The sequence below is a fragment of the Thalassococcus sp. genome, from assembly GCF_982780845.1.
This window is the reverse complement of sequence record NZ_CEYADA010000007.1, coordinates 181,919-235,283: the sequence shown is the minus strand read 5'-3', so window position 1 is coordinate 235,283 and position 53,365 is coordinate 181,919. Positions and strand designations below refer to the sequence as shown.

The window sequence follows — 53,365 nt, the reverse complement described above, 5'->3', positions numbered from 1 at the left end:
GGCCTATATCGGTCGTGTCCGTGCACTTGCCAAAGCCTGTGCTGATGCGTTCGTGCAGACGTCTGCGGGCGGATGGGTTGCAGCAGAATGATGGGAAAGGTTCTAGCCGCCATGATCGTGCTGTCTGCCCTCGCTGCCGGTGGTGCCATGTACTACTTCCAAGTCTATGGATACTACACGGAAGTCACCGCATCCGGCGTTGACGACGTACAGATGACACCAGTCGGAACGTCCATGCCGGAAACGATCCTTTATGAGGATTTTCAAGCTATTGACGCCGACAGCTCACCCATCCGCTATCGCGCGTGTTTCACCACACCGACCAGCGTAGCGACACTGACTGAGACGTACGAAATCTATGACGGTGGCGCGCCTCGCGTGGCGCCCGGCTGGTTTGAATGCTTTGACGCGGAAGAAATCGGCACGCTGATCGATCAGGGTCGCGCGGTCGTCTTCCTTGGCGAACGCAACATGGAATTCGGCATCGACCGCGTTGTTGCTGTGGCCGACGATGGCCGCGGCTTTGTCTGGCACGAAGTGAACGACTGCGGCGACAAAACTTATGACGGCTCCCCCTTGGGCGAAGATTGCCCTGTGCGGAACCTGAACGACGGAGACACATGATGTCCGATCTGCTTATCGAACTGTTTTCAGAAGAAATTCCGGCGCGCATGCAAGCCCGCGCCAGCGAAGACCTGAAAAAGATGGTGACCGACGGTCTGGTCGAAGCCGGCCTGACCTACGCCCACGCAGGTGCCTTTGCCACGCCCCGTCGTCTGACCCTGACGATCGAAGGCCTGTTGGACAAAAGCCCCGATGTTCGTGAAGAACGCAAAGGCCCGCGTGCCGACGCGCCCGAGAAAGCCATCGAAGGCTTCCTGCGCGGTGCCGGTGTTTCCCGCGAGGACCTGATCGAGCGGGAAGAGAAAAAGGGTACGATCCTTTACGCGATCATCGAGAAAAAGGGCCGTCCTGCTGCCGAGATCGTGGCAGAAGTGCTTGAAAAGACTATTCGAAACTTCCCGTGGCCCAAATCCATGCGTTGGGGCACCGGTTCGCTGCGCTGGGTCCGCCCCCTGCACCGCATTCTGTGCATCCTGACCGACGACGCAGGCGAAGCTTCAGTTGTGCCGCTGGATGTCGATGGCATTCAGGCGTCGAACGTCACCGAAGGCCACCGTTTTATGGCACCGGGTGCGTTCTCGGTGTCGTCCTTTGACGACTACACAACCAAACTGAAGCGCGCCTTTGTACTGATCAATCCCGAAGAACGCGCAGAAATGATCTGGCACGACGCCACCAATGCGGCCTTTGCGAATGGCCTTGAGGTCGTGGAGGATCGCGGTCTTCTGGCGGAAAACGCCGGTCTGGTGGAATGGCCGGTGACATTGATGGGCGCGATTGCGGACGAATACCTGTCTCTGCCGCCCGAGGTTCTGCAAACCTCGATGAAAGAACATCAGAAATTCTTCTCGGTCAAAAACCCGTCGAATGGGCGCATTGAGCGGTTCATCACAGTGGCCAACCGCGAAACATCTGACAACGGCGCGACCATTCTGGCCGGAAACCTGAAGGTTCTGTCTGCCCGTCTGGCGGATGCCAAATTCTTCTGGGAAAACGACCTGCGTGTCGCGAAATCCGAAGGTCTTGAGGCATGGACCGCCAAGTTGTCGAACGTGACGTTCCACAACAAACTGGGCAGCCAGAAAGACCGGATCGACCGGATCGCGGAACTGGCGAGCAAAATCGCGCCTTCGGTCGGTGCAGATACCGACTTGTCGGCAAAGGCCGCGCTGGTGGTTAAGGCAGATCTGTCATCCGAGATGGTCTTTGAATTCCCAGAACTTCAAGGACTTATGGGCCGCTACTACAGCGAAGCCGCTGGCCTACCCGCTGAGATCGCCAACGCCTGCGAAGAACACTATTCGCCGCTGGGTCCATCCGATGACGTGCCCACAGCACCCGTGTCTGTGACCGTCGCTCTGGCCGATAAGCTGGACGTTCTGACAGGCTTCTGGGCGATTGACGAAAAGCCCACAGGTTCCAAAGACCCCTTCGCCCTGCGTCGTGCGGCCCTTGGTGTGATCCGTCTGCTGCTAACCAACGACATTCGCTTGTCACTGTCCGAGGTCTTTGGTGAAACGGAGTGGTCATCTGATCTGCTGTCGTTCTTCCATGACCGTCTGAAAGTATTCTTGCGTGACGATGGTATCCGCCATGACGTGATCGACGCGTGCCTTGCAATGCCCGGCAACGACGACATCACCCTGCTGGTCAAACGCGCCCGCGCCCTGTCCGACGTTCTGAAAACCGAAGACGGTGAGAACATGGTTCAGGGCTTCAAGCGTGCGAACAACATCCTGACGCAGGCAGAAGAGAAAGACGGCGTTGAATACAGCTTTGGCGCTGATCCCAAATTCGCAGACACGCCCGAAGAAAAAGTTCTATTTGCAGCCTTTGATGCGGCCGAGGAACAGATCAAACCTGCAATGGAGCGCGAAGACTTCGCAGCTGCCATGCAGGCGATGGCCACCATGCGTGGGGCGGTCGATGGTTTCTTTGAGGCCGTGCAGGTCAACGCCGACAGCGACATCTTGCGCCGCAACCGTCTGAACATGCTGTCCAGCATCCGCAGCATCTGTTTGCAGGTTGCGGACCTGAACCAGCTTGAAGGCTGAACAGATAAAGACGCGCCGTTTGTAAAGATTTCTTGTCACGCGGCGCGTCCTTTGTATTCTGCACTCAGTCAAAAGGTGCTGCAGTGCAGAAATTCAATCCAGATGAACCCTTTGTTACGCTTGTAACACCCACCGCGCCGATCCAGCCGTCTACCCACGGCGGGCGTGCTAAGTGTTTGCAAAGACTGGTTCGTTTGGATTTGCCAGTGCCGCGCACGGTTGCCCTTTCTTTTGACACGGTCCACGACATCGCCAACGGCGAAATGCCGGACCTTGATCAGCTTTTGTCGCAGTTTCAGCCCGATGCGCTGCTCTGTGTGCGGCCCTCTTCTCAGGATCCTGACTGGGGCGGTCCCGGTGCGATTCTGAATGTGGGCATGAATGACGCCAGCTTTGTGGAACTGTCCGACAAACTGGGCGCCGAGGCCGCAGCATCGATCTACCAACGCTTTGTTCAGACATACGCAATCCACGTCGCGCGCCTTGATCCGGATGTGTTTGAAGAGATTGACGCGCAAGGCCAGCAAGGTCTGTCAGATGCATTGATGGCCTATGAGGACGAGGCGGAAGAGCCCTTCCCCCAGTCACCCGCCGTGCAACTGGCCGAGGTTCTGCGGTCGATGGCGCGCGCTTGGGAAGGCACTTCGGCGCGATTACTGCGTCAGGCCAAAGGTGCACCTGTTGACGCGGGTCTGGGCCTTGTTGTGCAGGAAATGGCATTGGGGCTGGGCCACGGCGAATGCGGGTCCGGCGTGTTGCAGCTGGTCAATTCCGATACGGGCCTGCCGCAGATTACAGGTCGATACCTAAGCCAGAGCCAAGGCCGTGAGGCGCTGGCCGCTGGCGCGAAATCGCTGTTTCTGGAACAAGATGACCGTGGGCCGTCCTTGCAGGACTTGGCACCGCAAGCTTTTGAAGAACTGAAAGAACACGCTGCCCTGATGCGTCGGCGCCTGCGCGCGGAAATGCAGATCGAATTCACCATTGAAAACGGGCGCGTTCATATTCTGGACGGCGTCCGCGTGGATCGCAGCGCACGCGGCAACGTGCGGATCGTCGTGCGTCTGGTCGAGGACGGCATCATTACACGGCAAGAGGCGCTGATGCGGGTCGAACCCCGTGCGCTTGTGGAATTGTTGCACCGTCAGGTCGATCCGGACGCCGTGCGCGACGTAATCGCCAACGGCATCGCCGCCAGTCCCGGCGCTGCGACCGGACGGATCGTGTTTTCCGCCGCCGATGCGCAGGCAAGCGCCGCGCGTGGCGAGCCATGTATTCTGGTCCGCCGCGAAACCTCGCCCGAGGATGTGCGCGGCATGCACGCCTCCGTCGCCGTTTTGACCGAACGGGGCGGTATGACCAGCCACGCGGCGGTGATTGGCCGTGGTTTGGGCCTGCCCAGCGTTGTGGGCGCAGCCTGTATCCGCATCCATCCCAAACGCGCACAAATCATCGCCCGCGATGGTCGCGTGTTTCAGGAAGGCGACATCATCACCGTGGACGGCACAAATGGTGAAGTTCTTGCCGGCGCGCCTGAAATGCTTGAAGCACGGCTGGACGACAGCTTCCAGACGCTGATGGACTGGGCTGACGCCGAAGGTGAAATTGACATTCGCGCCAACGCCGACACCCCTGCCGATGCCGCGATCGCGCGCGGCTTTAATGCGCACGGGATCGGCCTGTGCCGGACCGAGCATATGTTCTTTGATCCGGGTCGCTTGACCGTAATGCAGGAAATGATCTTTGCCGATGCGCCGGAAGACCGCCGTGCTGCGCTGGATCAGTTGCTGCCGATGCAGATCGCGGACTTCACCGAGTTGTTCCGCATCATGCACGGCCAGCCCGTGTGTATCCGCCTGTTCGACCCGCCCCTGCACGAATTCCTGCCCTCAGACCGCGCAGGTCTGCGCGATCTGGCCGAAGCGCTTGATTTGCCCGTTTCCGACGTCACCCGACGCGTTCAAAGCATGGAAGAACACAATCCGATGCTGGGTCTTCGTGGCGTGCGCTTGGGGCTGACCGTACCTGAAATCTACGAAATGCAGGTGCGTGCGATTTTCGAGGCCACCCTGACCGCCAGCAAAGAAGGCGATCCTGTCGTACCGGAAATCATGATCCCGCTGGTTTCGGCCCCGCGCGAGGTGGAAATCGTGCGAACGCGCATTGATGCGGTAGCCGCGGCAGTTCGAAATGAACATGGTCGCGACTTTGATTACCGGCTTGGCGTGATGGTCGAAACGCCACGCGCCTGCCTGATGGCCGACAAGATCGCAAGCAGCGTCGATTTCTTAAGCTTCGGGACCAACGACCTGACTCAGATGACGTACGGCCTGTCGCGCGACGATGCGGGCCGCTTCATGTCGGCCTATGTCAATCAGGATGTCTATAAAGAGGACCCGTTCCATATTCTGGATGTGGACGGCGTGGGCGAATTGCTGACAGTGGGTTTCGAACGCGCCCGCGCGGCCAATCCCGATGTGGTGATGTCGATTTGTGGCGAACATGGCGGCAACCCCGAATCAATTGCCTTCTGTCGGGGCCTTGGATTCAACTATGTCAGCTGTTCCCCCTTCCGGGTACCGGTGGCACGTTTAGCCGCAGCCCAAGAGGCCATTCGCCTCAAGATAGCGACCAGTTAGGCGGATCAGCCCATATATATAGGCTAAAATCAGCTCTCCGACGTCGGGGTTACAAACCTGTGTTTTCGGGTAGGTGGACGCCGAGCGCTTTTTTCTCTAAACGGCGCGGATGCCCAGAAGGGCGTTTGATGTGATTGTACGAGGAAAGCAACATGAAGCGCACACTTACATGTATCGCTTTGGCCCTGTTAACCGCGACGCCCCTGCACGCTGAACTGAACGCCTCAAAGCTGGGCGAACTGATGCGTCAAGAGCAACGCAACCTGAATTCCGCAGCCGAAGATCATCTCAACCGTATGGTCAAGGCACCCGCCATCGCAAGCACTTCTATCAAATACGATGCAGATTGGCTGTCGTCGCAACCTGCCGCGTCCGGCGGTAAGGAATGGCAGTGTCTGGCAGAAGCGCTTTATTTCGAAGCACGCGGTGAAACCGTCAAAGGCCAGTTCGCAGTGGCCGAGGTTATCCTGAACCGTGTCGACAGCGCGCGCTATCCTGACTCGGTTTGTGGCGTGATCCATCAGGGCACCGGCCGCAAGTATGCTTGCCAATTCACCTTCACATGCGACGGCATTCCGGAAACCATTTCCGAACCTGCCGCCTATCGTCGTGTCGGCAAGGTTGCGAAACTGATGTTGTCTGGTGCGCCGCGCAACCTGACCGATGGTGCCACGCACTATCACACAACCGCCGTGAATCCTCGTTGGGCGCGTGTTTTCGCGAAAACCGCAAAGATCGGCGTGCATGTCTTCTACCGCCAGCCGGTACGCGTTTCGCAAAACTAAGACATAGGTCGCTTTTTGCTGCCAAACGGCGCTGTTGCTATGGCTATGAGCGCAGGGCTCTTGTTATTCAGGGGCCCTGACAATTACCGGATCGGGAAAAACCATGGCGTCTGAAATCCGTCTTGCCTTTTCGCACCCCTCGGAACGCGCCATTGCCACCTCTGGCGATGACCCGCGCGACCGCATTTCCCTGCGCGATCATATCGTCGAGGTTGAAATCGGTGCCTTTCAGGCGGAACGCGGCACGACTCAGCGCATCTGTTTCAATGTTGTGGTTGAAGTGACGCCCTTTACCGGCCCGCTGGATGACGATGTGGATCGCATTCTGTCTTATGATCGCGTGACCGAAGCCATCGAAACTGAACTGGCCGCCGAACGTCTGAACCTGCTGGAAACGCTGGCCGAGCGTGTTGCCGAGCGCATCCTTCTGGAACCGCAAGCGTTGCGCGTTTTTGTACGGATCGAAAAGCTGGATCGCGGTCCGGGGGCTTTGGGCGTCGAAATCGTCCGTTCGCGCAAGGAATTGGGCGATCGCCTTGGTGAAGTCGCGCAAGAACGCCCTCACCCGCGTGTTGTCTACCTGAGTAACGAAGCGATTGCAGACCCGCGCCTAACAGGTTGGCTGGACGAATTGCAATCCCGCAAGGCCCCGTTGATTTTCTGCGTGGGCGCGCCGGATATTCCCGCCCCCCGTCCACAATCCCCGCACAAAATGGTGCAACGCCGGATCGACCTTTTGGCGATTGAACAAAACGGTTGGGTTCTGGCCGCGCGGGATGATCGCTGCAAAGTGGTGGCGACACGGACCGAACTGGATTGGGCAATGAAGAACGGTCAGATTTGCGTCTGGGCACCGTCCAAGATTGTGCTGGATGCCACGCAAGGCCCACAATCGCAGCCACGTGACTCGGTCGCGCTGGCGGCTTGGTTCGCCGGTGAAATGACCGCGGTCGAACTGGTCGTGATCGGCGAAACACCGCCAGAACAGGCTTCAGTGCCGCTCAGACATGTCGCATTGGGCGATAGCGTTATCTGAAGTCTTGCGTAAATGGCCGTCATGGCGCAATCACAGGCCATGACAGTCTACTATCGTCCCATCGTTTCACACGACCCTGCCAGACCGGCAGAAGCAGCCCCTGTCGCGGGCAGTGACTACCTTTGGTTTGATCGTGCTGAACGGCTTTCACGTGATGGCGATCGCGCCATTGTCGAAGCGACGGACGTTCCTGCTGATGTATTGCATCGCCTGACAGCCCCCCGCCCACCCGTCGCCGGCGTTTCCATGGACGTGCCGTCGATCATGGGCATCGTGAACGTCACACCTGACAGCTTTTCCGATGGCGGTCGCCACAACGATGCCGAACGCGCCGTGGCGCATGCGCAGTTGTTGTCAGCAGAAGGGGCCGATTTTCTGGATATCGGGGGCGAGTCCACCCGCCCCGGCGCAGAATTTGTGCCAGACGAAGAAGAAATCCGCCGCACAGCCCCAGTGATTGCCCGCCTGACCGCAGAAGGGCTGTCTGCGATTTCCATCGACACCCGTAAATCCATGGTGGCGCGCGCTGCCATTCTGGACGGGGCTACAGTACTGAATGATGTCTCTGGTCTGGATTTCGATCCTGCCATGGCAGACCTTTGCGTCGAGTTCGATCTGCCTATCTGCGTGATGCACGCGCAGGGCACACCGGAAACCATGCAAAACGATCCTCGCTACAGTGATGTCGTGCTGGACGTGTATGACGCGCTTGAAAACAAGGTCGATCGACTGGTCAACCTCGGCCTCGACCGCGGTAAGATTATCGTCGATCCCGGCATCGGCTTTGGCAAGACGCAGTCCCACAACCTTGCGCTTTTGCAAAACATCGGCATTTTCCATGGCTTGGGATGCCCCATTCTTCTGGGCGTTTCGCGCAAGCGGTTCATCGGAACAATCGGCAATGCCCCCGAGGCAGACAAACGCGCCCCCGGTTCTATTGCCGTTGCGTTGGCGGCGGTGGCTCAGGGTATTCAAATCCTGCGCGTCCATGATGTAAGTGAAACCAAACAGGCATTAGACCTGCACCTGGCAGTGACGAGAGGACATTTTGATGTCGCGTAAACTTTTTGGCACGGATGGCGTCCGTGGTACGGCAAATATCTTCCCGATGACGGTGGAAATGGCCGTGATGATCGGCGCAGCTGCCGGACGCTATTTCCGCAACGAACACGGTGGTGTGCACCGTGTGGTCATCGGCAAGGATACGCGGCTGTCCGGCTACATGTTCGAAAACGCGTTGACCGCTGGTCTGACGTCCACCGGCATGAATGTTTTGCTGCTTGGCCCTGTTCCTACGCCAGCTGTGGGCCTTCTAACCCCGTCGATGCGCGCCGATCTGGGCATCATGATTTCGGCCTCGCACAATCCGGCTGACGACAACGGCATCAAATTCTTTGGCCCCGACGGTTTTAAGCTGTCGGACGAGGCAGAGGCAGAAATCGAAGCCTTGATCGAAGAAGGTGTTCGTCCGGCCGAGGCAGGTAATATCGGCCGTGCGCAACGGATCGACGATGGCCGTTTCCGCTATCAGGAACGTGTCAAAAGCTCGTTCCCGACAGGCATGCGTCTGGACGGGATGAAGATTGTCATCGACTGCGCCAATGGTGCGGCCTACCGCGCAGCCCCAGAGGTTCTGTGGGAGCTTGGCGCAGAAGTGATCGCTGTGGGCGTGACGCCCAACGGCAAGAACATCAACGACAACTGTGGTTCGACCAAACCCCAATCTGCCGCAGAAACTGTGGTCGCCCACGGCGCGGATCTTGGCATCTGTCTGGACGGCGACGCGGACCGCGTCATCATCATCGACGAAAACGGCAAAGTGGCTGACGGTGATCAGATCATGGCGCTGATGGCCGCCCGCTGGGCAGAAGAAGACCGCTTGGCCAAAGGCACATTGGTGGCCACTGTTATGTCGAACCTTGGTCTGGAGCGTTTCCTTCAGGGACGCGGATTGAATCTGGTGCGCACCGGCGTTGGCGACCGATATGTTGTTGAATCCATGCGTCAAAATGGCTTCAATCTGGGTGGCGAACAGTCAGGTCACATCGTGATGACCGACTACGCGACCACGGGTGACGGGCTGATGGCGGGTCTGCAATTCCTTGCGGAAATGGTCCGGACAAACAGCAAGGCATCGGAACTGACGCAAAGCTTTGAACCCGTGCCTCAACTGTTGAAAAATGTGCGGTTTGAAACCGGTCAGACCCCGCTTGAAGTTGCGGCGGTCAAAGCCTCGATCGCCGAGGCTGAGGCTCAGCTGACCGGCAAAGGCCGCCTCTTGATCCGCAAATCCGGCACCGAACCCCTGATCCGCGTGATGGCGGAATGCGAAGACGAAGGGTTGCTGGAACAGGTGGTCGACGGGATCGTCGCTGAAATCGCGTCTTCAGCAGCTTAAGCAGGTTTGGGGCGGCGAAACAGCCGCCCTATCCGACGGGAAAACCCGTTGAGGATGGCCAGCGCAAAGGCCCCTATTCCAAAACCTAGCGCGGCAAATGTCCCGCCTTCAAAGGTTACCGGCAGCGCCGGTTTATAGCTATCCCATGTCCGTTCCATCAGAACAGGGTCCGTGAGATGTGGCAGCAGGCTTGCGCGGGTAAAGGGCCCTGCCCCTTGCAATGCATCCAGGTCAGCCGACAGTTCTGACAATCTTTGGAAATTCGCGTTCATGCTATCGGCACGGGCCGCACCGAAGGCGCCACCTTGGGATAACTGATCAAGCGCTTCATCGCGTGTCAGGTTCAGCTTGGCGGCGTCCGCATCGAATTCCGCCACGACGCGCTGTAATTCATCCACCGTTCCACCCAGACGCTGCGTGTACTGCTGCGAAAACTCCGGAAATTGCGAAAACCCGACGGCCCCGCCGAAACCGGCGACCAACACCAATGTGCGCCCTATCATGCCCAACCTCGATCTTGTTTTGGTGGAAGTCTAGCTCAGCCGTGCGCGTGGCGCATCTATCCAGAGGTCAGGCCACGAAAAGCGCCCTGTGTTCGCGCAAGTAGGGGACAATCACATCGCGAAATGCGGACACGCGCGACCCTGCCCAGACATCGGCATGGGCCACCAACCACAGGTCCGCGTAGGTCTGCGGCGGAACGCAGGGCACCTGAACCAAACCCTGCAATTTACGTCCTAAAAACATAGGCATACGCGCGACGCCCAGCCCTTCTTGCACGGCACCGCCTATGGCGATCATATCGTCGAAGCGATAGCACACCTTGGAATTCGGCCACCCTTCGCGCACGGTTTTTGGCAGATCCGAGTGCCCTGAAAACAGGATCCAATCAAGCGGCGCGTCGCAACCTTCCGCGATCCGGTCCGCCCATTCCTGAGTGGCAAAACTGGCCGAGTCCTGACCGGTCAGGCGCAACCCCTTCAGGCTGTCGCCGGGCGCGTTGCTGACACGGATAGCCACATCCGCTTCGCGCCGCGCCAGATCAAGGCGGTCATTGGTTGCCAGAACGTGAAGATCGATTAACGGGTACTTTTCGCGAAAGATGCGCAAGGCCGGTGCGATCACGTGCGCGATTAACAGTTGGGGCGCTGTGACGGTCAGTTTGCCGCTTAACCGCCCGTCTTGTGCCGATAACTGACGGAACAGGCTGTCCTGCGACACTTCCATTTCCGCGGCTTTCGCAGCGATCAATTGGGCAGCATCTGTCGGGCGATAGCCGTCAGCCAGACGTTCGAACAACACCTGCCCAAGCGCCTCTTCCAGTCTGGAAATACGTCGCGAAACGGTTGTGTATGTCACGCCCAAAGCATCAGCGGCCCCGCTGAGCGTTCCATGGCGAACCAGCGCCAATGCAGTTTTCAGATCATCCCAATGTGCGTCCATCTACACGTTTTCGCATAAGGCAAACGCAAAAGCACACATTTTCTCGCATCACTTGCCAAACTAGCTTGCGGTCACACACAAGTAGAGGACTTCCAATGATTTATGCATTTGTAGAATTAACCGTCACCAATCCGGACAGCTTTGCCAAATACGGTGAAAAGGCTGGCGAGGCATTGGCAAAATACGGGGCCAAACCGGCAGCGATGTCGACCGAACCGACCCTGTTAGAGGGTCCGGGCGATGCACCGGGGCGTGCCGTATTGCTGTCGTTTCCGGATCGCAAGGCCGCACTGGGCTGGATCAATGATCCGGAACTGGCCGACACCCACGCCTTGCGTCAGGCGTCAGGCCAATGCCGGATCACGTTGATCGGCTGAATTTGGGATCGTCCAGAGCCACCGCTCACAGCGATGCGTAAATCTGGGCGATCTTTTCGACGGCCTGTTCCGGCGGCAGCTCTTCGCTTTCGCCTGTGCGGCGCGAGGTCAATTCGACGACACCGTTTTTCAGACCGCGCGGGCCAACAGTAATGCGCCACGGCAGACCGATCAGGTCCATTGTCGCGAATTTACCACCGGCGCGTTCGTTACGGTCGTCGTACAGCGGCTCAAGACCAAGTGCTGTCAGCGATTTGTAAAGCGCATCACAGGCTGCGTCCGCTTCGGCATCGCCCTGCTTCAGGTTCACGATGCCACAGTGGAACGGCGTCACGCCTTCCGGCCAGATAATACCGTTTTCGTCATGGGACGCTTCAATGATCGCGCCCAACAGACGGGACACACCGATACCGTGCGAGCCCATGTGTACAGGCACTTTGTTGCCTTCGTTGTCCACCACGGTTGCATTCATGGCTTCGGAGTACTTGGTGCCGAAGTAGAAAATCTGGCCAACCTCGATACCACGCGCGGTGCGGCGACGTTCTTCGGGAACCTCGTTAAAGATCGCCTCGTCATGTGTTTCATCTGTGCGGGCATAGCGCGAGGTGAATTCCTCAAGCACCGCCCGACACTGTTCAACACTGTCGAAATCGATTTCACGGCTGCCGAACTTCAGATCGGTGATTTCGCTGTCATAGAAGACCTCGGATTCACCGGTTTCCGCCAGAACAAGGAATTCGTGCGTGTAGTCGCCGCCAATCGGGCCACCATCCGCACGCATCGGGATCGCCTGTAAGCCCATGCGCTCATACGTGCGCAGGTAGGTCACCAGATGGCGGTTGTAGGCGTGCAGCGCATCTTCCTTGGTCAGATCAAAGTTATACCCGTCCTTCATCAAGAATTCGCGGCCACGCATCACACCAAACCGCGGACGCACCTCGTCGCGGAACTTCCACTGGATGTGATAAAGCGTCAGCGGCAGGTCTTTGTAGCTGTTGACGTGGCTGCGGAAGATATCCGTGATCAGTTCTTCGTTGGTCGGGCCGTACAGCATGTCGCGATCATGACGATCTTTGATACGCAGCATTTCCTGACCGTAGTCATCATAGCGTCCGCTTTCGCGCCACAGATCAGCCGATTGCAACGTAGGCATCAGCATCGGGATATGCCCTGCTTTCACCTGCTCTTCATGAACGATCTTTTCGATGTTCTTCAGAACCTTGTAGCCCAATGGCAGCCACGAATAGATCCCCGCGGACGACTGTTTGATCATGCCCGCGCGCAGCATCAGACGGTGGCTTACGATCTGTGCTTCGGCGGGGTTCTCTTTCAGAACCGGAAGAAAATAGCGGCTAAGGCGCATGGTGGGCCTCCTGTGACTGGTGTTGCAAGCGTTCATGGGACAAGTCAGAGGTCTTGGCAAGAGACCGCGAATGGATTCATATTGTTGAAACGTATTCGTATGCCAAAGACCTATATTTCAAACGCGTCGCCCCCCTGAGCGGCGCAATTCGGGGATAGATCAATGATGAAGGCAGTATTCCGGCTGATCACACATGGTTTGACGCTGTTGATCGGATTTGCGCTTGGCCTTTACACGCTTCCGATTTTGACCCAGCCGCCTGCTCCTGCGCAGGACGTCCTGCAAAGCTCGGCTGAGAACGCGCGTTTTTCAGGCCGGTTCAGCCGCGATCTGAAAGGAAGCGACTTTCTGCATTGGGGCGAAGGCGCGATCCGCGTGACCGATACGCAAATTGTTCATGATGGCAAACTGGCACCCGGGCCGGATTACCGCCTGTATCTGATCCCCGAGCGCGCCGAGAACGAAGCGGAATTTCAGGCCATCAAAGGGGCATCGGCCATGATTGGACAGGTCGACAGCTTTAACGGATTTGCATTGAATATCCCCGCCGGCATCGCGACCGAAGATTACGTTGGTGTCCTGATCTGGTGCGGAGCATTTGAAGAGTTCATTACATCAGCCATTTACCGCCAGCCGTAACTTGCGCATGCGGCGTGGTTGGGCGATAAATCAAGAAACTTACAGGATTATTTCATGGCTCTGACAGTCCGCGAACAGCTGAAATATTGGGGGATCGCCGCGATCATATTCGCCGTGACCCTTTGGTATCTTGGCGACGTGCTTCTGCCGTTTCTTGTAGGCGCTGCGATTGCCTACTGTCTGGACCCGATTGCCGACCGGCTTGAAGCGATGGGCTTTTCCCGTGGGTTGGCCACGGGCATCATCACCATTGCCGCGCTTCTGATTTTCGTATTGCTGGCGCTGCTGGTGATCCCGACGCTGATCAAACAAACTGGCCAGTTGATCAACGTGGCGCCCGACCTGTTCCGCGATCTGCAAACATTCCTGTCGTTCCGTTTTCCCAACATCATGGCCGAAGACGGTGTTGTCCGCGAAACGCTGACCAGCATCGGCGACACGATCAAGGATCGCGGCGGCGAACTGGTGCAAACCGCGCTGACCTCGGCAGCGTCGCTTTTGAACATCATCCTGCTGTTTGTGATCGTGCCTGTTGTGGCCGTCTATCTGCTGGTCGATTGGGACAACATGGTTGAGCGCGTGGATGAACTTTTGCCGCGCGAACATGCCCCCGTGATCCGCCAACTGGCGCGTGAGATCGACAAAACCATGTCCGCATTCGTACGCGGTATGGGAACGGTCTGTCTGATCCTTGGCGTCTACTACGCTGTTGCGCTGATGCTGGTCGGGCTGCAGTTCGGCTTGGTCGTGGGTGTTATCGCCGGCATTCTGACGTTCATTCCCTATGTCGGCGCCATTGTCGGCGGCATCCTTGCCGTAGGTTTAGCCATGTTCCAGTTCTGGGGCGAATGGATCTGGATCATCGCGGTTTGGGCGATCTTCCAGTCCGGACAATTTATCGAAGGCAACTTCCTGACGCCCAAACTGGTGGGGGATAGCGTTGGGCTGCACCCTGTCTGGCTGCTGCTGGGCATGTCCGTTTTCGGCACCACCTTTGGCTTTGTCGGCCTTCTGGTTGCTGTTCCAATCGCAGCGGCTTTGGGTGTGATCGCACGCTTCCTTGTGCAGAAATACAAACACAGCCGTCTTTACACCGGCAAATCCCCTGACACCGAGACGGACTAATGAGCACACAACTCCGGCTTGACCTGCCCGTGCGTACCGCACTGGGCCGACGCGACTTTTTTGTCAGTGATGCCAATGCGCTGGCCGTGGCTCAAGTGGACCGTTGGCGGGATTGGCCATCGCGGAAAATGATCCTGACCGGTCCGGCGAAATCCGGCAAGACGCACCTGTGTCATGTCTGGAAAAACGAAGCACAGGCCGAGATCGTGCCTGCCGAGGCCCTGCCCCATCTGCCTATTCCTGCCTTGGCACAGACCTCTGTCTGCGTTGAAGATGTGGATCAGATCGCAGGCAACCGCGACGCGGAAGAAGCGCTATTTCATCTGCACAATATGGTCCTAAGCGAAGGCCATTCGCTGCTGCTGTCGGCCCAGAAGCCGCCGATGCATTGGGATTTGTGCATCCCCGATCTGAAAAGCCGCATGATGGGCACGGACGTGGCGCAGCTTGAAAAGCCGGATGATCAATTGCTGGCGGCCGTTTTGAACAAGCTGTTTACAGACCGCCAGATTGTGCCCATGCCCGACGTCATTCCCTATCTGGTTCGCTACATGGACCGCTCGTTCGATGCCGCAGATCGGATTGTCGAATTGCTGGACAGTGCAGCACTTGGCACGCCCCGCGGGGTCACACGCGCCCTTGCCAGCAAGGTGTTGAAGGGCCTAGAAATTAACGAAGAGCATCCCTAGCGCTTCGTCATAGAACCGTTACGGTGCATAAGGATAACGTGCTTATGTACAAAGCAGATTTTCTAGAAGCCCCGCGCCCGAAGCCGGTGAAACGTCCCGAACTGGACCTGACTGGTCCGGACCGTTTTCTGAACCGCGAACTCAGCTGGCTGAGTTTCAACTGGCGTGTTTTGGAAGAGGCCGAGAACCAGAAGGTGCCCCTGCTTGAGCGCGTGCGGTTCCTTTCTATTTCGGCGTCCAATCTTGACGAATTCTACAACGTCCGCGTGGCCGGTCTGCGCGAACTCGCAATGGCGGGCAACACCACGGCCGCCGCCGACGGGCTGACGCCTGCGCAGCAGTTGGTCAAGATCAACGAAAACGCGCGCGAATTGATGCAAAGCCAACAGCGCATCTTTGCGACTTTGAAAGAGGAAATGGCCCGCGAAGGCATTCAGATCCTGTCGCGCCACGACATCACTGATGCAGACCGCGCTTATTTGAAAGAGGCGTTTCTGGATCAGGTGTTTCCTGTTCTGTCCCCTTTGGCCATCGACCCTGCGCACCCCTTCCCGTTCATTGCGAACCTTGGATACTGCCTTGCCCTGCAACTGGAACGTGGAAAGAACAAGAAATCGCTGCAAGCGGTTCTGCCTATTCCCGCGCAGATCGACCGTTTTGTGAAACTACCCACCGAAGGCGACGGCCATCGTGTTCTGTTTCTTGAAGAACTGCTGTTGTTGCATATCGACAGCCTGTTCCCAGGCTATCAGGTCAAAGACCACTTCTCATTCCGGGTCCTGCGTGACAGCGACCTTGAAGTCGAAGAAGAAGCCGAAGATCTGGTGCGCGAATTCGAGGTCGCACTCAAACGCCGTCGCCGTGGTGAGGTCGTGCGTCTTACGGTGTCTGCCGGTGCGCCCGAGGCGCTGAAAGCCATCGTCATGGACGAACTTGGCGTGCGCGACGATGAGGTGATCGAGCTGGATGGCATGATCGGCATCGTCGACACCAAAGAACTGGTGCTGGACGAACGCCCTGACCTGCTGTGGCCCACATTCACGCCGCGCGTTCCTGAACGGGTGCAGGATCATGACGGCGATATGTTTGCCGCGATCCGCCAGAAAGACATGCTGCTGCACCACCCCTACGAGACATTCGATATGGTGGTCCGCTTCCTGAAGCAGGCGGCCGTCGACCCCAACGTGGTTGCGATCAAGAACATGCTTTATCGCACCTCGCGCAATTCCCCGATTGTCGAGGCGCTGTGTGAGGCCGCAGAGGAAGGCAAATCGGTCACTGCACTGGTCGAGTTGAAGGCGCGGTTTGATGAGGCTGCGAACATCCGCCAGTCGCGTCGTCTGGAACGCTCTGGTGCACATGTGGTCTACGGGTTTGTTGATTGGAAAACCCACGCCAAGATCGCAACGGTTGTCCGCCGCGAGGGCGACAAGCTCGTGACCTATTCCCACTTCGGCACCGGCAACTACCATCCGATTACGGCCAAAATTTACACCGACCTTAGCTTTTTCACATGCGACGCCCAGTTGGGCCGCGACGGGTCCAAGCTATTCAACTACATCTCGGGCTATGCGTTGCCGGAAGGGTTGGAAAACCTGTCGCTGTCACCGCACACATTGAAACCCAAACTGCTGGACATGATCCGTGCCGAGGCAGAGCACGCCCGCGCAGGGCGCCCTGCACAGATCTGGGCCAAACTGAATTCCTTGATCGAACCGGATATGATCGACGCGCTTTATGAAGCCAGCCAGGCCGGCGTTCAGATTGATCTGGTCATTCGTGGCATCTGCGGAATTCGACCGGGCGTCAAAGGCTTGTCCGAAAACATTCGTGTAAAGTCCATCGTGGGCCGCTTCCTTGAACACAGCCGGATCGCTTGTTTTGGTAACGGCCACGGCCTGCCACACAACAAGGCCAAAGTGTTCATTTCCTCGGCAGACTGGATGGGACGCAACCTGAACCGTCGCGTGGAAACGCTGATCGAGATTAAGAATGACACGGTCAAGGCGCAGATCGTCAGCCAGATCATGGCCGCAAACCTTGCCGATGTGGCCCAAAGCTGGGTGATGGATGCCGACGGAAAGTTCACCCGCGATCCAATCCCCGAGGGCGAATTCGCGTTCAGTTGCCATAGGTTCTTTATGGAAAACCCGTCCCTATCCGGACGCGGATCGGCGGGGGCTGCCGATGTTCCTAAACTGACGCACACACATGACGCATAAGCATGGGTCACTTGCTTGACCTATGGGGATGACTGGTTCACACCGGTATACAGACGTCGTCACGCCGGAGCACTTTATGGCACATGACACCTCCCCCGAAGCCCATGACTATGGCCCCTTCGGGCGTCCCTTGTTCGAAGACCCCAAAGTACGTGCCCTGTCGCGTGTGGGAGTAGTGGACATCGGATCGAACTCGGTTCGTTTGGTGGTGTTTGATGGCGCGGCACGATCGCCTGCGTATTTCTACAATGAAAAAATCATGTGCGGCCTTGGCGCGGGCATGTCCGAAAGCGGGCGCTTGAACCCGGAAGGACGCAAGCGTGCCCTGTCGGCGATGAAACGGTTCCACAAACTGGCCGAAAGCATGGGCGCGGCGCCGCTGACAGCTGTCGCCACTGCGGCCGTGCGCGAGGCCACCGATGGACCCGCTTTCTGCGATGACGTTCTGAAAGCCACAGGCATCAAAATCTGGGTCATCGACGGCGAAGAAGAAGCCCGCCTGTCGGCTCAGGGTGTTCTGCTGGGATGGCCCGGTTGCTATGGCATGATCTGTGACATCGGCGGATCGTCGATGGAGCTGGCCGAACTGGCCGATGGTAAGGTCGGCAAATGCCGGACGTCGGCGCTTGGCCCGCTGAAGCTGAAAGATATCCAGGGCGGTAAAAAGGCCCGCGAGGCCTATATCAAAGAGGTCGTCCAAGGCCTTGCCCAAGAACTGGGTGAACAACGCGACCGCCTTTTCCTTGTGGGCGGCAGCTGGCGCGCAATCGCCCGCATTGATATGGAACGGCGCGGCTATCCGCTGCACGTTCTGCATGAATACCGCATGTCGAAAAAGCAGGTGCGCGAAACCCTGAAGTTTATCGCGAATTCCGATCTGGAAGAACTCCGCACCAAATGCGGTATATCCTCGACGCGTATGGCGCTTGTTCCTTTGGCCGCTGAAGTTCTGAAGCGTTTGATCCAGACGTTCCAACCCGAAGACATCGCGCTGTCCAGCTATGGTATCCGTGAAGGTCTTCTGTACGAACAAATGCCCGACATGCTGCGCGAACGTGATCCGCTGATCGAGGCGGCGCGGTTCGCAGAAGCCAAAGACGCGCGCATGCCCGGATTTGGCAAAAACCTGTATGATTTTGTGCGCCCGCTGTTTGCGAAATCAGACATCACCATCCTGCGGTTGGTCAAAGCCGCGTGCCTGATGCATGACGTCAGCTGGCGCGCCCATCCTGACTATCGGGCCGACATATGTTTCGACAACGCGACCCGCGCGAACCTTGGTGGATTAAAGCACCGCGAACGTCTGTTCCTTGGGCTAGCGTTGCTTCATCGATATAAGAACAAACGCGACAACACCCGCTTTGACGAGCTTCTTCAACTGATTGACGAACAGGGGGTGCGTCAGGCTGAAATCCTTGGCAAAGCCATGCGGTTCGGTGCCATGCTCTGGATGTCCGAAGACATGACCAAAGGCGCGTCGCTTGTCTGGCAGCCGCGTAAAAGGCATTTGCTTCTGAATCTCAGCAAAGACGCGGAAGCGCTATTTGGTGAGGTGGCCGAGGCGCGGTTCAAATCGTTGGCGAGTGCGTTGGAAGCAACCTACGACGTCAAGATCACCTAAAGCTCGATCTCGCCATCCTTGAGCGGTTTTGGCGCATCCGGTTTGCGGCGGATAATGATATCGCCGTTCGGAAGCATCTCCGGCGCTTCATAGACGGACCAGTCTTCGACCTCGTCCAGAATGGCCCCCAGTCGCGGCCCCATTTCCAGCATGAAGTTGTGAACGGCGGGGCCCGCGTCATCCATGAACTTCTCAAGCTCTTCCAGCGCGGGATCGATTTCCGAAATCATCCCGCGAAAAAACAATTCCATACCCCGCTCCATCAACGAAAAACCGTCGTTCTCTTCTTCGGCGGCAACCGGAGACGAGAGGCTAAAAGCGATCAGAAGGGCTGTGGCTGTCTGTTTCATGACAGGAATATAGGTAGAACAACGCCATTCCCAAAGGGTCAAAGTTGCAAATCGACCGATACGGGGAAATGGTCAGACGCGGTTAAGAGGGCGTCGCGCAGCACTTCATCATAATAGCAATCGGTGTCATCAAACGGATGCCAGATACGCCAGTCTTGTGCTTTGGCCCTCAGGTTCGGGCTAACCAGAATGTAATCCAGTAAGGCCGACAGATACCGTTTCTGCGGAGCGATAAAAAAACGCGCGGTCGACGGGCGGGCGTTTACCGGCGATTGCAGAATTTGCGCGGCGTGTGGATCATAAAGTTCGGTCACACCGTTGCCTTGGATAATTTCCAGCGAAGACCGCCCGAACAGTTCCTCGAACTCATCAAGTCCCGGACCATCGTTCAAATCACCAAGCGCAATCACATCCTGCCCTGTAGCCAACAGGCTTTCGATCCTGCGCCGTAGCCAGATTGCCTGCGCCAATTGTTTGCGACGGTTGGCAATGGACATGCGCATCACCTCATCGCGGCCGCGGGCCCCGTGTGGAGCCTTTGACTTCATATGGATGCCCAGCATGTAGAATTCAGCCCCGGACACGTGCCGCACCGACAATTCCAAAGGCGGTTTTGAAAAGGTCACCTCGTCCTTGGTTGCGTCGATATCCAGATCGATCCCAAAGGTCTGGTCAAAGCGCGGCGCGTCTTCGCTTTCTTGTGGGGCGTGCACGGGCGTCACAACGTCCGGGTTAAAAAGCAGTGCAATTTCCTGCTGGGTGCTGTTCGGGAACCCCGTAATCGCCGACGTCGCCCGCAGCCCATACCGGTCCGCGAAATTCACCAAGGCCTTTTCCGTAGACCGACGCCGGTTCGTATCCGGTGCTTCGATAATCATGATCGCGTCAGCATCCAACCGTTGGAACACTAAACCCAACGCGTCCAGCTGTTCACGCCGCGTTATATTGCGCCGCGCGCTCCATTCCTGATCTTCCAGCAGATTGCCATCATCGTCGAAAAGCGCATCAAACCATTCGACGTTATAGGTGACCAACCGCATGTTTCATTCCTTAGGCCGCGTGGCGGGATGAGATTTCTTCCCACGCATTATTGATCGCGATCAGGCGCTTTTCCGACATCTTGATCGCCTCTTCCGGAACGCCCCGGGCGATCATCTGGTCAGGGTGGCTTTCTACTACCAACCGCCGCCATTTCTGTTTGATCTCGTCAATCGGTGTGTCCGGTGTGACACCCAGCACATTGAAGGGATCAGGTTTCGCGTCTGGCACGAAACGACAGCGCAAACCCGCGAACTGGCGTTCGGTCAGATCGAAAATCTCTGCGACGCGTTCAAGGAAACTGTCCTCGTTCGGATGATAGGTGCCGTCCGCCATCGCGATGTGAAACAGCCCCTCCATCAAGTCGATCAGCACGCTTTGATCCGTCTGGAACATGGCGCGGATGCGTTTGGCGTATTCTTCGAAGCCTGCCACGTCCTGACGGGCAAGGTTGAACACCCGTGCGGCACCGGCCTCATCCTCGGGCGCGATGTGGAACACCTCGCGGAAGGCCATGACTTCGGATCGCGTCACAAGGCCGTCCGCCTTGGCCATCTTTGCGGAAAGGGCAATCACCGCGATCGTAAAGGCCACCGACTTTTCAGGCGGGGTTTTCAGGCGTTCGAACACCTGAGAGAGCCCTTCGCCTTTGGCAAGCGCGGACAAGGCATCGGATATGCGAGACCAGATCGACATGCCCATTCTTTACGCCATCAGCCCACGGTTGTCAGTCGGAAGTCACAAGAATTTCTGCATCAGCACAAGATCCATCCAGCGGTCGAATTTGAACCCGACCTCGGGAAGGATGGCGACGTGCTCAAAGCCGATCGCCCTGTGAAACGCGACACCTGCCGGATTTTCTTCGCTGATTCCGGCCCAGAGGGAATGGATGCCTTGCGCTTTGGCATGCGCGCACAAAACGTCCATCAGCGCCCTGCCCGCGCCGCGACCCGAGAAAGCGGGATCAAGCTGGATGGTGTGTTCTTTGGTGCGTGCATAGCCAACGCCCCCCCGAAACGCGCCATAAGTGGCAAAACCGCCGATGGTGTCACCGTCTGAGGCAACCCAGAAGGCGCCGGATTTGGATTCGATATCGGCAGCAACATCTTGGTCGGTTTTTTCTTGCGAATTGAACGTAACGGCTGTGTGCCTGATGTAATGGTTCCAGATCGCAGCAATTGCAGGTGCATCGTCCGAGGTGGCCACACGGATAATCAGGTCAGTTGGCATTTAAAGGGTCCGTTAAAATCCGCGCAAAGGTGCGGAGTGTCTCCGGTTTCGAACCGGATGCGATCATCATTCAGGTACGGCGCAAGAATGCTTTGCAGCTTTGATGCCTCTGGATGCGTGATGGTTAGAGTGGTCAGTGCCCACTCTTGTCCCGCAAGCGAGACACCCGGCAACACCGGCGTCTGCCATTCAATCAGTGCTGGGAAAAGTCCGTCGAAAGGAAGAAAGCCGTCAGTTGGAACAAGCATGCGCCATTTCAGATCTCCGCGCTCTACATCAACGATGCGCGGCTCGACTGGTAACTGCGCGACGGCGGCTTCGATATCGGCCACCCGACACACCCATTTATCAAGACGCGGCGGACCGCTGAAGTGATCCAGACCGAACCAGCGCGCATCTTGAGGCGGCGGGGCATCGGGATCTGTCGCGATGGCCTCAAGATAGAGGTCATCGCAAAGCCCGATCAGGCGATTGTGGGTGCCAAAGCGAGCATGCCGCCCGCCTGCGCCCATCGTGCAATCAAACACACCTTCGACATGCTCGACCGCCGATTGCAGATCGGCACCAAGAACAGCGAGGTGATCCAGAACCAGCATTACCGCGCCTTGAACAAACCGCCCAAGATGCCACGGACAATGCGGCGACCTGTGGTGCCTTTGAGTTCCTTCACAACGACCTTGGCAATAGCCGCGCCAAAACCTTCCTCTTCCTTCTTGCGGGTCTTCCGCACGGGTTCCGAGGTCGAGCGTCCAACGCGTGTACCGCTGTAACGGCGGCCCGCGTTATATTCGCGTTCAGCAGCAGCCATTTCCTGTTCGCGTTTTTCTAGCGCCTCTGCCTCTGCAGCCGCCTTTTCCGCGCGACCTTTCAGCATTTCATAGGCGGATTCACGATCCACGGTGTCTTTGTATTTCAGCCCCAAATCAGATGCGGACATGATCGCCGCGCGTTCCGCGGCACCAATCGGCCCAAGCTGCGAAGACGGCGGACGGATCAATGTACGCTCGACAATGCCCGGCACACCCTTTTTCTGAAGCATGGATGTAACCGCCTCGCCGACGCCAACCTCACGAATGGCCTCTTCCGTATCGAAGCGCGGGTTCTCGCGGTAGGTTTCCGCCGCCATACGCAGCGCCTTCTTATCACGTGCTGTAAAGGCACGCAGAGCATGCTGTACACGGTTGCCCAGCTGTCCAAGAATATCTTCAGGCACGTCGTCAGGGTTCTGCGTGATGAAATAGACACCGACACCTTTGGAACGGATCAGGCGGGCGACCTGCTCAACCTTATCGACTAGAGCCTTAGGCGCGTCGTCGAACAACAGATGCGCTTCGTCAAAGAAGAAGACCAGCTTGGGTTTGTCCGGGTCGCCGACTTCGGGCAGTTCTTCGAACAGTTCCGACAGCAGCCACAACAGAAAGGTCGCATAAAGGCGCGGCGATCCCATCAGCTTGTCAGCGGCAAGGATGTTCACCTGACCACGACCATCGGCCCCCACTCGCATTATATCGCTCAGATCAAGCGCGGGTTCGCCAAAGAACTGTGTGCCCCCTTGGTTTTCCAGAACCAGCAGACGTCGCTGGATCGCGCCCACCGACTGGACCGAGATATTGCCGTATCGCAGGGACAATTCCTGACGGTTTTCACCGACCCAGACCAGAAGCGACTGCAAATCGCGCAGGTCCAGAAGCGGCAGGCCTTCTTCATCGGCTACGCGGAACGCGATGTTCAGGATACCTTCCTGTGCCTCGGACAGCTCCATCAGCCGTGAAATCAGCAAAGGCCCCATTTCGGCAACTGTCGTGCGAACGGGATGCCCCTGTTCACCGAACAAATCCCAGAACGTGACCGGAAATGAATCGTAGCCGAAATCGTCAAACCCGATCTTGGTGGCGCGCTCCATAAACGGCGTGTGCAGCTTGTGGGTTTCTGTGCCAGCCTTGGCCAGACCGGACAGATCGCCTTTGACGTCGGACATGAAAACCGGCACGCCGGATGCCGAAAATCCTTCGGCCAGAATTTGCAGGGTGACGGTCTTACCGGTACCTGTCGCGCCTGCAATCAAACCATGCCGGTTTGCGTATTTCAGGTTCAGCCATTGCTTTTCGCCGTAGCCTTCACCACCGCCACCAACAAAAATTCCGTCGTCCATAACATGCCCCCACTTCGGTACCGTGCGGACGACACCATACTAAGTTAACCAATTGTCGCTAGGGTGAAATTGACCTGAACCACATGTCCTCTTCTGGTTTGGGTCACTTCCTCCCTGTCGGACTGACCGTGCCTTTCAAAAGGTACGGTCTTTTTTTGTGCAAACGTCAATAAAACTACCGAGTACCTATTATTTGACTGTTGACCGGTCTGTTTTCGCGGCGTAGCGTCAGGTCCATAAAAGGTCGGCCAGTCCGACGGGGAGAAAAAATTGAGAAGGGACCCTTTTGGGTTCCTTTTCTTTTTTCTTCATTCTTTCCAAGACTTGGCCTACACAAAATCGGCAAAACACCGCCGTCAGGTGGATATTCCCCCCCTGACACCCACGTACAGTCATGTTAAGCGCATTACGTTTAAATTTTCGCTCGGAGGAGCTTTTATGAAACCGTCACTGATCTCCCTGTCGCTGATTGCCCTTATGGCAGGCTCGCCTTCCTTTGCACAGGAAGCCGCTGCTCCCGCAGACGCGACAGAGACAGAACAACCCGCAGCAACCGAAGCACCGGCCGACGCGCCGGCGCAGGCAGCTGAAGAAGGTAGCGACAGTGTTCTGGATACAGGCGAAGCCGTCACACCGGAAAATTCCAGCTACGTGAAAGAAACCATTGGCGATTGGACGATCCAGTGTCTGTCCACCCCCAATGGCGAAGATCCCTGCCAGCTGTATCAGGTTCTGAAGGGCGCTGATGGCGGTGCCGTTGCAGAGGTTAGCCTGTTCCAAGTCAGCAATCAGGGTCAGGCCGTGGCCGGTGCGAACTTTATCGTTCCGCTGGAAACACTTCTGACACAGAAAATCACCGTGCAAGTCGATGGCGGCCAAGCCAAGCGCTATGATTTTGCCTTCTGCGCGCAGATGGGTTGCGTCGCGCGTGTCGGCTTCTTGCCGCAGGACATTGCATCGTTCAAAGCAGGCAACGTGGCGAACGTCACAATCGTTCCTGCTGCCGCACCGGATCAGAAAGTGACCGTACCGATGTCGCTGACCGGCTTTACGGCGGCGTATGACTCGCTGAATAAGTAAGCACTGCTTACACCGAAAATGAAAACGCCGGGGCTGTCCCCGGCGTTTTCATTTCAAACCATCCAGAACCGCCAAAGCAGCCCGTTCACCGGGCGGTGGGCCACCCTGCCCCAGACGTTCCATCGTGACGGCCATTGCCTTGGTCTGGCGTGACGGATCATCCAGAACCGACAAAACAGCCGGGGCGATCAGATTGGCCTGACAGTCTTTTCCGATAAATTCCGGTATCTCGCGCGTGTCTGACACCAGACTGACCAGATTGACCGTATCCACCAACAACATCCTGCCGATGATCTGCCGCGACAGCCACGGCATATCATAGGCGATCACCATCGGTGTCTGCGCTGCTGCAAGCTCTAATGCCACCGTGCCCGACGCGGCCAATGCAACATCTGCAGCCCCAAAGGCCGCACGTTTGGTCGTCGCAAACTTTTCTGCATCAACACCGCGAGGATCAAGAACGGTTACGTTCACAGGCCAGTTCTGAACAGCCTCTTCCACCAGATCTGCCACATTGCCAGCAGCGGGAAGGACAAACCGAATGTCCGGGCGGCTTTCCGCAATCCGGCCCAAAGTTTCACCGAACGTACCGGCCAATCGCCCGATTTCAGATCGACGCGATCCGGGCAAGACCAAGACAACGGGCGCATCGCCGAACCCGTGCGCAGTTTTGAAGGCCGCAATCTCTTCTTCTGTTGCCACTTGCTCGGTCACCACAGGATGCCCGACAAAGTCGCACCGCATGCCTGCCGCTTCCATATAGGGCGGCTCGAACGGAAACAGCGCCAGAACCTGATCCACATGCCGCGCCATTTTCTGCGCACGTTTGGGGCGCCACGCCCACACGGTTGGTGCCACGTAATGGACGACACGAATGTCGCTTTCAGCTTTGACCAGCTCGGCGACACGCAGGCAGAATTCGGGTAGATCAATGGTCACCAGAACATCTGGCTTTTCCGCAATAATCGTATTCGCCGTCTCGCGAATACGGCGTTTCAAATTACGATATTCCCTTAGGATAGCGCCGATGCCCATGATCGCGATTTCGGACATAGGGAAAAGACTATTCAGGCCCTCGGCGATCATGCCTTCGCCTCCAACCCCCTGAAAATCGACAGGTTCTTGGGTTGTGGACTTCAGTCCGCGCATCAAGGCCGCGCCAAGTTTGTCGCCAGACGGTTCCCCCGCAATGACAAATACCTTCATGCCGCCCCCTTTTCGCGCACCCAAAGGAACAGGCCGTTCTGATCCAGTGTTTCGATCACCTTGTCCTGATCCAGCACGATAACACCGCCCGCCTCAATCACCAGCCCGCGCAGCCCCATCTGAACCGCACGTTTCGCCGTGTCCAAACCGATTGTCGGTAAATCCACGCGCCGGTCCTGTTGTGGCTTGGGCGCTTTATAGAACACAGCACCAAGGGCCGCGTCTGCGTCCATCGCCATCATGGCGTCTGTTCCGCTGTCGACCTCGCGCTGCACAACTTTGCCGTCACGGATCAGACACGCCTGTCCCAGATCCTTGCGGCCCATTTCCCGAATTTCCTGATCACCAGCCGCAACATCGCCAATGGTTTGCGGATCGGGCTGTGTTTTGGTCAGGATACCTGCCTTCGGCAAAAGCCCTGGCGCCAAATCATGAGCGGCGCGCACCGTGATACCGCGGCTTTCAAAAACCTCGATAACCGCGCGCAACGCACCATCATCCCCAAGCTTCAGCGCACTTAGCAGGATCGGCACCAAAGGCACCGTCCAAATGTCCATGCGGGTGATTGCAAAACTTGGTCGGTCGATGCCACCGCAAAGGCAGACCTGCGTTACAGCCTGCGCCTTCAAAAATCGCAGCAGACCGCCAAGCTTTTCGATGGGAAAGCTGTAGTCGACAACCAGATCATTTGGCGCAAATCCATCGACTGCGCAGACCAAGGGCCGAACACTTTGCGCCAATGCAACTGCCTTTGGCAAATCTCCGCGTCCGGCGATCAGGGCAAGCACAGCTTAGCCCGGTGTCAGGAAGTGACGATCGGTTTCGGCCAGAACGAAATCGGTGATTTCCTTGACATAGTCCGACGTTGTTTCATCCGAAAGGCGCTTGGCCCGCTCTTGAAACGCCCCTTCGCCCTGCGCCAACATCTGGAAGGCCGCCCGCAGTGCAGTGATGTCAGACCGGCTGACGCCGCGCCGTTTCAGACCGACCAGGTTCAATCCATCCAGCTTACCCCGTTGCGCCTGAACAAGGCCATAGGGGATCACATCATTGGTCACCATGGTTACCGCGCCAATGATCGCGCCACGACCGATGCGAACAAACTGATGTACGCCACACAGGCCGCCGACGATGACATCGTCTTCGATAATGCAGTGACCAGCCACAGCGCTGTTGTTCACCAGAATGACGTTGTTGCCGATAATGCAGTCATGCGCAACATGGCAACCGGCCATAAACAGACCGTCATCACCGACCTTCGTAAGACCACCGCCGCCAGCTGTTCCAGCGTTCATCGTGACGTGTTCACGGATGCGGTTACGCTTGCCAACGACCAGTTTGGTCTTTTCGCCGCCGAACTTTTTGTCCTGCGGAATTTCACCGATCACAGCGAAAGAGTGGATCAGTGTGTCTTCACCGATCACCGTATCGCCAGTGACGACCACGTGGCTTTTCAGAGTGACGCCTTTTTCAAGCACCACTTCGGGGCCGATGTGGCAAAACGGGCCGACGGTACATCCGTCAGCAATCTGCGCACCCTCTTCGATGACCGCGCTTGGATGAATGACAGCGGCGCTCACGCGGGCATATCCATCATGGCGGTGAACTCGGCCTCAGCGGCCATTTCGCCATCAACTTCAGCCACGCCTTTGAACTTCCAGACCTTGCCGCCGGGCTTACCGCGCACTGTCGTCAGGCGCATTTTCAGCTGATCACCCGGTACGACCTTGCGGCGGAATTTGCAGCCGTCGATCGCCATGAAATAGATCAGCATGTTCTTGTCCATCAGTTCCAGACCGACGCCAACCATCACACCTGCAGTCTGAGCCATCGCCTCGACAATGGTCACACCCGGCATGATCGGCGCACCAGGAAAGTGACCCTGAAAATGCGGTTCGTTCATGGTCACGTTCTTGATGCCCACAGCAGACTGCGTGCCATCGATTTCCTCAACACGGTCCACCAGCAAGAACGGATAACGGTGCGGCAGAATACGCGTGATCATATCGATATCTGCAGTTTTCAATGTATCAGTCATGGACGATCCTTTGGTGTTCTTTGGCAAACTGCCTAGCAACGTCGCGCCCTCTGGGCAAGTCGCAGGCCCTACTCGGCTGGTTTATCGGGAATATCCGAACCATCGCCAAGTGTTTCGTTGATCCGGTCAATCGCAACGTCAGTGATATCGACGGCATCCAGCGAAATAATGGTGCTACGACGTTCAACGATAATCGCCGCATTGGCCTGCTGCATGATCTGCAGCAAAACCGGTTGTGCGACCTGTAGAAAAGTCTGACGGGTTTCTTCCGACTTAGCGCCGAGCGCCCTTGCCTTTGCATTCTGCTGCTGACGTAAATTCTGGACCTTTTCATCAAAGGCTTCAGCAAGCTTGCTGAATTCAGCCGGATCGGTTGTTGCCCGAAGATCGGTCAACTTGCTTTCTTCAGCTATCAACTCCGCCTCGATCTTGCGGTTTTCCGCGGAAAGCTCGATGCCTTCGGCTTCGATTTCAGAGGCGATACGGATGCCGTAATCGCTTTCCTCGAACATCCTGTCGGATTCCAAAGTCAGGATCACGCTACGAGGTAACGCAACTGTCCCCTGATCCAGCACTTGAGCAACGACGGGGGACCCCGCCGTTGCCACGGACACCAGGACAGATGCCACAAGTTGCCGAAATCCAATCATTAGAAGCTGGTCGATACCGTCAGTTCGAAGGCCTGATCGCGGTCAAACTCTTCTTTTTTCAAAGCTTCGGAGAAGTTGAAACGCAGCGGGCCAAGAGGTGTGGTCCAGAACAGCGACACACCGACAACATGGCGGTACGATCCCTCATCATAGAGAACGTCACCGTTTGTTTCATCCAAGCCCCAGAGGTTGCCGACGTCATAGAAGACACCGCCGGACACGCCGTATTCTTCCGGAAGGCCCAGAGGGAACTCCGCCTCAAGCGATGCAACCGCATAGTAGTTGCCACCAAGTGCGTCGTTCACATCGTTGGCTTCGTTGTATTCGCGCGGGCCGACACCACCGGTTTCAAAACCACGCAGTTTGGAGGAGCCAAGGAAGAAACGGTCCGTCACGCGACTTTGCCCTTGGGAGTAGTGCAATGCGCCGGCTTCAAATGTGGCGCGCAATGTCACTTCGTCCGAGAACGCAAGACGCTGCGCAACAGCACGTGCGGTGGTTTTGACAAACTTCGTGTCCCCGCCCAAGCCACCGAAATCCTGGCTGAACGACACAAGGAAACCATTGTCGGGATCAAGCCCGTTCCGACGTGTATCATAGCTGAAGGTGTAGCCAACAGAGCTATCAAGCACACGTTCTTCTGTCGCTTCTGCCGTGATGATTTGACCGACTGTGGAGTCTTCTGGAACTGTCAATTCGGTCGAACCGAAGCTGTAGCGAACTCGCAAACGGCCATTGTCAGAAATCGGGAACCCGAGAAAAGGCGTAAAGTTGCCAATTGTAGTATTGTAGCGAGCGTTGTCCTGATCTGTCTCTTTGTAGTTCAGGTTCAAACCGAACGCCAAGTCCCGTCCAAGCAGACCTGGCTCAAGGAAGTTCAAGAAATACTGACGGTTATTCTGTGTCGTATTCAGCCCGAGGTTCAGGCGCTGTCCACGACCAAGGAAATTCCGCTCGGAGAATGACAGTGCCAGACCAAAACCCTGGTTCGTCGAATATGCGCCACCAAAACTGATCGAGCCTGTGGGCGCTTCTTCAACGTCCACGTCGACAATCACCTGCTGAGGTGTCGAGCCTTCACGTGCTTCGACATCGGCAGTCGCGAAAAAACCGAGCGCGCGGATGCGTTCTGCGGCTTCGCGGATTTCGCGCGGATTGAAGGGATCGCCTTCTACAGTGTTGAACTGACGACGTACAACGCGATCAAGCGTGGTTGTGTTGCCTTCGATGTCGATGCGTTCAACGAAAATGCGCGGACCACGTGTCAGAACGTATTCAACATCCAGCGTCAGATCGCGGTCATTGCGCGTCACACGCGGTTCGACCCGGATAAAGTCCAAACCTTCGCGCAGTGCTTTGCGTTCAAGACGTGCGATGTCGCGGTCAACCGCCGAAGGGTTATAGGTCTTGCCCGGACGTGTTGCGATGGCTTCTTCGAACACTTCCGGATCAACCGTCGCCAAGTCGGACGACACGGTCAATTGGCCGAACTGGAACTGCTGCCCCTCTTCCACATTGAACGTCACGAAATATCCGTCACGTTCTTGGCTGAGTTCTGCGTTCACACTGGTGATACGGAAATCGACATACCCACGGGACGCATAGAAATCCTGCAGCAGCTGACGGTCGAACTGAACGCGGTCTTCGATAAAGGTATCGCGCGTCACAAAGGCGCGCAGAAGGCCGGCTTGTTTTGTTCCCAGAACGCGGCGCAGACGACGGTCCGAATACTGCTGGTTACCAACGAAAGAGATGCGCTCAACTTCGGCGACACCACCTTCGAAAACCTCAAAGATCAGATCGACGCGGTTGTCGCTGCGGCGGATGATACGCGGCTGAACGCGTGCAGCGATACGGCCCTGCTGTACGTAGGCCTGCACGATGGCGTTAGCATCTTCTTCGGCTTGCGACGGATTGAAGACGCGACGGGACTGGGATTTCAGGATCGGCTTCAGATCGTCGTCTTTGATCCGGTTGTTGCCCTCGATGGCGACAAGGTTGATCGTCGGGTATTCAACGACCTTGATGACCAGAGTGCTGCCTTGCGGAACAAGCTCGACGCTTTCGAACAGGCCAGATGCCTGCAAGCGCTGGAACGCTTCGTTCAATTCACCTGCCGAGATCGACTGACCTCGGGCGATTCCGGCGTAAGACAGGACAGTTCCCGCCTCGATCCGCTGACTGCCTTCGATGGATACGTTGTTAAAGACGTATGTCTGGGCCGCTGCGGTTGTCGGCAACGCCGCAAAACCTGTTAGAATACAAAGGGAAAGCGCAGCCACCCCTGATTTCAGCCCCGGTTTAAAACGCTTAATTCCAACACGTCGCGCAGTCGTATAATCGGACATCCCGCCAATCCTTCAAACATCCCTTGGAAAGTGAGTATCGGGATTGTTCAGGCTTGTCAAAAGTCAGAATGCCTAGGATTTTTCGGGCGGAAAATTGCCGCTATCGGGTCACATCGACCCGATGAATGCACCAAAGGACAGCGCGAGCAGAATTGTCGCAACATACAGGATTCGGTCCCAGTTCAGGCTCCAAATCAGGCTCAGGCCTTTGTAACCGCTGTGAATCGCTTCCATTTCAACACCATACCTATCGTTCGATAGGACTTTGGTAACTAATGATTGAGGCGATATTTTGACGTTTGCCCCAAAATCAGGGGCAAAACAGATCGTTTGTAAGCCCGAGCACCATCACGCTGAGCACGACGAAAAGGCCAATCGACATCAAAATACGCAATGCGCGGTCGCTTGGCGGTTTGCCGGTTACCGCTTCATACGCATGGAAGCACAGGTGCCCCCCATCCAGAACGGGGATCGGGAACAGGTTCAAAAGACCGACTGCCGTCGAAAGAACCGCAATGAACCAGATAAAGCTTTGTGTGCCCTGGCTTGCCATCGCACCCGACGTTTCCGCGATTCCGATGGGACCGGACAAGTTACAGGTCGAAATCGCACCAGTGATCATGTGCCAGAGGCCGGACAACGATCCTGTGATGATGCGGCCTGTTTGGGATATGCCATTCGAGAGCGCGTCCAGCGGGCTTTGCGCCTCGGTCGCAGGGTCAAAGAACATGCCGCCCGCGATACCGATGCGATACACGGTTTTAAACGTGTTGTCCGCCTGCGGTTCGTCCGTACGACGGGGTTCAAGCGTGACATCCACGATGTCCCCACCCCGCCAAAGTTGCAGTTCCAGCGGCGCGCCTTCGGACCCCTCGACGGTCTCGCGCAATTGCTCAAAGGCAAAGATCGGATCACCGTTGATCGACAGGATCACATCTTCGGGCTCAATGCCTGCATCATTCGCAGCAGAGCGCGGGATCACCTGTGTCACCAGCGGAGGATAAATATAAGGGCCTTCAACAACCAGTTCAGAGCCGTCACGCTCGACCGTATAATCAAGCGTCGGCTCTTCCGGCAGGTTGTTCAGGAACGTATCGAAGCCCTCAGCGTCGTCAAAGCTGGGTGTTTCCATGCCCGCGATTTCAAGGATCACGTCACCGGCTTGCAGTTCCTGCATATCCGGCAAAGGCCGCAACTCGCCCACGGTGATCGGTTCTGACACAACGCCGCGCGACATGAAAATCAGGGTAAAGACGATGATCGACAGGGCAAAGTTGAACACTGGCCCAGCCGCCACAGTCGCCGAACGGGCCCAAAGCGGCGCGCCGTTCATGGTTGCGCGGCGTTCCTGTTCAGACAAAGTGCTGTAGGTGCCTTCATCCTTACCGCCCGAGGCGTTGGCATCGCCCTTGAACTTGACGTAGCCACCCAATGGGAATGCCGCGATCTGCCAGCGCGTACCGCGTTTGTCGACGCGCGAATAGAGGATAGGACCGAAACCAAGGGAAAACACATCTGCATGGATGCCCGACCAGCGCCCTACGATATAATGGCCGTATTCATGGATCGCGACGATCACGGAAAGAGCCACAACAAAAGCGATAATCGTGTAAATGAAGCCACCGAATTGGGGCAACAGCGATACAATATCCAAACCAAACGTCCCTATAGTTTTGCTATGATCTCATCGGCGCGTGTACGTGCCAGATGGTCAGAGTCGAGGATGTTATCAAGGGTAAACTCGGCATCAATATGGCCGGTCGTTGACGAAAGCTGTTCAAGAACGCGCTCGACAACCACCGCCATATCAAGAAATCCGATGCGTTTATCAATGAACGCGTCCAGCGCACGTTCCTTGGCCGCATTAAAGATCGCGCCCGCCATGCCGCCCGTTTCCATCACTTCGCGCGCAAGGCGCAGCGCAGGCCAGCGGGTTTCATCTGCGGGTCGGAAGGTCAGCTGGGCAATCTGCGCCAGATCAAGCCGTTCCACGGGCAACATGCGACGATCAGGGTAATGCAATGCAAAGCCGATAGCATGGCGCATATCCGGCGGCCCCACATGCGCCATAAGCGCACCATCGTTGAAGCCAACCAACGCATGGATCATGGATTCAGGATGAACCAAGGTTTCGATCTGACTGGGCAAAAAGTCGAAAAACTCTTTGGTTTCAATCAGCTCTAACGCCTTATTGAACATAGAGGCCGAGTCGATTGTAATGCGCTGCCCCATATCCCAGTTGGGATGCGTGGCTGCCTGTTCCGGCGTGGCCGTCGCCAGCTTCTCAAGTGGCCAGTCGCGGAATGCCCCGCCAGACGCGGTGATAATCACTCGCTCGACTGCGCTGATATCCTCGCCGATCAGGGCCTGAAACACGGCGGAATGTTCGCTATCCACCGGTAGAACTGATCCGCCATTTGTCTTGGCGGTCGCCATCACCAACGGCCCCGCGCAAACCATGCTTTCTTTGTTTGCCAGCGCCAAGGTCGCGCCACCTTCCAGCGCCTTCAGCCCTGGTGCAAGACCAGCCGCGCCAACGATGGCCGACATCACCCATTCTGCCGGACGATCAGCAGCTTCGATCAAGGCCGCCTGCCCTGCAGCGGCCTGAATTCCTGTCCCTGCCAGTGCGGCCTGCAAATCAGGCAGGCAATCGTCAAAGGCTGTGACGGCGACTTCGGCCCCCAGATCAATCGCATCGCCCGCAAGCTGCGCGATATTCCGGCCTCCGGATAGGGCCACAACATCATAGGCCTCGCGATCACGCTGGATCAGATCGATGGTGTTCTGACCGATAGATCCCGTGGCGCCAAAGATGGACACTTTGCGCGGATTCGTCATTGCAAAGCCTCTTTCACGATCCCGGCGGGAAACCCACGATCTGACCGGCGATCAGAATAAACAGGGCCGCGCCCAGCATTCCATCAAACCGGTCGAACAGTCCGCCATGTCCGGGAATCAGGTTCGAACTGTCTTTCACCCCTGCCCGACGTTTGATGGCGCTTTCTGCGATATCGCCCAACTGGCTGGCCATGGACACAGCAACAGACAGGCCGATCAGACCAACATGTGCCTGCGTCAGCATAGCGAAAACGCCACCAACAACGGCGGCGCCACCCCAACCGGCAATCGTGCCGGACCATGTTTTCTTGGGGCTGACCTTGGGCCAGAATTTCGGACCGCCGATAAGACGCCCCGCAAAGTAGCCTGCGATATCGGTGACGACGACGACCAAAACCAGCCACAGCATCCACAACATGCCGAAATCATCACGCAGCTCGACCATGCCGAAACCGGCCAGAATGATCAGCGCGGCAAAGACAGCGTAGGTCACCCCACCCTTTTCCATCCGGCCAAGGCCCAACATCGAAGGCGCGAGAACCAAGGGCATCGCCAGTGCACTGGGAATTTCGACAACCGCAAGCGTGCAGATCGCGGCAACACCACCCAGCAACAGCGCAGATTTGCTGCGATTGGTGTCCAGCATCGACACCAGTTCCCAAACCATAATGCCGCAGACAGCGGCGATCAGGGCGTGAAACAGATATCCACCGATCCAGACAGACAGCAAGCCAACGGCAATCATCACAACAGCCGACACAAATCGCGGCCCCAGATCATTCCATTTCTTGCTGGGCTCGGTCATGCAGGCACCGCACCAAACCGGCGCTCACGGGTACCGAAGTTGCTTGTCAGCTCTGCGAACTCCTTGGCCGAGAAATCCGGCCACAGGGTTTCAATGAATTCGTATTCCGAATAGGCCGACTGCCAAAGAAGGAAGTTGGAAATGCGCGCCTCGCCCGAGGTGCGGATCACGAGATCGGGATCGGGCAGAACGCAGGTATCCAGATAACGGGGCAGCGTTTCTTCGTTCACGTCAGAGGGGCAAAGTTTGCCATCCGCCACGTCCTGCGCCAGACGCTGGGTCGCGCGGGCCACTTCGTCACGGCCACCGTAGTTCAGCGCTATGGTCAGGTTCACGCCTGTACAATGGGCTGTCATTTCTTCCAGCTCATCCATCAAAGACCGCAGTTTCTTATCCAGCCGCAGACGATCACCAATAAATCGCACGCGCACGTTTTCGGCGCGAAGGTTGCGGGCTTCTTTGGTGATGTAGCGGCGGAACAGCGTCATCAGACCCGCCACTTCGGTCTGCGTGCGCTTCCAGTTCTCGGTCGAGAAGGCAAAGATTGTCAGATACTCAACCCCGCAATCGGGGCAAGCTTCGACGATTTCACGAACACGGCGGGCCCCTTCTTGGTGGCCGAACAGCCGCGGGCGGCCCCGAAGCGTCGCCCAGCGCCCATTGCCATCCATGATGATGGCCACGTGGCGTGGTGCGCCTGCTTCTGAATTAGGCTTACCCATGGCTGGTCCTTTCTGTGGTCCGCCGAGGGATCATGCTCAGACTTGCATGATCTCTGTTTGCTTGGCGTCCAGCGCTTCGTCCACCTTCTTGATGTAGGTGTCTGTCAGGTCCTGAACTTCGGATTCCCAGAATTTCTGATCGTCTTCGGACAGACCATCGGATTTGGCCTTTTTCACCTGATCCATGCCGTCACGACGCACGTTGCGGATCGAGACGCGGGCGTGCTCGGCGTATTGACCGGCAACCTTGCCCAGTTCGCGGCGGCGTTCTTCGTTCAACTCGGGGATCGGCAGCATGATGATTGTGCCGTTCAACTGCGGGTTGATGCCAAGTCCGCTTTCGCGAATGGCCTTTTCAACCTTGCCAACCATGGATTTGTCCCAAACGTTGACCGTCACCATACGCGGTTCGGGGACGTTCACGGTGCCCACCTGGTTGATCGGTGTCATTGTGCCGTAAGCGTCGACCATGATCGGATCCAGCATAGACGCAGAACCACGACCCGTCCGCAGCGACGCGAATTCTGTGCGCAGGTTTGCCATAGCGCCGTCCATACGGCGTTTCAGATCGTCTGTATCCAGTTCAAAATCTTCGGACATCTTCTTTCCTCATGCTCGGATATCGCCCCGTTGCAGGGCACTCTATCCGTATCAGCGTACGATTGTATAGGTGCCTTCACCCGCCAAAATCCCCTTGAACCCGCCGGGTTCATCAAGGCTGAAGACGATGATGGGCAAACTGTTATCCCGTGCCAGCGCAATGGCCGAGGCATCCATGACCTTCAGGTGCTTTGCCAGACAGTCGTCGTAGCTGATCGTGTCATAGCGCACGGCATCGTCATGCTTCATCGGGTCTTTGTCATAGACGCCATCCACCTTGGTGCCCTTGAAGATCGCCTCGCAGGCCATTTCGTTGGCGCGCAGGGTCGCGGCGGTGTCCGTGGTGAAATAGGGGTTACCTGTACCGGCCGCAAAGATGCAGACGCGGGCCTTTTCAAGGTGACGCACGGCACGGCGACGGATGTAGGGTTCACAGACCTGATCCATCGGGATCGCGCTGATCACACGTGTGAAGACGCCAAGGCTTTCCAGCGCGGCCTGCATCGCCAGCGCGTTCATCACTGTGGCAAGCATCCCCATATAGTCGGCTGTGGTCCGCTCCATCCCTTGGGCCGAGCCCTGAAGACCGCGGAAGATGTTACCCCCGCCGATCACCATACAGATTTCAACACCCATATCGTGAACCGATTTCACTTCACGGGCGATGCGTTCAACCGTTGGCGGATGCAAACCGTACCCTTGGTCCCCCATCAGCGCCTCACCGGAAATCTTCAGCATGACGCGTTTAAAGGTGGTCTGTTTGCTGTCGCTGTCGGCCATGTTGCGCTCCATTGGATAGGCAGTCTAGGATCATGGCGTACATGACGGAATTTCCGGCTTCTGACAATGGCCGCGACGGAGGTTTCGCAGCTTTGTTCAGCAACTTGGCGGTTTCCCCGCTGAAAGGCCCGACCCTGTGATAGATCTTAGCACAATTGATCCGGCAAAACCCGTGCTGATCGCGGGGCCGACAGCCAGCGGCAAATCGGGCTTGGCGTTAAACATAGCCCAGACGCAGGGCGGTGTGGTGATCAATGCCGACGCTTTACAGGTCTATGCCAACTGGCGCATCCTGACAGCACGCCCAGCGCCCGAGGAAGAGGCGCTCGCGCCCCACAAGCTTTATGGCCATATCCCCGGCGATCAGGCCTATTCTGTGGGCGACTGGCTACGCGAGGTCACGGAACTGCTGCTGCAAGATATCCGGCCTATTATCGTCGGGGGCACGGGACTTTACTTCAAAGCTTTGACTGTGGGCTTGGCTGACATTCCGCAAACGCCCGACCATATCCGCGAAACGGCAATGCGCCGGATAGCCGAGGAAGGCTCTGACGCGTTGCTGGCCGAGTTGGATGATGCCACACGGTCAAAGATCGACACGCAAAACCCGATGCGGGTTCAGCGCGCGTGGGAAGTGTTGCAAGCTACCGGCACACCGCTGGTCGAGTGGCAAAAGAATACCAAGCCCCCTCTCCTTCCTTTGGCAGACACCACTGCGCTGTGTCTGGACGCACCCAAGGAATGGCTAACACCACGGATCGAACAACGGTTTGACCTGATGCTGGAACAAGGCGCACTGGAAGAAGCCCGTACAAATGCGCCCACGTTCTCGCGCGAACTCCCGTCAGCGAAGACAATCGGCGCGGCGGAATTGATTGCCTACGTGAACGGCGAGATGTCACTTGAAGACGCGCGCGAGGCATCCATTATCCAGACCCGCCAATACGCCAAACGGCAGCGCACATGGTTCCGCGCCAATATGGGCGACTGGCGCCATATCTCGGCTACGCGGAAGGAGGCGGCATGACTGGTCCTGCTTTCCTGCGCAAACCCTCACGCATAAACGATGCGCCCCCGACAGAACGGGACATTCGCTGCCAGAACTTGGCGCAATTCACCGGCGGTGAGGCTTGGCGGTTGTCCGACCTGCATGACCGCAAGGATGATTTGCTGATCTGGATCACCCGTGGGCAAGGCCGAGTTACAGTGAATGGCGTGCGTCGCGGCATTGGGGCACACAACGCTATGGTTCTACCCTCTGGCACATTGATGTCGCTGGAACTTGGCCCCCAGTCACTTGCTCAGGTGGTGCAATGCCCGACCGGTTTGCTGGATCCGAATAATAAAGGAGCGAAGCATTTGCGCATTCGGGATTCTCTGGGCCAAGCGGAACTCACCGGAGAGATCGAGGCCATGCAGCGCGAAATCTCTTTGGCGCGCCCCTTCCTCTATAAGGCTCTGGAAGCCCACATGCGTCTGATCTCGGTCTGGATTGCACGGCAAGAGGCGAATGGCGCACTGGATGCCCCAAAGGAAACCGCAGCCCAACGCCTTGTGAAACGCTACGCGGCAAAGGTGGTTCAGAACTACACAACAGATATGGTCATGGCGGATTATGCCGAGGCGTTGGACGTCACCCCGACCCATCTGACGCGGGTGTGCCGGTCAACCTGTGGCAAGACCGCTGCCGATATGTTGGTCGAACGCAAACTGTACGAAGCCCGCCGCATGCTGGCCCAGCCCAAGATTGAAGTGCAGGAAATTGCCAAATCACTGGGTTTCGGAAGCGCCGCCTACTTCACGCGCTTTATACAGTCGCACCTTCGAATGTCGCCCACCGCCTATCGCAAGGCCGCGCTTAAGAAGCCGGCAAATGTGACTGCGTTGTCATGACTATGCGGCATCCCCTAGCCCGTGCTTGTCAGGCCGATTTCCGAAACGGATATATGGATCGCCGTGAATTCCTGACGCGTGCTACGGCTTTGGGTGTGTCCTCTGCCGCCGCGCTTGCCGCTACCGGATTGCCCGTTCGGGCATCACAGGCCCGACGGCACGGTGGCACCCTGCGCATCCAGCAAGAGGTACGCGCGCCCAAAGCCCCCCGCACCGCGGACTGGTCGGAAATCGCGAACCTGACCCGTGGCTGGCTTGAGTATCTGGTCGAATATCAGCGCGACGGAACGCTTCGTGGCATGCTGCTCAGCCATTGGGACGTGAACGATACCGCGACCGAATACACGCTTCATATCCGCCCCGATGTGCGCTGGAATACGGGCGACGCGTTCACCAGCGCCGATGTTTTGCACAACTTCGCCTATTGGTGTGATCGTTCCGTGCTTGGAAACGTAATGGCGGCAAGCCTGTCTGTACTGGTCGATCCCGATACCGGGCGCCTTGTCGAAGGCGCGGTGACAGCCCTCGACGATCTGACAGTCCGTATCACACTGCCCAAGCCTGACGTGGCGCTAATGGTGTCACTGGCGGATTATCCCGCCGCCGTTATCCCGCAAGGGTTTGATCCCGCAACGATGCTCGACAATCCTGTCGGTACTGGCCCCTTCCGCCCCGTCCAAATCGACGTCGGGCAGATCGCCCGTCTGGAACGCCATCCCGATCATCTATGGTGGGGACAGGAATTGGAGGACTGGGGGCCTGTCACGCTGGATGCGATCGAATTTCATGATCTGGGCACCGACCCCGCAAACTGGATCGACGCCATCCGCGAAGACCGCGTTGACATGCTTTATGAAAACGTCGGGCCTTTTATAGCGGAGGCAGAGGCCTTGGGCTGGACCAGATCCGAGGTTGAAACCGCCGCAACCGTTGTCCTGCGTGGCAGTCAGACCGCGAAGATCGTCGATGACATGCCCTATGCCAATGCAGATGTCCGCCGCGCGCTGCAATTGGCAATCGACAACACGATCTGCCTTGAACTGGGCTATGGCAACCGTGGAAAAATCGCGGCCAATCACCATGTCGCGCCGATACAGCCGGATTATGCCGACATAGGACCGGTTACCTATGATCCCGCCAAAGCCAAGGAACTGATGGCCTCTGCAGGATTTGCGGATTTCGAGCATGAGGTCTTTACTGTCGACGACGGCCTGACACGACGCACGGGCGAAGCTGTTATTGCATCACTGACCGACGCGGGCATCAAGGCGCGACTGACGCATGTTCCCGGTTCGCGGTTCTGGGCAGACTGGAAAACCTTTCCCCTGTCCATCACCGAATGGAACCACCGCCCCTTGGGCATCCAGACCCTGAACCTCGCTTACCGAAGCACCGCCGCTTGGAATGAAACCGGATACAGCAATCCCGAGTTCGACGCGCTGCTGGACGAGGCGCTATCGCTACCCGATGCGGCCACACGTCAGGGCGTGATGGAAAAACTGGAGAAAATGCTTCGGGACGATGCTGTGATCGTTCAGCCGTACTGGCGGTCGCTATTCCGGCACACACGTCCGAATGTCGTCGGGGCCGAAATGCACCCCGATTTCGCCATTCCGCTGTATCGGTTGGGTTTTGCCGGCTAGGACAGCTTTTTAGCTGCCCCAGATCACTTTCACGTAGTTCTTCGTCTCACGGTACGGCGGCACACCACCGTGCTTGATCACAGCGCCGGGGCCAGCGTTGTACGCGGCCAGCGCAAGACGCCAGGATTTGAACGTCAGGAACTGCTGTTTCAGATATCGTGCGCCACCTTCAAGGTTCTGCGCCGGATCCTTTGGGTTCACACCCAGACTGCGTGCAGTCTGCGGCATCAACTGGGCCAAGCCGATTGCGCCTGCATGCGATTTGGCATTCGGGTTCCAGTTGCTTTCCTGTTGCACCAAACGCAGGAACAAATCTTCGGGAATGCCGTGACGGCGGGCCGCCGACTTGGCCATCTCAAGATAGACGCCCTTATAGCGACCGCGATACTTGGGGCTGATGCCATCTGCGCCTGTGTCCCATTTGGTGGGCGTCACGACCTTCGGCGGCTGCAACCGAACCGAATTGTTATACTGCTGGGCAGCCCGCGTATCCAAAACGCGGGTCTTACTGGAAAATAGGTTGGTCGAGCCTTTGGTCGATAATACGTCCGCGCTTCCGCCGACCGGCATACAAATCAATAATGCACTGACAATACAGGATAATTGCAAAGATGTTTTCATGGATCTGTGTCACCCAAGTTTCAACAGGCGCGACTATACCCGATCCTGACCATATGAAAACCCTTGAACAAAATCCTGTCCAAAGCGTTGGTAATAGTTTGCTTACCATAATCGGTTTAGCTTGGCGCACCGCTGGTATATCTTTCTGCGAAAGGCGGGCGACCGCAGATTCGGATATAAAAACAAAGGGGGCACTATGGCCGGTTCCGTAAACAAGGTCATTCTGGTCGGCAATCTGGGGCGTGATCCCGAAGTGCGGACATTCCAGAACGGCGGCAAGGTCTGTAACCTGCGCATCGCTACATCGGAAAACTGGAAAGACCGCAACACGGGCGAACGCCGTGAGCGCACAGAATGGCACAGCGTTGCCATCTTCTCGGAGCCTGTTGCCCGCATTGCAGAGCAATATCTGCGCAAAGGTTCCAAGGTCTACATCGAAGGTCAGCTGGAAACCCGCAAATGGCAGGACCAGTCCGGTCAGGACCGTTACTCGACCGAGGTCGTGCTGCGCCCCTACAGCGGTCAGCTTACTCTGCTGGACGGTCGTGATGGCGGCGGCGGCGGTGGCGGCTACGGCGGTGGCAGCGGTGGTGGTTACCAAGATGACCGCGATATGGGCTATGGCGGCGGCAACGATATGGGATCCGGTTCGGGTTCCGGTCCAGCCCGCGCACCGGCCCGCGACATCGACGACGAAATTCCATTCTAAGAACGACGGGCCTTCGGGCCCGTTTTTCATTTGCGCAGGTGTGCTGGTATCAATCCACGCAGGGCGTTGCCCACAAACAGCTGCGCACCTTCAAGATCAGCGACCGTCAGAACGCTTTCGCGCGCCCTGCCCTGATCAATCAGCGATGCGCGCAAAACACCCGGTAAGGCGCCTGACGACAGCGGCGGCGTGAGCAGCATGCCTTCGCGTTCAACAAAGACATTGGTGATCGTCCCTTCGACGACTTCGCCACGCTCATTGAGAAAAAGAACTTCGTCGATGCCGTCGGGCAGAGAGGCCCGTGCACGGTCATAAATCCCGCGCTCGGTGGTTTTCACTCCGCGCCACGGATCATCCGACATCAGCGTTTCATCCGCCCACGTCAACGTCCAGCTATCGGGTGTTGGTGCAACCTCGGGACAGGCAACAGCGATCTTTCCCTGCAAATCCACAGTCAGCCTGACGCGACGGTCCACATCCGTGGGAACCTTTGCAATCGCGCGTTCGACCGCACCCATATCCAACGGAATACCCAACCGGTCACAGGTCGACAGCAGCCTCTGCTTGTGAAACGGCCACAGTACAATCCCTGCGTCAGCGGCACTCAGGCAGGTTTCGATGACGTTTAGGTCGTCGGGGCAAGTTCCGCGAAACGCGCTTTCCACAGGGCTTCCTCATATTCTCCGCCGGCGGTGCTGTCGTACACGACGCCTCCGCCCACATTGAACCGAACACGGCCATCAGGCCAGTGGATCAATGACCGGATCGCCACGGAAAATTCCATACGTGCATCCGGCGCGATCCAACCGATAGCCCCGCAATACACATCGCGCGCCGTGTCTTCGAGTTCGGCCAAAATCTGCATCGCCCTGATCTTTGGCGCGCCAGTGATCGACCCACAGGGGAACAGCGCTTGGAAGATATCGGAAACCGTCAGATCAGGCTGCAACTGGGCCGTCACGTCAGACACCATCTGATGCACGGTTTCATAGGTTTCGACGTGGAACAGGCGCGGCACCTTCACGCTGCCGACCTCTGAAATGCGTGACACGTCATTGCGCAGCAGGTCCACGATCATCAGATTCTCGGCGCGGTTCTTTTCCGAAGCTGCCAAATCACGCGCCAGTGCAGCATCTTCTTCCGGCGTCGCACCACGCGGGGCTGTGCCCTTCATAGGGCGCGTTGTCAGCTGGCCGTGTTCGTTGATCTTGAAAAACAGCTCGGGCGAACGCGACAGGATGTTGAAGTCCGCTAGCTCTAGATAAGCCCCGAACTGCACCGCCTGCCTGTAGCGCAGGGCGTGATACAGTGCCTCTGGCGTCCCTGTGGCCTTGGCCGCAATCGGAAAGGTCAGGTTCGCCTGATAACAATCACCCGCTGCAATATAATCGCGCAACCTTTTGAAAGCCTGTGAATATTGCGCCTCTGACCACTCGGGCATTAAATCAGACAAGGTCGATTGCGATGTATCCGATATCGGGTTTTGAACTGGTTCTTCAAACACGCCAAAGCACATGAAAGGCACGCGGCGATCCGCAGGCATCAGATCGCGCAGCTTATGGGAAAACAGGTACCCCAGTTCGTAGCTGGCAAAACCGGCCAGCCATTTGCCTGCGCTACGCGCGTTTTCCATCGCCGCGAAGGCCGCAGGCACATCTTCCGGCGTATCCGCACGGATCACTTCTGACGGCTGCGAAAAACAACTGTCCGCCCCCAGCGGGCCTTTATCAAACACCACTTTTTTCATGGGCGGGATGCCTAACCGATTACCGGCTGGCCAAGGCATCAGACAAAAGGCCGCGCACCACGTCCTTTGGCACATCCGATGTCACGAAAGCCTGACCAATTCCGCGCGCAAGGATAAAGCGCAATTGACCGTCGATCACCTTTTTGTCCTGCCCCATCAGGTCCAGCAACGTATCCGCGTCGGGCAAATCGCCGGGAATATCCGCCAGATCAGCCTTCATTCCCATCGCTTTCAGATGCGCGTGGATACGGCTGGGCAATTCCTGAGAACACAGGCCAAGTCGCTGGGACAGATCAAAGGCCAAAGCACAGCCAATCGCTACACCTTCGCCATGCAAAAGACGGTCTGAATAGCCTGTGGCCTTTTCAAGTGCATGGCAAAACGTATGGCCAAGGTTCAGAAGCGCGCGGTCGCCCTGTTCGGTTTCATCGCGCACCACAATCTCGGCCTTCATTTCGACCGACCGTTTGACTGCATAAGTACGCGCCTCTGTGTCGCCAGATGCCAGCGCAGGGCCATTGGTTTCCAGCCAGTCGTAGAAATCTGCGTCGCCCAGCAGGCCGTACTTCACAACTTCGCCATAGCCTGCGAGAAAATCGCGCGATTGAAGGGTGCCTAGAACGTCAATATCCGCCAGAACCAGAGACGGCTGATGAAAGGCGCCGATCAGGTTTTTGCCGTGGGTCGAGTTGATTCCGGTCTTGCCGCCGACCGAACTGTCCACTTGCGCCAGAAGCGATGTGGGCATTTGTACAAAGCGCACACCACGACGCAGAACCGCCGCGGCAAAGCCAACCAGATCGCCAACAACGCCGCCGCCCAATGCGACGACAACGTCATTGCGTTCAACCTTGGCCTCCAGAAGCCAGTCGACACAGTTGGAAAAATGCGGCCAGCTTTTGGTTGCCTCACCCGCAGGCAAAACATGAAAAACTGACGCAATTCCAGATGCTTCCAGGGCGCTTTGAAGGTCATCCAAATGCTTGGAAGCCACGTTTTCGTCGGTGACAATCGCCACGCGTTTCCGGCGCAACAAAGGGGCGATTTCCGCACCTGAATTTGTCAGCAAGCCCTGCCCGATACGCACATCGTATTCGCGCCCGGCTAGGGGTACATGAACAGTCTGGACCATAATCAGTTGTCCTCAAGAACGTCTTCGCGGGTCTTCAGTGCTTCGATAACCGACCGTGCCGTATCCTCGATGGAATTGCGCGGGTTGGTCGTCACCTGAAGATCGGCCATTTGATAGATCGGCACGCGGGCTTCGAAAAGCGCGGCCAAAGTCTGTTTCGGGTTTTCTGTGCGCAGCAAAGGACGCGAATCCTTGTGACGGACGCGGGACCACAAAAGTTCAATATCCGCGTTCAGACAGACAGCCACACCCTTGTTCGAAATCGCCGCGCGATTTTCCGGCTTCAAGAACGCGCCGCCCCCGGTCGACAGGATGCAAGGCGGGCCTTCCAGCAGACGTTCGATGATCTGCCCTTCCTTCTGGCGGAAAAAGGGTTCGCCATCGCGTTCAAAGATTTCGGCGATGGTCATGTTGGCCGCGCTTTCGATCTCGGCGTCGGAATCACGGAACGGCACGTGCAACAAAGACGCGAGCGCCTTGCCCACAGCCGTTTTGCCTGCCCCCATCATTCCAACAAGCACAACGGTCTTCTTCAGACGAAGGTTCGAATTTACGCTGATTTCGGCCATCGGTTGCTCATTACAAGATTTCTTGCGTGAATGACGTGAACTTGCCAAAAATGCCAGTTATAAACGGAAAAAAATATCTCGGCAGGCATAGGGGAACTCATGGGGCGTATCATCAAGTGGCTGATCTACTTGGCACTTATCGGCTTTATTGGCCTGGTGGCGTACGCGTATGTGGGCGAATATTTCGGCGCGGACTTTGCCCCGCCGCAAACCGAGATTCGGCAACCGGTAGAATTGGATGCACGTTAAGGCGCTGACAGCATTGATTTTGTCTGCCGCCCCCTTGGCGGCACAGCAGCCTTTATCCGCTATCGATTGGTTAGACGACACGCCCACACGCATCGCTGTTACGGGGTCGAATGCCACCAGCACAGGCACCCCCGAACAAGCCAAGACAGAAGCACCCACCGCCGACACTGCGACAACGCCGGATGTCGAGGTGATGACACTGGACAGCAGCACCACACGCGATGCTGTCGGGTTGTTGCCCAGTTCCAAAACCGGCTTGCCCGCAAATCTTTGGTCCGCATCAGACGCACGGGATGTTATTTCCGCGCTGGCGGACATCGAAGCCACCGTTCCCGCGATCAGCACATTGGTCAGCACGCTATTGCTGGCCGAGGCCGACCCGCCCGCTGTGTCAGAAGTAGATGACGCGCTGCTGGTCGCCCGCATTGAACGGTTGATAGAAGACGGCGCCGTCGATGCGGCGGCCGCGCTTCTGGAACGGGCCGATCCGAACACCAAGTCGCTGTTTCCATTGTGGTTCGATGTAACCTTGCTTTTGGGCGATATGCCCGAGGTCTGCACAACGCTGCTGAATGACCCGTCTTTGGCACAGGACCTGTCGCAAAGGATTTTCTGTCTCGCGCGTGCAGGACAATGGCATCAGGCCAGTCTGACGTTAAGCAGCGCAGAGGCATTGGGCCAGATCAACCAGCGCGACGCAGATTTGCTGACACGCTTTCTGGATCCGGAGATGGGTGAAGACACGCCCATGATGCCGCCGCCTTCCAAGCCCTCTGTTCTGCAGTTCCGGCTCTACGAATCGATTGGCGAACCGCTTCCCAGCTACCGGCTACCACGCAAATTTGCGGTGACAGAACTGTCCGGCGATCAAGGGTGGCGCGCGCAGATTGTTGCCGCGGAACGTCTGGCCCGTGCTGGCACGCTGTCATCGAACCGGCTGTTGGGTATCTACACCATGCGCAGGCCAGCTGCCTCAGGCGGTGTTTGGGATCGGGTCGAAGCGTTGCAACGCTTCGACCGCGCGATCACCACACGCGATCCAAAATCGGTTGGCACCGCATTGGTAAATGTCTGGCCCAAAATGAAGGAAGCGGGTCTGCTCGTGTCCTTTGCAGAACTTTATGCGGACAAGCTGCAGGGTCTGCCCATGTCGGCCACAGCCCGCGAGGTGTCCGCACAAGCGGCGCTGTTGTCACCGCTTTACGAAGAATACGCCTTGGCTTTGGAAAATGATCCGACCTTTGCGTTCGAAGCACAGATCGCCCGTGGAATCGCACCAACGCAAGTATCAGACCGGCGCTTTGCCGCAGAGATCGCAGCGGGCTTTGCCGAACAAGAACCATCCGAGCGGGTGTCTTCCCTGCTTAAACAAGGCAAGCTTGGCGAAGCGATCTTGCAGGCCATTGCCCTGTTCCAAAGCGGCGTCGATGGCAACGGACCTGACCTGACCGAAGGCTTGGCAGCATTGCGGACGCTGGGATTGGAAGACACCGCACGCCGCGCAGCGCTGCAACTGCTGATCGCAGGACCGTCCCAGTCATGAACCTGTCCACACGCTGGATATCTGCCTTTCTCGATGCTCAGGTCGCTGAACGCGATGCATCACAGAACACGCAGATGGCCTATGCCCGCGATCTTGGGGATTTCACCGAGTTTCTGAAAAGTACGGCGCGGGATCTGGACACAGCCACACGTCAGGACATCGAAGATTACCTGATCCATCTGGACACCCAAGGATTTGCCAAATCCACGCGGGCGCGTCGTTTGTCGGCAATCAAACAGCTGTACCGCTTTGCCTTCGAAGAAGGGCTCCGTCAGGAAAATCCGGCCATCCAGATCACTGGTCCGGGGCGTGACAAACGCCTGCCGAAAACCCTGAGTGTTGAAGAAGTCGACCGCCTTCTGGACATGGCCGAGGAATATGGTCGTTCCCAAGAAGACCGCATTCGCAACGCCTGCCTGATGCAGCTATTATATGCGACAGGTATGCGTGTGACCGAACTGGTCACCCTGCCTTTGTCTTCGGCCAAGGGCGATCCGCGTATGCTGTTGATCAAGGGCAAAGGCGGCAAAGAACGCATGGTACCGCTCAGCCCCCCGTCGCGCGACGCGCTGGCCGAATGGCTTGCCATCCGCGAACGGCAAGAGGCGGACAACCGGGCCGACGGCAAGCCGACCTCTGGCTTTCTATTCGCGTCGCGCAGCAAAGAAGGCCACCTTACCCGCCACCGGTTCTACGCGCTGATTAAAGACCTTGCGCTACAGGCTGGCGTCAGCCCGTCCAAAGTCACACCGCATACGCTGCGGCACGCCTTTGCCACGCATCTTCTGGCCAATGGCGCCGATTTGCGGGCCATCCAGACGTTTCTGGGGCATGCCGATGTGGCAACAACGGAAATCTACACCCACGTGCTGGAAGAACGCCTGCGCGATCTGGTGCTGGACCATCACCCTTTGGCACGGGATTAAGCACAGCCCTTGAATGGGGGCGCGTTGCACCACATAACCAATCACATCTCTTACTGTCTTCGGGTTGACCCAATGATCGACACCGCCTTCTGGATTTCGGCTGCATCCATCTTTGCCCTGCTTGTTTTGTCGGGCTTCTTTTCAGGTTCGGAAACCGCGCTGACCGCTGCGTCGCGCGGGAAACTGCGTGCGGCTGTCGACAAAGGATCGAAAGGTGCCGAACGCGCGCTGAACATCACAGAAGACAACGAACGACTGATCGGCTCGGTCCTTTTGGGCAACAACCTTGTGAATATTCTGGCAACGTCTTTGGCGACCGCCCTTTTCACGCGGCTGTTCGGCGAAAGCGGCGTGGCCCTTGCGACCCTGATCATGACCTTCCTTGTCCTGATCTTTGCCGAGGTCCTGCCCAAGACCTATGCCATCACCAACCCCGAGGTCGCCGCCGCCCGGGTGTCCCCGATCATTCAGATCGTGATCCTTGTCTTTTCGCCCGTCGTCAGCGCGGTGCGTGTTTTTGTCCGCTTCGTTCTCAGCCTGTTCGGCGTGAAAACTGACCCTGACAGTCACATTCTGGCCGTGCGTGAAGAAATCGCCGGCGCCCTAAACCTTGGTCATTCCGAAGGCATCGTCGAAAAAGAAGACCGCGACCGGATTCTTGGTGCGCTTGATCTGTCCGATCGGACGGTAGAGGAAATCATGCTGCACCGTTCGTCGATCGAGATGATTAACGTCGACAGTGAACCGACAGACATCCTGCAACAGTGTCTGGCCAGCCGCTATACGCGCCTGCCGATATATCGCGACGATCCGGAAAACATCATCGGTGTCATTCACGCCAAAGACCTTCTTCGAGCGATGTACAATCTGATGGAAGGCGCGGATGCATCCCTGAAAGCCTTGAAAAGCTTCAAGATTACGGATGTTGCGATGAAGCCTTACTTCATCCCCGACACCACCTCTCTGGATGACCAGATGCGCCAGTTCCTGCGCCGCCGCACGCACTTTGCGCTGGTTGTGGACGAATACGGCGCACTGCAGGGACTGATCACGCTTGAAGATATTCTGGAAGAAATCGTTGGCGAAATTACCGACGAATTCGATCCTGATGCCGACCACACCATTCAGGTCGCCGATGACGGCAACTACTGGATCGAAGGCCAGATGACAGTGCGCGACTTTAACCGCGCGACGGATTTGAACCTGCCTGATGACGAGGCGAACACTGTGGCCGGTGTCGTTATCCACGAAGCCCAGATGATTCCCACAGTGGGTCAGGTGTTCCTATTCCACGGCTTCCGGTTCGAGGTCGCAGGACGCGAAAACAACCGCATTACGCACCTGAAAGTGCGCCCGCTGGACGTTAGCCCTGAGGCTGCCCAGAAAGGCTAACCACGTCGATCCGGTAACCGTTTTCGTCGACATGAACCTCGAATGAGCTGCCCGTCTGGCTGGCGGCGCTTTCCATCAGGCGCAGACCAATCGACGGCAGTGATTTCGCTCCTGCCGGCATTGCGCTATCCGTGCGCCCAGCGTTGCCCACACCGTTGTCGCGGCACGTCAGCGTAATGACCCCATCGTCGGTTTCGGTCAAAGACACGGTGACGACGCCATCCCGCCCGTCGGGAAACGCGTATTTATTCGCGTTGGCCACAAATTCGGACACGATCATCGCGTAGCATGCCGCTTTGCGAGAGTCCGCTTTCACGGCCTGCAACTCGGTCTGCACCGTGATCCCCCTACGCACAGCATCAGAGGCATGTGCAGCCACGCGGTTCAGATAGTCGTCCAACCGAACAATGTCGCCGGTGTCCGATTTATAAAGCTCCGCATGCAATTGCGAGATCGAGGATACACGCCGTCCGATGGCTGCCAGTGCATCTTTCGCCTCATCGGAAGACACCTTTGAGCGATATATTCTGATAAAGCTTTCAACCGTTTGCAAAGAGTTTTTAACGCGGTGATCCATTTCACTGCGCAAGACATTCTGGTCATGCATCGCGCGACGCAATTCCATTTGCGCCATGGCCTGCGACGCCAATTTTGTAAGCGTCGCCTTTTGAACGTCGTCCAATTTCCGCGGCTTATAATCCAGTACACAAAACGCACCCAACGCGTGTCCGTCCGGCGAAATTAGGGGCGCCCCAGCATAGAACAGTAGCGGGTCTTTTTCACGGGAACACAGGGGGTTATCTGTCGTCCTTGGATCAAGTCGCGTATCCGGAATTTCCAGAACATCGGTACCCAGAATGGTGTAGCCACAAATGGCTTCATCCAAAGAGGTCGAAGACGCGCACAGGCCGATTTCAGCCTTGAACCATTGCTTGTCGTGGCTGACCAGACTGACCAGAGCAATCGGGACATCACAGATCAGCTGGGCAATTTCGACCAGATCATCGAAATCCTTTTCCCGCTCTGTCTCGAGAATACGGTAGCCTGCCAGGGCAGCAAGGCGTTCAGACTGGTTGGCAGGGGTTGGAGCCCGCATAGTACCCTCAACTTACTAAAAGACGGCCGGTAGGCTCCGGCGTGACACCACTATCGTGATATACATAATCGAGAATGAGAAGTTGCCAAATTCGACGAATGTAGACAACGCAAGAAGATGAAAATCCTGATATTTATCTGAAAAACAAAATACCCCCGCCTGAAAGGTTTTAGATTCCGTATGGCAAAACGTGTTTCGATCCTGATCCCCGCCGCCGGCTTTGGACGACGCATGCGCGGGCAGGACAAATTGCTGCGTGAAATCGCTGGCGTTCCGCTTTTAAGGCGGACTGCTGAGCGCGCCTTGTCCACCGGATGCGCGGTCTGCGTAACCCTTCCGGCAAGAAATGCCGACCGTGCAGCAGCCCTACACGGATTGGACATCGAAACCGTTCAAATCCACGACGCGGACAAAGGCATGTCGCGGTCTATCGTTCACGGCGTTGGCGCGCTGAAAGATCAATCCAGCGGCATTCTGATCATGCCTGCCGATATGCCTGAAATAGATAGCGACGACATAACCGCGCTGATTGACCGGTTTGCGGCGTTAGGCGGCCAACACATCATGCGCGCGACAACAGCGGACGGCACCCCCGGCCACCCTGTCATTTTCCCGCCCGATTGCTTTGCCGCACTGATGAACCTGTCAGGCGACGAAGGTGCGCGGTCGGTCGTGAAGTCCGCCAAAGAAATCCAGTTCCTGCCGCTACCGGATCAACATGCCCTGACCGATCTGGATACGCCCGAAGCCTGGGATGACTGGCTGTCCAAGCACCACAGCAGCTAACCGCACCCTACGAATAAAAAAAGGAGCAGCTTATCGCTGCTCCTTTCCGTTTGCCCGCCAGGAAGCAAGCAAACTTGCTGCATAACCTTATTTCACAAGAAGACGCGCTTCGTGTTTCTTCAGCGAACGACGCGCCGCTGCATAGTTTTCCAAACCATCTGCATGTTCCAGTTCGGGGAACAGTTCGAGGATTTCGTTGCGCTGCGCATTGCCGATACCCTTGAGGCTGTAATCACCCGGCTGGAAGCTTTCGCTCCATGCGCCGTTGGACAGAACAACCTCGTGGCGGTCGAACATGAAGTGGATGTAGCTGACGCCCAATGTGCCAACTTCTGTCACGCCCGGCAGACCGACAAGGTGCTTGGCCGCTGCCAGAACTTCGGTTTCCTCGAAGTACAAAGCCGTCTTGTCGTTGTTCACCAGAATACGGTGGTTCGGGCTGACCAACAGATCGTGCTCGGGCAGATTGTTGCCAAGGCTACCCGCCTGGATCAGGATCGGACGCATGTGCGGTTTGCGCGCAAGGTCGTGGCCTGTCAGGTCTTTGCGACCCGCCCAGCGGATTTCCTGAATGCCGTTGTCACGTGTGATGATCCGGTCGCCTTCACGAAGTTCTTCAACCAGACGCTCACCCTGCGGCGTCGCAATCAGCGTACCCGGCGTGAAGCACGGAACAATCTGTTCGATGTTGAAGAAGTCCAGCGAACCTGTGACCGCACCAGTCGTCGCATCAAGGAACTCGACCGTACCGTCGATACCGTTCGACGGGTTGCCAGGGCCATCATCATCCGGTGTCTGGTTCACGATGCGCCAGTCAATGCCACGGTCGCCCGCGCCGGACAGGTTCAGAACGTCGAAGTCATCGCCTTCGAAGCCACCCTGAATGGTATCTCCTGCGCCCTCTTCGGCCGAGTTGACAAGGAACACATCGCGATCCGCTCCGCCTTCGATGCTGTCCGCACCGGCACCGCCATCCAGCGTGTCGTTGCCTTCGCCACCGATCAGCGTGTCGGCGTCGTCGCCACCGAACAGGTCATCGTCATCGATGCCACCGTTCAGTGTGTCATTGCCAGCGCCGCCCAGCAGCGTGTCATCATCATCGCCACCAGTGATCGAGTCGTTGCCGTCGCCGCCATCCAGCAAGTCACGGTCATTCTGTGTCTGCGGATCGACGTCATCGGTCAGCTCAAGCGAAGGAACGTTGGAACCGTCGATAATGTCATCACCGGCTTCACCAAAGATCGTGTCAGAGCCGTGACCACCGATCAGGCTGTCTGCGCCTGCTCCACCTTGGATAATGTCATCGTCAATGCCGCCATCAACGGTGTCATTGCCCAGACCACCAACGATCGTATCCGCATCGTCGCCAGTCGAGATCAGATCGTCGCCTGCGCCACCATCAACCGAGTCACGACCGTCATCTGTGTTCGGATCGCTTGTGAATGTGGTGCCGCCAAAGGTCAGCGGGAACGTCGGATCATCGTTTTCGTAATCCGAGAACGTATCGATACCAGCTGTGATGGTGTCGTTGCCGTCGCCGCCCAGAATGGTGTCCGAACCCTGAACATCGTTGATCAGGTCATCGCCTGCGCCACCATCGATCAGGTCGTCATCGATGCCGCCTTCCAGCGTGTCAGCACCGTCGCCTGCAATGATGGTATCCGCATCATCACCGGTCGAGATCGCATCATTGCCGTCTGTGCCGACAACGCTGTCCAGATCGTCCGTTGCATCCGGATCCTGATCAAAGCCGTCCAGCGGATCCAGCGCCTGATCGGCGGGATCGACAGGGAACACGTCAACATCGATACGACCAGCATCAGCAGGATCAACAAAGATGGTCACAGTCGCTGTGTCAGTCCCGCCGTTACCGTCGGTGATGTCATAGGTCAGTGTATCAGTGCCCGAGAAGCCGATATCCGGCGTGTAAGTGATCTCGCCTTCCGGTGTGAAGGTCGCAGTACCGTTTGTCGGCTGCGTGATACCTGTCACCGTCAGCGTGTCACCGTCCGGATCGCTGTCGTTGCCCAGCACTTCGATGGTGATCGGGGTGTTGAAATCGGTCGTGTCGCTGTCATCTTCCGCCACCGGCGCGTCGGGCGTCGGGTTCACGGTGATGAAGACAGTTGCTGTGTCTGTCAGGCCATCGGGGTCTGTGACGGTGTAGGTCACTTCCTCGGTGCCGTTGAAGTCGGGGTTCGGCG

Annotated in this window: 52 protein-coding genes; 23 read left to right on the top strand and 29 right to left on the bottom strand. The window is 57.2% G+C overall.

Features of this window, described 5'->3' with window-relative positions; all coding sequences use genetic code 11:
* Nucleotides 1-87: 87 nt before the first annotated feature.
* The 7 genes from AC4FIA_RS10350 to glmM all read left to right on the top strand — a co-directional run bounded on the left by AC4FIA_RS10350 (nt 88) and on the right by glmM (nt 9,536).
* Complete coding sequence (locus AC4FIA_RS10350) at nt 88-624, top strand: DUF6446 family protein (protein ID WP_200813174.1); 537 nt, start codon at nt 88-90, stop codon at nt 622-624.
* Nucleotides 624-2,678, top strand: coding sequence for a glycine--tRNA ligase subunit beta (gene glyS / locus AC4FIA_RS10345; RefSeq protein WP_490365778.1), 2,055 nt, complete (start codon nt 624-626; stop codon nt 2,676-2,678). Before AC4FIA_RS10350 ends, glyS begins: the two co-directional genes overlap by 1 nt.
* A gap of 206 nt (nt 2,679-2,884) precedes the next feature.
* Nucleotides 2,885-5,317, top strand: coding sequence for a putative PEP-binding protein (locus AC4FIA_RS10340; RefSeq protein WP_490365777.1), 2,433 nt, complete (start codon nt 2,885-2,887; stop codon nt 5,315-5,317).
* 152 nt (nt 5,318-5,469) lie between these two features.
* Nucleotides 5,470-6,102 (top strand): cell wall hydrolase, encoded by a 633-nt coding sequence (locus AC4FIA_RS10335; RefSeq protein WP_490365776.1) that lies wholly within the window; start codon nt 5,470-5,472, stop codon nt 6,100-6,102.
* A 103-nt stretch (nt 6,103-6,205) separates the two neighbouring features.
* Nucleotides 6,206-7,138, top strand: a complete 933-nt coding sequence (locus AC4FIA_RS10330; RefSeq protein ID WP_490365775.1) for a dihydroneopterin aldolase — start codon at nt 6,206-6,208, stop codon at nt 7,136-7,138.
* Nucleotides 7,139-7,177: 39 nt separating this feature from the next.
* A complete protein-coding gene (gene folP, locus AC4FIA_RS10325; RefSeq protein ID WP_490365784.1) occupies nt 7,178-8,200 on the top strand; it encodes a dihydropteroate synthase in 1,023 nt (340 codons plus the stop codon).
* Entirely contained in the window at nt 8,190-9,536 is a 1,347-nt protein-coding gene (gene glmM, locus AC4FIA_RS10320; protein WP_490365774.1) for a phosphoglucosamine mutase, read from the top strand. The genes folP and glmM overlap by 11 nt, the downstream gene beginning before the upstream one ends.
* Here glmM and AC4FIA_RS10315 read toward each other — a convergent pair.
* On the bottom strand, nt 9,533-10,039 hold the full coding sequence (locus AC4FIA_RS10315) for a DUF2937 family protein (RefSeq protein ID WP_490365773.1): 507 nt from the start codon (nt 10,037-10,039) through the stop codon (nt 9,533-9,535). The two genes, glmM and AC4FIA_RS10315, sit on opposite strands and share 4 nt — an antisense overlap.
* A gap of 67 nt (nt 10,040-10,106) precedes the next feature.
* Entirely contained in the window at nt 10,107-10,979 is an 873-nt protein-coding gene (locus tag AC4FIA_RS10310; protein ID WP_490365772.1) for a LysR family transcriptional regulator, read from the bottom strand.
* A 95-nt stretch (nt 10,980-11,074) separates the two neighbouring features.
* Here AC4FIA_RS10310 and AC4FIA_RS10305 point away from each other — a divergent pair, with 95 nt between their 5' ends.
* The gene (locus AC4FIA_RS10305; RefSeq protein WP_490365771.1) at nt 11,075-11,356 is read left to right on the top strand and encodes a DUF1330 domain-containing protein; all 282 of its coding nucleotides are present in this window, start codon (nt 11,075-11,077) and stop codon (nt 11,354-11,356) included.
* Between the two features lie 25 nt (nt 11,357-11,381).
* On the opposite strand, the gene proS is transcribed toward AC4FIA_RS10305, so the two are convergent.
* Nucleotides 11,382-12,719: a proline--tRNA ligase gene (proS, locus tag AC4FIA_RS10300; protein WP_490365770.1), complete on the bottom strand. Its 1,338-nt coding sequence runs from the start codon at nt 12,717-12,719 to the stop codon at nt 11,382-11,384.
* A 162-nt stretch (nt 12,720-12,881) separates the two neighbouring features.
* Here proS and AC4FIA_RS10295 point away from each other — a divergent pair, with 162 nt between their 5' ends.
* The 5 genes from AC4FIA_RS10295 to AC4FIA_RS10275 all read left to right on the top strand — a co-directional run bounded on the left by AC4FIA_RS10295 (nt 12,882) and on the right by AC4FIA_RS10275 (nt 19,015).
* Complete coding sequence (locus AC4FIA_RS10295; protein ID WP_490365769.1) at nt 12,882-13,358, top strand: DM13 domain-containing protein; 477 nt, start codon at nt 12,882-12,884, stop codon at nt 13,356-13,358.
* 54 nt (nt 13,359-13,412) lie between these two features.
* On the top strand, nt 13,413-14,483 hold the full coding sequence (locus AC4FIA_RS10290; RefSeq protein ID WP_490365768.1) for an AI-2E family transporter: 1,071 nt from the start codon (nt 13,413-13,415) through the stop codon (nt 14,481-14,483).
* Complete coding sequence (locus tag AC4FIA_RS10285) at nt 14,483-15,172, top strand: P-loop NTPase family protein (RefSeq protein ID WP_490365767.1); 690 nt, start codon at nt 14,483-14,485, stop codon at nt 15,170-15,172. The genes AC4FIA_RS10290 and AC4FIA_RS10285 overlap by 1 nt, the downstream gene beginning before the upstream one ends.
* A 44-nt stretch (nt 15,173-15,216) precedes the next feature.
* On the top strand, nt 15,217-17,394 hold the full coding sequence (locus tag AC4FIA_RS10280; protein ID WP_490365766.1) for an RNA degradosome polyphosphate kinase: 2,178 nt from the start codon (nt 15,217-15,219) through the stop codon (nt 17,392-17,394).
* A 76-nt stretch (nt 17,395-17,470) separates the two neighbouring features.
* Nucleotides 17,471-19,015 (top strand): Ppx/GppA family phosphatase, encoded by a 1,545-nt coding sequence (locus tag AC4FIA_RS10275; RefSeq protein WP_490365765.1) that lies wholly within the window; start codon nt 17,471-17,473, stop codon nt 19,013-19,015.
* Here the strand turns inward: AC4FIA_RS10275 and AC4FIA_RS10270 are convergent.
* Genes AC4FIA_RS10270 through AC4FIA_RS10245 form a run of 6 tightly spaced genes read right to left on the bottom strand, consistent with a single transcriptional unit; the run spans nt 19,012 to nt 23,785 of the window.
* Nucleotides 19,012-19,365 (bottom strand): hypothetical protein, encoded by a 354-nt coding sequence (locus tag AC4FIA_RS10270; protein WP_490365764.1) that lies wholly within the window; start codon nt 19,363-19,365, stop codon nt 19,012-19,014. The genes AC4FIA_RS10275 and AC4FIA_RS10270 overlap by 4 nt on opposite strands.
* Nucleotides 19,366-19,403: 38 nt before the next feature.
* Nucleotides 19,404-20,405: an endonuclease/exonuclease/phosphatase family protein gene (locus AC4FIA_RS10265; RefSeq protein WP_490365763.1), complete on the bottom strand. Its 1,002-nt coding sequence runs from the start codon at nt 20,403-20,405 to the stop codon at nt 19,404-19,406.
* Nucleotides 20,406-20,415: 10 nt separating this feature from the next.
* A complete protein-coding gene (locus AC4FIA_RS10260) occupies nt 20,416-21,099 on the bottom strand; it encodes a molecular chaperone DjiA (protein ID WP_103909598.1) in 684 nt (227 codons plus the stop codon).
* A gap of 42 nt (nt 21,100-21,141) precedes the next feature.
* A complete protein-coding gene (locus tag AC4FIA_RS10255) occupies nt 21,142-21,633 on the bottom strand; it encodes a GNAT family N-acetyltransferase (protein WP_490365762.1) in 492 nt (163 codons plus the stop codon).
* Nucleotides 21,618-22,229: a VOC family protein gene (locus AC4FIA_RS10250; protein ID WP_490365761.1), complete on the bottom strand. Its 612-nt coding sequence runs from the start codon at nt 22,227-22,229 to the stop codon at nt 21,618-21,620. The genes AC4FIA_RS10255 and AC4FIA_RS10250 overlap by 16 nt, the downstream gene beginning before the upstream one ends.
* Nucleotides 22,229-23,785, bottom strand: coding sequence for a helicase HerA-like domain-containing protein (locus AC4FIA_RS10245; RefSeq protein ID WP_490365760.1), 1,557 nt, complete (start codon nt 23,783-23,785; stop codon nt 22,229-22,231). The genes AC4FIA_RS10250 and AC4FIA_RS10245 overlap by 1 nt, the downstream gene beginning before the upstream one ends.
* Before the next feature lie 438 nt (nt 23,786-24,223).
* On the opposite strand from AC4FIA_RS10245, the gene AC4FIA_RS10240 reads away from it, so the two are divergent.
* Nucleotides 24,224-24,865 (top strand): invasion associated locus B family protein, encoded by a 642-nt coding sequence (locus AC4FIA_RS10240; protein ID WP_488047792.1) that lies wholly within the window; start codon nt 24,224-24,226, stop codon nt 24,863-24,865.
* 48 nt (nt 24,866-24,913) lie between these two features.
* Here the strand turns inward: AC4FIA_RS10240 and lpxB are convergent, their stop codons facing one another.
* The 13 genes from lpxB to pyrH all read right to left on the bottom strand — a co-directional run bounded on the left by lpxB (nt 24,914) and on the right by pyrH (nt 36,855).
* Entirely contained in the window at nt 24,914-26,071 is a 1,158-nt protein-coding gene (lpxB, locus tag AC4FIA_RS10235; protein ID WP_490365759.1) for a lipid-A-disaccharide synthase, read from the bottom strand.
* Nucleotides 26,068-26,859, bottom strand: coding sequence for an LpxI family protein (locus AC4FIA_RS10230; protein ID WP_490365758.1), 792 nt, complete (start codon nt 26,857-26,859; stop codon nt 26,068-26,070). Before AC4FIA_RS10230 ends, lpxB begins: the two co-directional genes overlap by 4 nt.
* Before the next feature lie 3 nt (nt 26,860-26,862).
* Nucleotides 26,863-27,651 (bottom strand): acyl-ACP--UDP-N-acetylglucosamine O-acyltransferase, encoded by a 789-nt coding sequence (gene lpxA / locus AC4FIA_RS10225; RefSeq protein ID WP_103909593.1) that lies wholly within the window; start codon nt 27,649-27,651, stop codon nt 26,863-26,865.
* Nucleotides 27,648-28,109 carry a 3-hydroxyacyl-ACP dehydratase FabZ gene (fabZ, locus tag AC4FIA_RS10220; RefSeq protein WP_490365757.1) on the bottom strand — a complete coding sequence of 154 codons (462 nt, stop codon included), beginning with the start codon at nt 28,107-28,109 and terminating at the stop codon, nt 27,648-27,650. The genes lpxA and fabZ overlap by 4 nt, the downstream gene beginning before the upstream one ends.
* 68 nt (nt 28,110-28,177) lie before the next feature.
* A complete protein-coding gene (locus AC4FIA_RS10215) occupies nt 28,178-28,738 on the bottom strand; it encodes an OmpH/Skp family outer membrane protein (RefSeq protein ID WP_490365756.1) in 561 nt (186 codons plus the stop codon).
* 20 nt (nt 28,739-28,758) lie between these two features.
* Nucleotides 28,759-31,107 (bottom strand): outer membrane protein assembly factor BamA, encoded by a 2,349-nt coding sequence (bamA, locus tag AC4FIA_RS10210; RefSeq protein ID WP_490365755.1) that lies wholly within the window; start codon nt 31,105-31,107, stop codon nt 28,759-28,761.
* A gap of 108 nt (nt 31,108-31,215) precedes the next feature.
* A complete protein-coding gene (locus AC4FIA_RS10205; protein WP_268810620.1) occupies nt 31,216-31,341 on the bottom strand; it encodes a hypothetical protein in 126 nt (41 codons plus the stop codon).
* Nucleotides 31,342-31,417: 76 nt separating this feature from the next.
* The gene (gene rseP, locus AC4FIA_RS10200; RefSeq protein WP_490365754.1) at nt 31,418-32,761 is read right to left on the bottom strand and encodes an RIP metalloprotease RseP; all 1,344 of its coding nucleotides are present in this window, start codon (nt 32,759-32,761) and stop codon (nt 31,418-31,420) included.
* 11 nt (nt 32,762-32,772) lie between these two features.
* The gene (gene dxr / locus AC4FIA_RS10195; protein ID WP_490365753.1) at nt 32,773-33,948 is read right to left on the bottom strand and encodes a 1-deoxy-D-xylulose-5-phosphate reductoisomerase; all 1,176 of its coding nucleotides are present in this window, start codon (nt 33,946-33,948) and stop codon (nt 32,773-32,775) included.
* A gap of 13 nt (nt 33,949-33,961) precedes the next feature.
* Entirely contained in the window at nt 33,962-34,753 is a 792-nt protein-coding gene (locus tag AC4FIA_RS10190; RefSeq protein ID WP_490365752.1) for a phosphatidate cytidylyltransferase, read from the bottom strand.
* Nucleotides 34,750-35,475 (bottom strand): undecaprenyl pyrophosphate synthase, encoded by a 726-nt coding sequence (gene uppS / locus AC4FIA_RS10185; RefSeq protein ID WP_490365751.1) that lies wholly within the window; start codon nt 35,473-35,475, stop codon nt 34,750-34,752. Before uppS ends, AC4FIA_RS10190 begins: the two co-directional genes overlap by 4 nt.
* Nucleotides 35,476-35,511: 36 nt before the next feature.
* Nucleotides 35,512-36,075, bottom strand: a complete 564-nt coding sequence (gene frr, locus AC4FIA_RS10180) for a ribosome recycling factor (RefSeq protein WP_103909585.1) — start codon at nt 36,073-36,075, stop codon at nt 35,512-35,514.
* A 51-nt stretch (nt 36,076-36,126) separates the two neighbouring features.
* Nucleotides 36,127-36,855 carry a UMP kinase gene (pyrH, locus tag AC4FIA_RS10175; RefSeq protein ID WP_103909584.1) on the bottom strand — a complete coding sequence of 243 codons (729 nt, stop codon included), beginning with the start codon at nt 36,853-36,855 and terminating at the stop codon, nt 36,127-36,129.
* A 136-nt stretch (nt 36,856-36,991) separates the two neighbouring features.
* Between pyrH and miaA the strand changes: the two genes are divergently transcribed.
* From miaA to AC4FIA_RS10160, 3 genes are read left to right on the top strand one after another with little or no spacing between them, the layout of a single operon-like run.
* Complete coding sequence (gene miaA, locus AC4FIA_RS10170; protein WP_490365750.1) at nt 36,992-37,882, top strand: tRNA (adenosine(37)-N6)-dimethylallyltransferase MiaA; 891 nt, start codon at nt 36,992-36,994, stop codon at nt 37,880-37,882.
* Entirely contained in the window at nt 37,879-38,748 is an 870-nt protein-coding gene (locus AC4FIA_RS10165) for a helix-turn-helix domain-containing protein (protein WP_490365749.1), read from the top strand. The genes miaA and AC4FIA_RS10165 overlap by 4 nt, the downstream gene beginning before the upstream one ends.
* Before the next feature lie 53 nt (nt 38,749-38,801).
* The gene (locus AC4FIA_RS10160) at nt 38,802-40,391 is read left to right on the top strand and encodes an ABC transporter substrate-binding protein (RefSeq protein WP_490365748.1); all 1,590 of its coding nucleotides are present in this window, start codon (nt 38,802-38,804) and stop codon (nt 40,389-40,391) included.
* A gap of 9 nt (nt 40,392-40,400) precedes the next feature.
* On the opposite strand, the gene AC4FIA_RS10155 is transcribed toward AC4FIA_RS10160, so the two are convergent.
* On the bottom strand, nt 40,401-40,961 hold the full coding sequence (locus AC4FIA_RS10155) for a lytic transglycosylase domain-containing protein (RefSeq protein WP_490365747.1): 561 nt from the start codon (nt 40,959-40,961) through the stop codon (nt 40,401-40,403).
* 247 nt (nt 40,962-41,208) lie between these two features.
* Here AC4FIA_RS10155 and ssb point away from each other — a divergent pair, with 247 nt between their 5' ends.
* The gene (gene ssb, locus AC4FIA_RS10150) at nt 41,209-41,721 is read left to right on the top strand and encodes a single-stranded DNA-binding protein (RefSeq protein WP_490365746.1); all 513 of its coding nucleotides are present in this window, start codon (nt 41,209-41,211) and stop codon (nt 41,719-41,721) included.
* A gap of 26 nt (nt 41,722-41,747) precedes the next feature.
* Here the strand turns inward: ssb and AC4FIA_RS10145 are convergent, their stop codons facing one another.
* From AC4FIA_RS10145 to AC4FIA_RS10130, 4 genes are read right to left on the bottom strand one after another with little or no spacing between them, the layout of a single operon-like run.
* Nucleotides 41,748-42,386 carry an aminotransferase class IV family protein gene (locus AC4FIA_RS10145; protein WP_490365745.1) on the bottom strand — a complete coding sequence of 213 codons (639 nt, stop codon included), beginning with the start codon at nt 42,384-42,386 and terminating at the stop codon, nt 41,748-41,750.
* On the bottom strand, nt 42,347-43,468 hold the full coding sequence (locus AC4FIA_RS10140; protein WP_490365744.1) for an aminodeoxychorismate synthase component I: 1,122 nt from the start codon (nt 43,466-43,468) through the stop codon (nt 42,347-42,349). The genes AC4FIA_RS10145 and AC4FIA_RS10140 overlap by 40 nt, the downstream gene beginning before the upstream one ends.
* A gap of 19 nt (nt 43,469-43,487) precedes the next feature.
* Complete coding sequence (aroB, locus tag AC4FIA_RS10135; protein ID WP_490365743.1) at nt 43,488-44,600, bottom strand: 3-dehydroquinate synthase; 1,113 nt, start codon at nt 44,598-44,600, stop codon at nt 43,488-43,490.
* 2 nt (nt 44,601-44,602) lie between these two features.
* On the bottom strand, nt 44,603-45,169 hold the full coding sequence (locus tag AC4FIA_RS10130) for a shikimate kinase (protein ID WP_103909578.1): 567 nt from the start codon (nt 45,167-45,169) through the stop codon (nt 44,603-44,605).
* 99 nt (nt 45,170-45,268) lie between these two features.
* On the opposite strand from AC4FIA_RS10130, the gene AC4FIA_RS10125 reads away from it, so the two are divergent.
* The 4 genes from AC4FIA_RS10125 to AC4FIA_RS10110 all read left to right on the top strand — a co-directional run bounded on the left by AC4FIA_RS10125 (nt 45,269) and on the right by AC4FIA_RS10110 (nt 49,279).
* Nucleotides 45,269-45,418: a hypothetical protein gene (locus AC4FIA_RS10125; RefSeq protein ID WP_200813173.1), complete on the top strand. Its 150-nt coding sequence runs from the start codon at nt 45,269-45,271 to the stop codon at nt 45,416-45,418.
* The gene (locus AC4FIA_RS10120) at nt 45,408-46,961 is read left to right on the top strand and encodes a hypothetical protein (RefSeq protein ID WP_490365742.1); all 1,554 of its coding nucleotides are present in this window, start codon (nt 45,408-45,410) and stop codon (nt 46,959-46,961) included. The genes AC4FIA_RS10125 and AC4FIA_RS10120 overlap by 11 nt, the downstream gene beginning before the upstream one ends.
* Entirely contained in the window at nt 46,958-47,887 is a 930-nt protein-coding gene (locus AC4FIA_RS10115) for a site-specific tyrosine recombinase XerD (protein ID WP_490365741.1), read from the top strand. Before AC4FIA_RS10120 ends, AC4FIA_RS10115 begins: the two co-directional genes overlap by 4 nt.
* Before the next feature lie 72 nt (nt 47,888-47,959).
* Nucleotides 47,960-49,279 carry an HlyC/CorC family transporter gene (locus tag AC4FIA_RS10110; RefSeq protein WP_103909575.1) on the top strand — a complete coding sequence of 440 codons (1,320 nt, stop codon included), beginning with the start codon at nt 47,960-47,962 and terminating at the stop codon, nt 49,277-49,279.
* Here the strand turns inward: AC4FIA_RS10110 and AC4FIA_RS10105 are convergent.
* Entirely contained in the window at nt 49,251-50,375 is a 1,125-nt protein-coding gene (locus tag AC4FIA_RS10105; RefSeq protein ID WP_490365740.1) for a histidine kinase dimerization/phosphoacceptor domain -containing protein, read from the bottom strand. The genes AC4FIA_RS10110 and AC4FIA_RS10105 overlap by 29 nt on opposite strands.
* A 180-nt stretch (nt 50,376-50,555) precedes the next feature.
* On the opposite strand from AC4FIA_RS10105, the gene AC4FIA_RS10100 reads away from it, so the two are divergent.
* Nucleotides 50,556-51,161: a nucleotidyltransferase family protein gene (locus AC4FIA_RS10100; protein WP_490365739.1), complete on the top strand. Its 606-nt coding sequence runs from the start codon at nt 50,556-50,558 to the stop codon at nt 51,159-51,161.
* Nucleotides 51,162-51,248: 87 nt separating this feature from the next.
* On the opposite strand, the gene AC4FIA_RS10095 is transcribed toward AC4FIA_RS10100, so the two are convergent.
* A partial coding sequence (locus AC4FIA_RS10095) for a Hint domain-containing protein (protein ID WP_490365738.1) occupies nt 51,249-53,365 on the bottom strand: 2,117 nt, incomplete at its 5' end.

Excerpts from the sequence above, each read along its gene's own strand:
- proS (WP_490365770.1), bottom strand. The coding sequence starts at position 12,719 with ATGCGCCTTAGCCGCTATTTTCTTCCGGTTCTGAAAGAGAACCCCGCC.
- dxr (WP_490365753.1), bottom strand. The coding sequence starts at position 33,948 with ATGACGAATCCGCGCAAAGTGTCCATCTTTGGCGCCACGGGATCTATC.
- AC4FIA_RS10295 (WP_490365769.1), top strand. The coding sequence starts at position 12,882 with ATGATGAAGGCAGTATTCCGGCTGATCACACATGGTTTGACGCTGTTG.
- AC4FIA_RS10280 (WP_490365766.1), top strand. The coding sequence starts at position 15,217 with ATGTACAAAGCAGATTTTCTAGAAGCCCCGCGCCCGAAGCCGGTGAAA.
- AC4FIA_RS10275 (WP_490365765.1), top strand. The coding sequence starts at position 17,471 with ATGGCACATGACACCTCCCCCGAAGCCCATGACTATGGCCCCTTCGGG.
- AC4FIA_RS10260 (WP_103909598.1), bottom strand. The coding sequence starts at position 21,099 with ATGTCGATCTGGTCTCGCATATCCGATGCCTTGTCCGCGCTTGCCAAA.
- AC4FIA_RS10140 (WP_490365744.1), bottom strand. The coding sequence starts at position 43,468 with ATGAAAAAAGTGGTGTTTGATAAAGGCCCGCTGGGGGCGGACAGTTGT.
- AC4FIA_RS10330 (WP_490365775.1), top strand. The coding sequence starts at position 6,206 with ATGGCGTCTGAAATCCGTCTTGCCTTTTCGCACCCCTCGGAACGCGCC.
- AC4FIA_RS10285 (WP_490365767.1), top strand. The coding sequence starts at position 14,483 with ATGAGCACACAACTCCGGCTTGACCTGCCCGTGCGTACCGCACTGGGC.
- AC4FIA_RS10125 (WP_200813173.1), top strand. The coding sequence starts at position 45,269 with ATGGGGCGTATCATCAAGTGGCTGATCTACTTGGCACTTATCGGCTTT.
- AC4FIA_RS10305 (WP_490365771.1), top strand. The coding sequence starts at position 11,075 with ATGATTTATGCATTTGTAGAATTAACCGTCACCAATCCGGACAGCTTT.
- fabZ (WP_490365757.1), bottom strand. The coding sequence starts at position 28,109 with ATGACTGATACATTGAAAACTGCAGATATCGATATGATCACGCGTATT.
- AC4FIA_RS10315 (WP_490365773.1), bottom strand. The coding sequence starts at position 10,039 with ATGATAGGGCGCACATTGGTGTTGGTCGCCGGTTTCGGCGGGGCCGTC.
- AC4FIA_RS10155 (WP_490365747.1), bottom strand. The coding sequence starts at position 40,961 with ATGCCGGTCGGCGGAAGCGCGGACGTATTATCGACCAAAGGCTCGACC.
- AC4FIA_RS10240 (WP_488047792.1), top strand. The coding sequence starts at position 24,224 with ATGAAACCGTCACTGATCTCCCTGTCGCTGATTGCCCTTATGGCAGGC.
- AC4FIA_RS10165 (WP_490365749.1), top strand. The coding sequence starts at position 37,879 with ATGACTGGTCCTGCTTTCCTGCGCAAACCCTCACGCATAAACGATGCG.
- AC4FIA_RS10350 (WP_200813174.1), top strand. The coding sequence starts at position 88 with ATGATGGGAAAGGTTCTAGCCGCCATGATCGTGCTGTCTGCCCTCGCT.
- AC4FIA_RS10290 (WP_490365768.1), top strand. The coding sequence starts at position 13,413 with ATGGCTCTGACAGTCCGCGAACAGCTGAAATATTGGGGGATCGCCGCG.
- glmM (WP_490365774.1), top strand. The coding sequence starts at position 8,190 with ATGTCGCGTAAACTTTTTGGCACGGATGGCGTCCGTGGTACGGCAAAT.
- AC4FIA_RS10115 (WP_490365741.1), top strand. The coding sequence starts at position 46,958 with ATGAACCTGTCCACACGCTGGATATCTGCCTTTCTCGATGCTCAGGTC.
- AC4FIA_RS10120 (WP_490365742.1), top strand. The coding sequence starts at position 45,408 with ATGCACGTTAAGGCGCTGACAGCATTGATTTTGTCTGCCGCCCCCTTG.
- AC4FIA_RS10105 (WP_490365740.1), bottom strand. The coding sequence starts at position 50,375 with ATGCGGGCTCCAACCCCTGCCAACCAGTCTGAACGCCTTGCTGCCCTG.
- AC4FIA_RS10100 (WP_490365739.1), top strand. The coding sequence starts at position 50,556 with ATGGCAAAACGTGTTTCGATCCTGATCCCCGCCGCCGGCTTTGGACGA.
- AC4FIA_RS10110 (WP_103909575.1), top strand. The coding sequence starts at position 47,960 with ATGATCGACACCGCCTTCTGGATTTCGGCTGCATCCATCTTTGCCCTG.
- AC4FIA_RS10270 (WP_490365764.1), bottom strand. The coding sequence starts at position 19,365 with ATGAAACAGACAGCCACAGCCCTTCTGATCGCTTTTAGCCTCTCGTCT.
- pyrH (WP_103909584.1), bottom strand. The coding sequence starts at position 36,855 with ATGGCCGACAGCGACAGCAAACAGACCACCTTTAAACGCGTCATGCTG.
- AC4FIA_RS10190 (WP_490365752.1), bottom strand. The coding sequence starts at position 34,753 with ATGACCGAGCCCAGCAAGAAATGGAATGATCTGGGGCCGCGATTTGTG.
- glyS (WP_490365778.1), top strand. The coding sequence starts at position 624 with ATGTCCGATCTGCTTATCGAACTGTTTTCAGAAGAAATTCCGGCGCGC.
- aroB (WP_490365743.1), bottom strand. The coding sequence starts at position 44,600 with ATGGTCCAGACTGTTCATGTACCCCTAGCCGGGCGCGAATACGATGTG.
- frr (WP_103909585.1), bottom strand. The coding sequence starts at position 36,075 with ATGTCCGAAGATTTTGAACTGGATACAGACGATCTGAAACGCCGTATG.
- folP (WP_490365784.1), top strand. The coding sequence starts at position 7,178 with ATGACAGTCTACTATCGTCCCATCGTTTCACACGACCCTGCCAGACCG.
- AC4FIA_RS10255 (WP_490365762.1), bottom strand. The coding sequence starts at position 21,633 with ATGCCAACTGACCTGATTATCCGTGTGGCCACCTCGGACGATGCACCT.
- ssb (WP_490365746.1), top strand. The coding sequence starts at position 41,209 with ATGGCCGGTTCCGTAAACAAGGTCATTCTGGTCGGCAATCTGGGGCGT.
- AC4FIA_RS10245 (WP_490365760.1), bottom strand. The coding sequence starts at position 23,785 with ATGGACGACGGAATTTTTGTTGGTGGCGGTGGTGAAGGCTACGGCGAA.
- lpxB (WP_490365759.1), bottom strand. The coding sequence starts at position 26,071 with ATGAAGGTATTTGTCATTGCGGGGGAACCGTCTGGCGACAAACTTGGC.
- AC4FIA_RS10160 (WP_490365748.1), top strand. The coding sequence starts at position 38,802 with ATGGATCGCCGTGAATTCCTGACGCGTGCTACGGCTTTGGGTGTGTCC.
- AC4FIA_RS10265 (WP_490365763.1), bottom strand. The coding sequence starts at position 20,405 with ATGCGGTTGGTCACCTATAACGTCGAATGGTTTGATGCGCTTTTCGAC.
- bamA (WP_490365755.1), bottom strand. The coding sequence starts at position 31,107 with ATGTCCGATTATACGACTGCGCGACGTGTTGGAATTAAGCGTTTTAAA.
- AC4FIA_RS10130 (WP_103909578.1), bottom strand. The coding sequence starts at position 45,169 with ATGGCCGAAATCAGCGTAAATTCGAACCTTCGTCTGAAGAAGACCGTT.
- AC4FIA_RS10310 (WP_490365772.1), bottom strand. The coding sequence starts at position 10,979 with ATGGACGCACATTGGGATGATCTGAAAACTGCATTGGCGCTGGTTCGC.
- AC4FIA_RS10335 (WP_490365776.1), top strand. The coding sequence starts at position 5,470 with ATGAAGCGCACACTTACATGTATCGCTTTGGCCCTGTTAACCGCGACG.
- AC4FIA_RS10250 (WP_490365761.1), bottom strand. The coding sequence starts at position 22,229 with ATGCTGGTTCTGGATCACCTCGCTGTTCTTGGTGCCGATCTGCAATCG.
- AC4FIA_RS10205 (WP_268810620.1), bottom strand. The coding sequence starts at position 31,341 with ATGGAAGCGATTCACAGCGGTTACAAAGGCCTGAGCCTGATTTGGAGC.
- uppS (WP_490365751.1), bottom strand. The coding sequence starts at position 35,475 with ATGGGTAAGCCTAATTCAGAAGCAGGCGCACCACGCCACGTGGCCATC.